Raw genomic sequence first — 57,671 nt, 5'->3', positions numbered from 1 at the left:
GACGCGTTGTTGAGCGAATTGAAAACATCCCAGTTTACCGGCTATGTGCGCGTAGCGGCGTGGGAGTACGAAGGTCTGGTCTTGATGGATCAGGGCAACAGCGTCAGCGCCATCGAAGAAACGCCCGGCGCAAAACGCGTCGGCATCGCCGCCGCCGAAGCGATTGCGCTTAAAGCCAAAGAAAAGGACGGCGCGATTCACGTCGCGGGGCTGGATTCCGATTTGGTCGCGTTGTTGGGCGGCTTGGCGCAAGGCGAACCGCTGTACAAAGATTTGGCGAGCGACTTTACGCATCTCGACAAACTTGTCGCGAAATTGCAAGACGAAGCGCACAGTGGCTATATTGAAATCCGCTTTACCGGCAGTCCCGACACGGCGACAGTCTATCTGCAAGAAGGTGTCCTAGTCGAGTGCGTCCTGATGAACGGTGGCGCGATTGTTTCCGGCGCCGACCAGCTCGCGCAGATTACTGAAATGGCAACACAACGACCGGCGCTCTTCACCGTCTACCGCTCCGATCTGGCGAGCATCTACAGCCATCACGCCGACCTCGCGTCAAGTTTCGCGCGCCAGGCGACATTCGCCTTGTGGCAACACGTCTTTCAAACGATAGAGCGCGTAGTGGATGCCGATGGCGCAACCGAGCATTTTCGGACGGCATTCAAACGCGCGTGCATCGAGCAAGCCACCGCGTATCCATTCCTCGATCCGTTCGCCGGCGAGTTCGATTATCGCGCCGGGCAAATCACGTTCACGGGCGCGGTGTCCGTCAATGAATTCAATCAGGGCTTGTGCGCCGGATTCGCGTCGGCGGTCCGCAAATTGATGACGGCTGGGGACGCGAACTGGATACCCGGGTTATCCGCCGCGTTCGCAGACCTCAAGACGCAATCGAATCAGCGCCTCGAGGAAATCGGTTTACTGTCCGCCGCGCCAGAACTATTTAGCGCGTAAAGAATTCGGAGAGTCGTTATGCCGCTGTTCGAAAAAGATCATTCGGATGTGTGGGCTGGTCTTGCCTCGCAAGAACTCAATATTGCCAAAGACGCTTTCCTGAACGCGCTACGCAATCTGGTGGGCGTGACCCAAGGATTTATCTGCGCGGAAGACGGCGCAATTCAGGACGCGTATGTCGCCGGTGAGTGGAACAAAACCCAAGCCGCCGAGTTGAGCGCACAACTCGCGCAATTGCTGGCGACATTTCAAACCCAGGGCAACCAACCGCGCGAGATAGAATTGCGTTGCGAACGCGGAGGTATTTTCGTGCGCGCCCTCGGCAACGCGTTTGCATTCGTTCTTTGCGAGCCAAACCTGGACTGGGCGATATTGCGAATGTCCATGAACGTTGCCGCCGCCGCGTACGAAGCGGCGAGTTTACGCGCCGCGCATATTATCACCGCCGGCGGGCGGTTGGACTAGCGCACGCGTTACGCGAAAAATTTTTCGGGGATTCGTTATGCCACTGATCGAAAAACTACGCTCGGACAAGTGGGCTGGATTCGCCCTGCAAGAACTCAACATCGCGAATGGCGTTTTCTTGAACGCGCTGCGCGATGTGCCCGGCGCGTCCGAAGGATTCATCTGCGATGAAAGCGGCGAAATTTTGGGCGCGTATGTCGCCGACGAGTGGAATAAAATCCAAGCCGCCGAGTTGGGCGCGCACCTCGCGCAACTGTTGGCGGCGTTTCACGCGCGCGACAAGAAATCGCTCGAACTGGAACTGCGCGGCGAACGCGGCGGCATTTTTATGCGCGACCTCGGCAACGCGTTTGCGTTCGTCCTCTGCGCGCCGCCGGTAGATTGGGCGTTGTTGCGAATGTCTGTGAACGTCGCCGCGCCGACGTACGAAGCGAACGCTGCGGTGCAAAGCGCGTTGCAGCGCGCCGCCCAACGCCACACGCAAGTAGACGCGACGGACGAAAACAACACACCCGCGTCAGGCGCATGGGCGCGGTTCCCATAAACTCTCGATGCCAACGTCCGGAACCTGGCGAGGCAAGCCCAAGCCACCTTTGCCAGATTCCCAACCAATTTGTAGGAGCGACCCGCGATGGTTGACCCCAATGCTATGACTGACGTCGTTTTCAAACTGTCCAGCCGCGAACTAAACAGTGAAGTGAATCTGAAACCCGAGGCGTGGCGGATGCTGGCGCAAGTGAACGGCGCGCGCACCGTTACCGAAATCGCCCAGAACCTGGGAATAGACGCGGCGCTCGCCGCGCGATCCGTCGAGCAATTGCGCCAAGCCGGCTTGCTTGAACCCGCGACCGGAAACCTTGCCGCGCCGCAATTGACCGTTGACGCCCAGTTCTTCGACTGGGTGGCGCGTGAATTCGCCCGCGTGATCGGACCGATGGCGAGCATCATCATCGAAGACGAAATTGCCGCGCTCGGCGAAACGCGTGAGCAGTTTCCGCGCGACCGCATCGCCGAACTCGTGGAAGATATCAGCGCCGAAGTGCGCGACGACGCCAAACGATTGCGCTTTCAACAAATCATGCTCGATGCTATTCGCAAGTTGTAACTAATCTGATCACATCTATCATCCAGATCAAGGAGGTCGAATGATCGCCGAAGCCCCTGCCAAATCGAACGTGTCTCTGTGGGACGTGTCTACGTGGAAAATTCGTCCCAAACTGACTTTGTTTTTCAGCTTGCTCGCGATTGTGCCGGTCATTATCACCGGTATCTTTGTCGTCGTGATCGGACGCAACAGTTTGCTCGGCGAAGCGGATGCGCGTCTGATCGCCGTTAGCCAAACGACCGCCGAACGCATTGATGAGGCGTTGACGGAAGGCGTCCAATTTGTCAACGTCATGGCGCAATTACCGGAAATTGCGCGGTTTATGAAATCGCCGAATGATTCCGCGAACAAAGCGTATGCGCTCGCCGCGCTCAAAGCCGCCGCGTCCAAGGCGCCCGAGTATGAAACTGTCGCCGTGGTAAACCGCTTTGGCGTGATCGAGCTGTCCTCCGCCGATGCCGATGTGGGTACCGATGTGAGTTCACGGTTGTACGTTTCCGAAGCGCTCAAAGGCGCGTCGTACATTTCCGATCCCTCCATCTCACTCATCACCGACCGACCCGCCATCTTCTTTAGCGCACCCGTCAGAGATGAAAACGGCGCCATCGTCGGCGTCGTGCGTAGTCGCTTGTCGCTCCACGCGTTAGAAGACTTTATCGAGGACGATTTGGGCGCGGCGGGTACCGGCAGCTTTGGCATGCTCCTGGATGAGAATGGAATTCGTCTCGGCGATAGTCGCAGCAAGATCAATCCTACATTGCTCACCATGCTCCGGTATCGCGCCGTAGCGCCGGTGCCAGCGGAGATCGAGAAAAAACTCGTGAGCGAGAAACGCTTTGGCAAAAACGCGGCAACCCAGGTGGAGGTGCAACCCTTGCCTGAAATCGCCGCCGCAACGCAAAGCAAGGGCACGACTACGCTAGAAACGGCGGTAGACCTGAGCGATGCGCGGCACCGCGCGGCGATGGCTACCCTCACCAACAAACCGTGGCGCTATGTCGTTGCTGCGCCGCTTTCGACCTATACCGCAGTGGCAGACAACACCGGGTATCTTGCCATCGGTATTTCCGGCATCGCCTTGATCGTCGCGATCATCGTCGCGCTCGCCTTGTCACGCGCGATCACCGTGCCCCTCACCCGCTTGAGCAGCGTCGCCGACCGCATCAGTCTCGGCGAGCTGGACGCCAAGATCGAAGTGACCAGTCATGACGAAATTGGCGAATTGGCGGAAGCCCTCGCGCGTATGCAAGCCAGTCTCCAAGCCGCGATCGAACGCTTGCGCGCGCGCCGCGCGGGTTAGGGCAACTAAGGATCATCTGAATGTCAAGACTTGCCCTATCCGAAGAACACTCTGAACGCGTCGAGAAAGTGCTCTCCGAACTGATCAGCAAAACGAACGCGCGGTGCGCGCTGCTGGCGGATATCAGCGGGCAACTCCTCGCCGCGCACGGACGCACCAAAGGACTCGATGCGACGGTGCTCGCCGCGCTCGTCGCCAGCAACGTCGCCGCCACCGCCGAGATGGCGCGCTTGCTCGGCGAGCGTCGGCACTTTCAAGTGTTATTCCACCAAGGCGACGAACAGAACTTGCACCTCAACACGATTGGCACGAGTTTTCTGCTCGCCGTCGTGTTCAGTGTCAACGTCCAAATCGGTCTCGTGCGCTTGTTCAGCGGCAAAGCCGTCGAGGCGCTCGCCAAGATGGCGCCCGAATGGGAAATGCAATTGATGGTCCCCGGCGCGCCCCTCGCGGAGATGCCAAACGATTTCGCGGCATCGCTCGCGAGCGAGTTGGACAGTCTCTGGAAATCGAACTGACTCCATCCCGGGAATTCGCTCAACGATGTTCATCAATTGGAAAGCGCGCGAACTCAATCTCAAAATCGTCTACTATGGTCCGGCGATGAGCGGCAAGACGACGAACCTGCAGTACGTTCACGCCAAGACCAACCCGACCTTACGCAGCGATTTGGTCTCGTTGAAAACGCGCGAGGATCGCACCATTTTTTTCGATTTTCTGCAGATCGAATTGAGTCCCATCAAAGGACTCAAGCCCAAGTTTCAACTCTACACCGTGCCCGGGCAAACGTATTACCTCGCGACGCGCAAGGTCGTCTTGCAAGGATGTGACGGCGTCGTGTTCGTCGCCGATTCACAAACGGAGCGCATGAGCGAGAATTGCGAAACCCTGGAGAATTTACACACCAACTTGCGCGACTTGGGATTGGCGTCGGCGCACGTGCCGATCATCTACCAGTTCAATAAACGCGATCTGCCGAATACGCTGACGCTCGACGCGTTGCGGCTCAACCTGGGTCTGAACGGCGCGCCGTGTTTTCCCGCCGCCGCCGCGCAAGGACTGGGCGTCTTCGAAACGCTCAAAGCCGCGATCAACGCCGTAGCGCTCCAAGTCCAAACGCGCATCTGACATACGCATACGGAAAGCCGTGAAATGAACTATGCTGACAAGTAATCGAATTTATTGGACTCTGTGGGCAGCCATCCACAGCATCATCACCACCACGCGATTCCTGGGACTAGTACAGACCGGCAAAGCCATCGCCCAATCGCTTAATGGAACAACTACGCTCGCAAGATTGGCAGGGTTTGAACTGGGGAGGGAGAATATGGAACTCGCGCCGGGCAAACTTGCCGGCGATCAGTTCGTGATCTTGAAACAATGTCCGTTCAAAGAGTTCACCGCCGAGATTTCCGAATGGAGTCCCGAAGCGAAAAAACTCGTCGCGAATTATAATCGCCACCTGACCAAAGGTGGCGGCAGCGCGCTGCACCCCTTGTGCATCGTGCATCACGGGGTCCGTGAAGACATGCCGGATCCGGTCGTCAATATCGCGTGCCGCAGTACGGGGACCGACACAATCGCCATTTCCGAAGCGAATATGCGCTTGGTCGGTTTGGAACATCAAGAAGCAGTAGAGATGATCGCCGGACGCGCGTGCTTGTACTGCATTCGCGCCAACGCGTCAAATCCGAGTATTCAAAGCAACCAGGAGGCATAGATGGCTGAGAAAGATCTAACAACGCAGTTAACCGAACTACTTCGCACTTTGCAATCCACCACGCCGGGCGTGATGGGCGCGGGCATCATCAGCGTAGACGGGTTTGCAATTGCATCCGAGTTACCGCAGAGCGTCGAAGAACGGCGCGTCGCGGCGATGGCGGCAGCCATGCTCGCGCTCGGCGAACAGACGACGGCGGAATTTGAGCACGGTCATCTCGCGCGCGTCTTCGTCGAAGGCGGCGACGGGTACACGATCATTATGAACGCCGGACCGGAAGCCGTGCTCAGCGTGGTCGCGCGCAAAGACTCCAAACTGGGTCTCGTCTTTTTGCAAATGGAACGCGCGGCGGATGGCGTTCGCAAAGCGATGGCATAATCTAGATGCGGACTGATCTCAAACTTTATTGGAGCGTGCCATGACGAAACCACCCACCTACGCGGCTGAACCAGCATCCTTCGAAGAAATTCTCGCGCAGATGAATCAAGCAGGACACTTTGCCGTGTCGGTCTTGGCAAGCGAAGATGGCTTGCCCGTCGCGGTCGCGCCATCGCCGGCGCCGTACGATGCCGCGACGGTCGCGGCGATGGTCACGCTCGTCAAAGATTTCGTCGTGCAAACACAAGCGCGCCTGGGACTATCGGAAGTGGACGAAGTATCCATCGTCATCAGCGACCGTTCGCGCTTGGTCTGCCGATACCTTACACTCAACGAACGACCGTTTGTGTTGGCGGTGATTCTGCCGCCGCAACGAACATATCGGCGTCTGACAACGCTCGCGATCCAGGAAATCAAAAAAGCGTGGTGACGCATGCGTACACGACGAGGCGCGGCAGAACTGCCGCGCCTCGTCGTGTACGGCGCGCGCGCGACTAATTGCGCGGGCGCAACAATGCGCGTATAATTGTCCGCGATGTTACGCACTCGATTGCAAATGGACGCGCTCCTCATTTTTGTCGCGCTCGTCGGCGGCGCGTGGATTCACGTCACACGTTTGGCGAGCGATCCCGCCTCCCCCAGCATCGCACCGCGCGTGAATTTCGCGATGCCCGCGTTTTCGCTAACCGCGCTCGATGGCACAACCTTTGCCTCCGACGACCTGCGCGGCAAAATCGTGATTCTCAATTTCTGGGCAACGTGGTGTCCGCCATGCCGCGCGGAGATGCCGCTGTTGCAAGCCATTTCCACCGAACATCGCGAACATGATGTGGTCGTTCTTGCGATTGATGTGGGCGAAGACCGCGCGACGGTCGAGGCGTACGCCAAGGAGCTGGGTCTGACGTTGCCCGTTCTGCTCGACGACAAACTCGGCGTCGCGGCGAGTTTCCAAGTTGGCGCGTTGCCCACTTCGTTTTTCATAGACCGCGCCGGCATCATTCGCGCGGCGTACCTCGGCGCGATGAATCGCGCGTACATCGAAGCGCAACTGACGCAATTGCTGGAGCGACGCTGATGTTGCCGGTCGTCCACATCGGTCCCGCCGCGCTGCAAACGTCCACGCTCGCGTTGATCGTCGCGCTGTGGCTCGGAGCGTATCTCGCCGAACGCGAATTCCATCGGCGCGGTTTGCGCGGCGACGACGCGTGGAGCATCGTCGCGCTGGGCGTCGCCGTGACGATCCTGGTCGCGCGGCTCGCATACATCGCGCAAAATTTTTCCGCGTACGCGGAGGACTGGCTTCAGGTTTTTTCGCTGACGCCCGGCACGCTCGATGTACCGATTGGGGTGTTGGCTGGCGGCATCGCGGTCATCGCGTATCTCCAACGTCGTCGTTTGGCGCTTGCCTCCGTCGCGGATGGATTCGTCTTGGGCGCGCTCGTCGCGCTCGCGATTCTCGCGCTGGGACAATTTCTTGCCGGCGATGGATTCGGCATGCCGACCGATCTGCCCTGGGCAGTGCCGATGTGGGGCGTCGCGCGTCATCCGGTCCAAGTGTACGAATTGATCGGCATCGGCATCGGCTTTTACATTTTTGCGCGATGGCAACCCGCGCGCGGGGGCACGCGCGCGCTAATCGCCCTGGCATGGTACAGCGCGATGCGCGTGTTCGTGGATGGTTTTCGCGCGGACGCCGCGTTCTTGCCGGGCGGCTATCGCGCGTCCCAGGTTATCGCGTTGCTCGTGTTGCTCGGCGCGTTGTGGCTCGTATTACGCGAACAGAAATAGGGGCAACGCATTCGCAAAACTGCGATTCGGCGACAAGGCACCTCGCATTCGAGGCGCGATTATCTAAGCATCAAGATTCTGCGAATGCTTCGCCCCTACAAGTACGCGGGGCAATTTCAATTGCCACAGCTATTTTTCAATCTCGGTGAGGTAACGATGCGTGATTTAATCACAACGATAGACGCGTGGCGCACACGCGGCGATGCCGTCGCCATCGCGACCGTCGTCAAAACCGGCGGCTCGACGCCGCGTCCACTCGGCGCAAAAATGGTGATCAACTCGCGCGGCGAGTTTGCCGGCTCGGTGAGCGGCGGCTGCGTCGAAGGCGCGGTCATCGAAGCGGCGTTGCGCGTTATCAAAAGCGGCAAACCGCAACTGCTCAAGTACGGCATCGCGGACGAAACCGCGTGGGATGTGGGCTTGTCGTGCGGCGGGATGATCGAGGTGTTCGTCGAGCCGGTGAATCCTATCCAATAACAATCCGGAATTTTTCCCACGAAGGACACCAAGATCACGAAGAAAAATTTCGTGCCCTTTGTGTTCTTCGTGGGAAAACAATAACAAGGAACACACGTATGAGCGAACCTGGGTCGGAAACTAACACAGCGGAACTATTTGCGAGTCCGCATCGTCGCTACAATCCACTCACGCGCGAGTGGATTCTCGTCTCGCCGCATCGCACGCAACGTCCCTGGCTGGGTCACGTGGATGCGCCACCCGCCGACACGCGCCCGGCGTACGATCCCGACTGTTACCTCTGTCCCGGCAACACGCGCGCCGGCGGCAACCCGAATCCCGCGTACGACAGCACGTTCGTTTTCGATAACGATTTCGCCGCGCTCACGCCGGACGCGTCCGCGAACGAACTGGACCCACACGGCATTCTGCGCGCGACGAGCGAGCGCGGCATCTGCCGCGTGATTTGTTTTTCGCCGCGCCACGACCTCACGCTCGCACAAATGACGCAACCGGACATTCGCCGCGTTGTGGATGTGTGGATCGCGCAAACGCTCGACCTGGGCGCGCGCGAATTTATTCGGTACGTCCAGGTGTTCGAGAACAAGGGCGCGCAGATGGGTGCGAGCAATCCGCATCCGCATTGCCAGGTCTGGGCGACCGAGCACATCCCAACCGAACCGGCTAAAGAACTCGCGTCGCTCGCCGCGTATCGCGATGAGAAGCACGCGTGTTTGTTGTGCGATTACCTCGTGCACGAACTCGCGCAACGCGAACGCATCGTCGTCGAGAACGCGCATTTCGTCGCGCTCGTGCCGTTCTGGGCAGTGTGGCCCTTTGAAACGATGGTCCTCGCGCGGCGGCACCGCGGCGCGTTGCCCAATTTGAACGACGACGAACGCGACGCGCTCGCGGACATTCTGCGCCGGCTTACCGCCGCGTACGACCGCGTGTTCGACGTGTCGTTTCCGTACTCGATGGGCTGGCACGTCGCGCCGGTGAACGATGCGTCGAGCGCCGCGCATCTGCACGCGCATTTTTATCCACCGCTCTTGCGGAGCGCGACCGTCCGCAAATTTATGGTCGGCTATGAAATGCTCGGCGAGCCGCAGCGCGATATGATCGCCGAATCTGCCGCCGTCCATCTCCGGGTGTTGATGCAATGATGCCTCTTCAAAACGAATTCACGCGCGTTTTTCATTCCGCGTCTGAACGCCTCCTCCGCGCGCCAGGGCGCGTGAACTTGATCGGCGAGCACACCGATTACAACGACGGTTTCGTTTTGCCGATGGCGATTGACCGCGCCGCGCATATTGCGATTCGCCGTCGCTCCGATCGCGTCGTGCGAATGTGCGCGCTTGATTTCGACGGCGCACTGTCCGAGTTTTCGCTCGACGCGATCGCGCGCGATGACGAGCAACGGTGGAGCAATTATGTGCGCGGCGTCGCGTGGGCGTTGCAGGCGCGCGGCATCGCGCTGACTGGCGCGGACCTTGTGATTCACAGCGACGTGCCGATTGCTTCCGGCTTGTCATCGTCCGCGGCGCTCGAAGTGTGCGCCGCGCTCGCGTTTCAAACGATTGCCGGCTTCACGCTGAATCGCGTTGAAATCGCGCAACTGTGCCAACACGTCGAAAATGAATTCCTCGGCGTGCAGAGCGGGATTATGGATCAGTTCATCTCGGCGCTCGCGCGCGCCGACCACGCGCTCTTGATAGACTGCCGCGATTTGACGTATCAATTCGTGCCGCTCCCGCGCGGCGCGCGCATCGTCGTGTGCGATACGCTCAAGCGCCGCGGCTTGGTCGCGTCCGAGTACAACACGCGCCGCGCCGAGTGCGAACAAGCGGCGCGTTTATTCGGCGTGCCCGCGTTACGCGATGTGACTCCCGATGAATTCGCGCGCCGCGAACACGAACTGCCGTCCCAGGTCGCGCGGCGCGCGCGGCACATCATTCGCGAGAACGCGCGTGTGCTCGCGGCGGTGGATGCCGCGCGGCAAAACGATCTAGAAACGTTTGGACGATTGATGGACGAATCGCATACCAGTCTACGCGACGATTTCGCGGTGAGTTGCGCGGAACTCGACACCCTCGTCGAGATTGCGCGGCGACAACCGGGATGCTGGGGCGCGCGCTTGACCGGCGCGGGGTTCGGCGGGTGCACGGTCAACCTCGTCGCGGAGAATGCACTAGAAGCATTCAGCGCGAATGTTGCGCGCGAGTACGCCGCGCGCGTCGGCGTCACACCGCCGATCTACGCGTGCCGCGCGGCGGAAGGCGCGGGACCGCTGATGAATCGCGATTTTCAAATTTGCTAACGTCTTGCGTGGGATATAGACACCTGAGGATAAGACCGAATGATCCATTTGCGGTTTGCGCCGGTTCGCCAACAAGTTTCGCTTGAGCGCGTGGACGATGTTGACGCCACCACGCGCGCCGGATTGCGCGCGCTTCCGCTGGACGCGCGCGTGCGACCTGGGATGCGCGTCGCCATCGCGCTGCCGAGCCGCGGGATTCCATGCATGCCTCAAATCGTGCGCGTGGTGATCGAAGAATTACGCGCGCTGAACGCGCAACCGTTCCTCGTGCCGGCAATGGGGAGTCACGGCGGCGGGACCGCCGAAGGTCAGCGCGAGGTACTCGAAGGTTATGGGCTAGGCGAAGATGCGACCGGTGTGCCAATCGTCAGTTCGCTCGAGACGGTGCACATCGGCGAGACACAAAATGGAATGCCGGTGTTTGCCGACAAACACGCCGCAACCGCCGACGGCATTATCGCGATCAATCGCATCAAAGAGCACACAGCTTTCAAGGCGCGCTGGGAGAGTGGCTTGCTAAAAATTTTGGCGGTCGGATTGGGCAAACCGCGCGGCGCGGCAGAGATTCACAACTGGGGAGTAGCGGACGCGATGCCCGCCGCGGCGCGCGTCGTCCTGGCGCGCTTGCCGGTGCTCGCGGGCATTGGCATCGTCGAAAATGGTCAGCACCAAGCCGCGCGCATTGAAGTGATCCCGGCGGAACGCATCGAGTCGGATGAGCCGGCATTGCTCGACCTAGCGCGCCGCTTGACACCCAGGATTCCATCCGAATTCGAACCGATTGATTTGCTCATCGTGCAAGAGATGGGCAAGGACATTAGCGGAACTGGGATGGACTTGAATGTGATCGGAATGTGGCGGCGCACCGGCGGACCGGTCTCTCCGCTAATCAACGTGATCGCCGTACTCGACTTGACGCCGAACAGTCACGGCAACGCGATTGGCGTCGGTCATAGCGATTTGATTTCGCAACGCTTGCGCGACAAGATGGATATCGCGGCAACCTACACCAATTGCCTGACCGCGCACAACCTGGCTGGGGCAAAAATTCCGATCACGTTACCGACCGATCGCGAGGTGATCGAAGCAGGTCTTGCCGGCATCGCGTCGGAACGCGCGCGCGCGGTGTTGATTCGCAACACGCTTGCGCTCGATCTGCTTTGGGTTTCCGAGTCGCTCTTGCCATCGGTGGCGATGGCGCCCACGCTCGAACAAATTGGCGCGGCGCGACCGTTGAGCTTTGACGCGCATGGCGCGTTGATCGCGCCTGAACCATGACGCGCATCCAAAATACCAGGACGCGGATGAACGCAGATCTATTTTATTCTTAGCTCAATGCCTTCGTCAAATCCGTTCGGTGAACGCGACAGAATCCAGGTTTCTCCAAGAAACCTGGATTCTGTCAAAGATATGGATCGCTGTATTAGGTTTCGCCGTCCAAGGTAAATGGCAGACCCAGGAATTCACCGTAACGCTTTGCCGCGACGACAAGAGCGCGACGTTCAGCGGCGGTCAATGGACGAAAAGGATTTGAGGCGATGATCACCGCGCCTTTTTCGAATGTGCGCTTCCAGGTCCCGACAACTCGACCATCAATCACGATGGTCGAGGGCAACATGCCATTCGGCGGAGTCAACCTTTTGTAGCACGGCTCGTCGAGCGATGCGCGGCGATCTTTATAGCCAAGCAAATACTCGTCAAACCCTGGCAACAGATACGCGGTCGGCGAATGGGTTTTTGATATTGGCTTGGAACGTAACCGCCAATAGGTTTTATCGTCCACTGTTTCCTGGATAAACTGCAATTTCACTTGCTCCAAGCCGGCTCGCGCATCCGCCACCCAAAGCCCCGACCACCACACAAAATCTTGCAAGGTCGCCGGACCACGGCTCGTCCAGTACCGCTTTGCCAGTTCCGCCAACGCGTCGTCACGCTCTATCGTTTTAGTTTTCGGCAGCACATCGTCGAGCGACATGAAAGTGGGATCGTTGCTCCGCATCACGCCCTGGCAAATTAATCCATCGAGCGACGCGCGCTGCAACATGAACACGCCGCGCTGTCCCTGGGTCGAGATGCCGTGTTGTTCGAGAATCGCAAACAGGGCAGAGCGCGTGAGTGGCTTGCCGCCCTGCACTGCCTTGGCGAGCACCGCGTTACTGCGCGCGAGCGTGCGCGCGTCGAGTTCGAGTTCTTTGTAGCGCCGCGCATTGCCGGCGATCAGCCGCGGCGCGACAAGCGCGAGCATCCAGCGCACGTCCGCCGCCGCGACGAAATGCAACGTGCCGCGCATGACCCAGGTTCGGATAATGGTTTTGTTGGCGATGGCTTGTTCGATGTCCGCCTCGGCACTCCCTGGCAAACGCAGACCGACCGACCATTTTGCACCGGCGTAATCCTGGGCTTGGAGCGCGCCGAGCCAGGCGACGATCTCGCTTGGCGTTTTGAACTTGGTGCGCGCGATCTGCTGGTTGTAAAGCCGCCGAACCGCGATACTGAGCATGGGCAGTCCTCCTCACATGTCTTCGCCAAATGCAATCGGTAAGCAGAGAAAGAATCCAGGTTTCTCCAAGAAACCTGGATTCTGGCGATTCTCCAACTGCCTACTCGACCACCCACACGCGCAATGCTTTCGGACCGTGCACACCAATCGTCACGGTCAACTCGATGTCGGCGGTGCGACTGGGTCCCGTGACGAAGACCCAGTATCCTTCGCCTTTCACTTCCGCGAACGCCGGCATCAGGTCGGCGCGCAGAATCGTCGGCGTGATGATGGCAAGGTGGACACGCGGCAACAGCGACACGCTCCGCGGTTTCTCCGGCGACGAGCGTAACAGCAACGTGCCCGTTTCCGGAAACGCGGCGTCCGCGCTGGTAATGCCGAGATCACATTCCGCAAGCGCGCGTTTGTCCGCGTGCGGCGAAATCAATTCGACGCCGAGATCGCGCAACGTCTCCGCAATTCCCATCTCCCGCATTTCCGGCGTTTCCCAAGCCGTTGCTTTTTTCACCGACTCGTCGCGTACGATTTCTGCGAGCGCCGCGCGAATTTCCGCGCGCGCAATGCGTCGCGTCACGCCGCCGAGTTTGCCGATTTCATCGAGAAGCATGGCGAGTTCTTCATTCGTCGTGCCGGGCACGCGCGGCGCGATGCGCGCGGTGGGCGGAATCGGCGCGACGGGTGAATTATTATCGCGTTGGAGCGCGAGGCGGACATCCGCTAGAATTTGTTCGCGTGCGTTCATCCATTCTCCTCCGATATTGTAGGGCAATTTTCTAAATTGCCCAATGGCAAATTGGAAATTTGCCATACATCCCAAACTCAATCTTTCTTTCGCCGCGCCAACAAGAACGCGCCGACCGCGGCAATGCCGGCAAAGAGCAAGCCGATTCCAAGTTTGCGTTTCTGAACGCGCTGGCGACCGGCGGGCGTGCGCTTGCGAAACCAATCGCGAAAATCCGCGCCGAATGCCGGCAAGGGGCGCGCCATCGTCCAACGATTCGCGGGCGGCGGCAAATTGGGCAACCAACCATCACGACGCAATGGCGCTTGAACGAATTTCATCATGCGCGCGCCGAACTCGTACAGCAATGAATGGCTCAACGCGAACGCACCCACGCGCGTGCCGACGCGAATCGCCGATGACGCGGTCGCCGCTTCGATCTGATCGCCTTCGACGACGCGATGGCGCAAGCGCAGTAAGATTTGCGGAATCGGAATTTTCACCGGGCAATAATCCGCGCACGCACCGCAGAGCGATGACGCGAACGGCAAATCGCCGGCGCGCGCGACGCCGAGCAGTTGCGGTGCGAGGATCGCGCCAATCGGTCCCGAATAGACCGCGCCGTAGGCGTGTCCGCCGACGTGATTGTACACTGGACAGACATTCAAGCAGACGCCGCAACGAATGCACAACAAGGTTTCGCGCGTTACATGATCGCGCAGTACGCGCGTGCGCCCGTTGTCGAGCAAGACCAGGTGAAACTCTTGCGGTCCTCCTTCGTCGGTTGCGCGGCGCGGTCCGGTGATGAACGACGTGTAGGTGGACATTTTTTGCCCGGTCGCGCTGCGCGGCAAAAGTTTCAGCAGAACATTCACGCTTTCAAAATCGGGCACGACTTTGTCAATGCCGACGACCGCGACGTGCAGCGGCGGCAACGTCGTACACATGCGCCCGTTGCCTTCATTCGTCACGATGACGAGCGTGCCGGATTCGGCGACCATAAAGTTCGCGCCGGAAATTCCCATATCCGCCGCGAGAAATTCCTCGCGCAGTTTCGTTCGCGCAATCGCGCACAGTTCGAGCGGATCGGGCGGCGCATTCACGCCGAGTTTTTCGGTGAACAAATCGGCGATGCCTTCTTTGGTGAGATGCACAGCCGGCACGATAATGTGCGAGGGTCCGACGCCGGCGAGTTGAATGATGAATTCGCCGAGATCGGTTTCGAGCGTTTGAACGCCCGCGTCAATCAACGCGTGATTCAAACCGATCTCTTCGGTCGCCATGCTTTTCGCTTTGACCGCGCGTTTCACCTTATGCTCGTGCGCGATGTCGAGCACGATGCGCCGCGCTTCGTCCGCGTCGCGCGCCCAATGCACGATGCCCCCCGCGCGCGCGACATTTTCTTCGAGCCGCGTCAAATAATAGTCCAGGTGATCGAGCGTGTGCAAGCGAATATCGTGCCCGGCTTGGCGCAATTGCTGCCAGCGTTCATCGCCGACGATGCCGACGACGTTCGCGCGCGTGCCGAGAAATTTGCTCGTCGCTTTGCGAACCGACTGGGGTACGTGCGCTGGTACGTGTTGGACGTTCGCGCGAAAATCTATATGGTCAAGTTCACTCATCAGTGTTACCTCACTGGAGAAAGTGATGAAGGATAAAGAAGGGAACTGAGGGAAATGAGGGAAATCGGGTTCTTCATCCTTCATCCTTTACTGCGCCGCCAACACCGAGATCAGGTGCAGGGCGCGAATCGGCGAACCGATTTTTTTCAAGCCGCCGGCAATGTTCATCATGCACCCAGGATCACCCATCACAACAAACTCCGCGCCGCTCTCCTGAATGTTCTTGATCTTGGCTTGCATCATGCTCGACGACACTTCGGGATACACGACGCTGAACACGCCGCCGAAACCGCAACACGTTTCTTCTTCGTTGAGCGGAACAAGTTCCACGCCCTTGACCGCGCGCAAGAGTTGTTTCGACTCCTCGCGCAAACCCAGTCCGCGCAACGCGTGACACGAAGCGTGGTACGTGACCTTGTGCGGAAACGTCGCGCCGACATCGCGCACGTTCGCCACGCGCACGAGAAATTCGCTGAACTCGTACGTGCGCGCGGCGACCTCTTGCGCGAGACGGTGTTCCCGCGTCTCGGCGGGAAACAATTCCGGCAAGTGATGCCGCACAAAATCCACGCACGAGCCGGAGGGCGCGACAATGTAACCGTCGGTCGGACCAAACACGCGCAAAAAATTCCGCGCCGGCGCGACGGCTTGGCTCTGCGCGCCGCTGTTGTAAAACGGCTGACCGCAACACGTTTGACCTTCGGGCATCGCTACGTCCATGCCCAACCGCTCCAGGACGCTCACCATATCTTTGAGCACCGGCGAGAAAAAATTTTCGCCGAGACAGGTGAGGAATAATTGTACGCGCATCATGCTCTCCTGTAGAGTAGATGTTGGAGGTTGGACAGGTTCTAACCTCCAACCTAATTTCCAACTTCTAACTTCCAACCATCACTTGAAAAGCTGAAACACAAATCCTTTAGTCGGATCGGGCACAAAGCCGCCCATCAACCACAACCAAACGAAGATGCCATAGAACACCGAAAGCGCGATCAGACCCACACGTCGCCACACCGGCGGGCGCAACTCGACTGGCAACACCGTCGTATTGAGATACAAAACATGCGCGCCTGAGATCACAAAGACGACGCCCGAAATGTTCGCGCCGAGTTCAAGCAAAATGATCGGCTGCGTCCAGCGCAGCGCGATCAAGCCCCACGCAACGACGACGGCGAGGACCGCATAGTACACCACGCGGACATCACCGCCGCGCCACGCACGCACCCGGCGACTGCCCGTCCACAAAATGTCCGTGACCGCGCGCACCATGCCGTCGAGAATGTCGAGTTGCGTCTTGAACAAAATCCACGCGCCGAGCAGCGCGACGAGATACGTCATCATCACACCGCCGCGCGCCGCCACGGCATTCGCCAGTTCCGCCGCGATGCCCAGCCCGCGAATATCCTTGCCCGGCGGAATGAACGCGATGTAGAGACACGCGGTCAACAACATGCACAACAGCGCGCCGATGCCGAACACGCCCCACTGATCAATCAGCGCGATGCGCCACCACGCGCGCCAATTTTTGAGATTCGCCGGCGTGATCGGAAACACGCTCCCCGGATGCGCGAGGTGAACACGCTGACTGCCCACCGCCGCCGGAATGTAACCGACGACCGCGCCCATGCCAAAGCCCTTGTCGCGCGCCCAGCCCGACAACATCAAATTGACGACGCCGCCCGCGCCCGAGTACGCCGCGAACGCGCCAATCAACGACCAATCCGCGCCGATGGGCAAAAAGTTGAACGCGCGCGCGTCGAGATCATACCCGATCAAGCCGGCAAGTCCGGCGAACCAACCGGCGGGCGCGACAAAGATGATGCACAAGCCAATTAGTCCGGCAAAAATAAAAACGACGAGAATCCAATTGAGAATTTCGAGCGTGCGTTCGATGCGACCGCCGAACAACAAAATGCACACACACGTCAGAAACGTCGCGACGCCGATCTGGTACACCGCGTCCGCGTCGCCCGCGCCGGCGAGTCGTCCGATAAAGAGATAGAAAATCGCGCCCGCCGCCGTGCCAGCCCAGCCGGGCCAACCGACCTGGAAGAAACACAACAGCGAATAAAAGATCGCCCAGAAAGAAGACGCGGGCTTGGTGCGCATAAACCCGGCAAAGATCGGTTCGCCGGTGTACATCGTGTAACGAATGAGTTCCGTGTTCAACACGGTTTGCAGGACGACCGCCACGGTCGTGACCCACAACAGCGTCGGTCCGTGTTGCACGAACGCCGCGGGTCCGAGCAGCCATTCGCCGCTGCCGATGGACAAGCCAAGCAGAATCGCGCCTGGACCGATCACGCCGAGAAGCCGAAAACCGTTTGCCAACGGCGGCTCGATCAGCGGCGCAATCGTCCATGCTTCAAGTTGGGATTTGGATACGTTCGCGGTTGCGCGCGTGGGTTCCATCACCTTTCTGCCTCGCCCGCCAGAGTGTTTAGAATTTAACACTTTGCCGCGCGCTTGGCAAGTCGCGATTGGACGCGAATGGACTGCACCCTCGCGCACGCGGGGATGCAGTCCACGCCGATGGCGACACCAGACCTTCCAGGTTTCGCGTACGCGCCTGGAAGGTCTTGACAACCTGGGCGTCTGACTAGAACTTGACCAGCGGTTGTCCGGTGAGCTGCAACGCCACAAAGTTGGCGAAGAAGAAACCGAAGAACAGGACGTTCGCGATGAGCATGACGTACGACCACCAACCCGCGCGCGCTGGCTTGGGCAGTTTGCTGTTCAAGTAGATCAGCACGAGCGGATAGATGATGGATGCCAGGTTCGCCATGTTCGCCGAGTACTGCAACAACTGGGTCGGCAATGCTTGGTGGATGACCCAACTGATAAAGACGATGAGCGCGACGGCGACCAGATAGTAGAACTTGCGCGGGTCGCCGCCGATCCATGCGCGCAGGCGCGGACTGACGGCAATCGCGGTGTCGGTCGTGTTGCGGACCAACATTTCCAGGAGCGTCGTTTGCGTCTTCCACAGAATCAACGCGCCGAGCACCAAGACGAACGGGAAGAGCCACGCGGCGCGCTTGCCCAACTCCATCGCGGCATACACCGGCATATTCGCCGAGGTGGGTTCCGCCGCGCCGGGCGTGATCGCCATCGCGACCACCATGACGCTGGGAATGAACATCCCGATCATCGCGCCGGTGAAGAAGACGACCCACTGGTCAATCACGAGAAAACGGAACCAGCGTTTCCAGGTCTTGGCGTTTTTCTCGGTTTCGCGGAAGGTGATGCCCGAGGGCAACACCTCTTGCTTTTGACCGCCGAACAAACCGGAGAAAAAGCCGACCTTGTGTCCCATGCCGTAACCGTGATCGCGATAATAGTTGATCAGCATAAAGTTCATGCCGGAAGCAAAGCCGGTATAGCCGATGATCGAACCCAGGGTCGTCGCATCAATCCCTTTGGGGAGCGCCGCGGGGGTCACGATGCTCGCAAGCATCGTCATCCACAGACTCGCCGGCGTGAACGCGATGGCGAGGAGGATTAGCACGACGAGGATGACGAACACCGCAACTGTTTCCAAAAGTTCGAGCGTGCGCGAAATTTTCTTGCCGAACAGGTACACGCCGAGCGAGAGGAACAATAACGCGATGGCGATGATCCGCACCGTTTGCAATTCCGCGGGGTTGCTCGCGGCGAACGTGCGCCCGGCAAAAATCGCAAAGATGCTTTGACCCGCCGCCGCCGCCCAACCGCCCCACACCCACGCCAGGTAGATCAGGAACAAGGTCAGCGGCACCCACAGCTTCGTCCCGGGCGGCGTGCGCGTAAAGCCGACGACCGGCACTTCGCCGGTTGCCATCGTGTAGCGCGCGTTTTCGACGTTGTAGAATGTTTGGAGAATCGCCGAGATCGTAACGAGAAAGCCGAGACCGATAAAACCAAACTTGCCAAACCCCAACGGACCCAGCAACCACTCGCCGCTGCCGATCGAGACGCCGAGCGCGATCATACTGGGACCCAGCACCAAGGTGACAAGTTCTTTGATGCCGATCTTGGAAACTTTGAATACTTCTTCCGGCGTCGGCAAGTCATCCACTTTTAACGCCGGTCGGCTGACGCCAATCTGAATACTATCCACCGGAACAGTCGGCGCGACCGCGCCGGCTCTTAACGATTCCGTTGCCATAATCCAACTCTCCTTTGTGCAGTTTCCGATTTGATTTACGGAATGCGACGGTCGAAACTTGTCCGGTTCTCCGCGAAGCAAATCTGACCGGTCTCGACCGTAAACAATCAGGAATTCGCTCTAGTGACGCGCAGAACCGAATCGAAATGCGACTAGCGCATGAATGTGGATTGCTCGATAGTCCCTCCTTTCGTGATACGCAATTTGCAAAGGAGAGCATTCAGCCGGGGGAAACAACGGAGAGTCAAAAGACGAATGCGGCTACGATGCCGGCTTACATTGCTTCCTTGCAAATGTACTCGCGCGCATCGTAACACAAAAAAAATCTCAAGCCCATCACTCTTGGCTTGAGATTAGAAGGATATTTGGAACTAGATTCCGCGAGAAAAGAACTAGTTCTTGGGAGCATTGCTCTGTCGCGCCATTCGCGCGGCGTCGTGCCGGCTGGCGACTTGGAGTTTTTGGAGCACCGCGCGCACATGCGCCTTGACGGTATACAAACTGAGCGTCAACGCCTGCGCGATTTCGCGATCGCTCGCGCCGCGCGCGATCAATGCCAACACCTCGCGCTCGCGCGGGGTGAGCAGTTCGGTCGCCTTCTCTTCCTCGGGCGAAAGCGGGAGGGATGATGACGCGAGGCGACGGAATTCTTCGATCATGCGCGCAGCGAGCGAGGGACTGATGGCTGGCTCGCCGCTCTGCGCCGTGCGAAGCATTTCGATCAACTGTTGCGCGCGAATGGTCTTGAGCAAGTATCCTTGCGCGCCGCTCTTGATCGCCTCGAATAGATTCTCGTCCTCGTCGCGCACGGTCAACATGATGATGTTCGTCGCGGGCAATTCTTGCTTGATGAGACGCGTCGCTTGAATCCCGTTCGTGCCCGGCATCGTGACATCCATCAGAATCACGTCCGGTTTGAGATTGCGCGCCAGCACGAGCGCCTCGAGTCCGTCGCTCGCCTCGCCGACGACTTCCATATCCGGTTGTTGTTTGAGCAGTCCGACGATGCCTTCGCGAAAGAGCGCGTGATCGTCAACGACCATCACTCGCATGAGAGTTCTCCTCTTGCAACTGCCACTCGACGCAAACGCGCGCGCCGCGCGTCGGCGCGGATTCGACGCGCAGATTTCCACCGAGACTCGCCGCGCGCGCTTTCATCACACTCAAACCGAAATGCTTGCGCCCGTCCGTTGGCGCAATACCCGGATCGAATCCCGCGCCATCATCCGCGATCCACAACTCGCCGCGACCATCGCGCGTTTGGAACGTAATCGTCGCGTGACGCGCGCGCCCGTGCCGCTCCGCGTTCGACAGGGCTTCGCGCGCGATGCGGACGAGGTGAACGGTTTTGTCGGCGGCAAGCCAAAACGGTTCCGCGCCGGTTTGAAGGGTGACGCTCATTGCGGATTCGCGCATGAACTCGTCCGCCATTTCACTCAACGCGGTTTGCAAAGCCAGCGGCGGCGCGGGAAGATCATGCAAATTCGCGATGGACTGTCGCAAATCCTGCGCGGCGCGGTCGAGCACGGTGCGTTGGGCGGCGAGTTGCTCGGCGATCTCCGGCATACCGCGCGAACTCGATTGCGCTTCGAGCACATCCATCTTCAAGTAGAGATAGCCCAGGGTTTGCAGCAACCCATCGTGCAGTTCGACGCCGATCCTCTCGCGTTCTTGCAATGACGCGACGCGCTGGGTTTGCTCGCGCACTTGATACATCAAACGCAAACTGTCCACCGCGATGCCGATCTGTTGACCGATGGACGTGAGCAACGCGATTTCCTCCGGTGTAAATGTCCGTGTTGTCCGGGTCAGCATATCCAGGACACCCAGCACGCGCTCGCGCACCTTGATCGGCACCGCCACGACACTGCGGACCCCGTCGTGAATCGCCACCGAGTGAACCATGTGCGGCACCAGGTTAATGTCCTCCAGCGCGATGATTTGCCCGGTCATTGCCGCGCGACCGGTCACGCTATCCTCGCCGCGCAGGATGTGCACTTCGCGTTGCATGCGCTCGGACATGCCGCGCGACACGGTGAGATGCAAATCGCCGGTCGCTTCATCCATCAACCACAAGCCGCCCATCTCCACGCCGATAACCTGGAGCGATTGCTCTAGCGCGGTGCGCGCAGCGGTTTCGAGTTCGAGCGACCGGCTGGCGGCGGCGATGACCTGGGACAACGCGGCGAGTTGCTGGGTGCGTTGGGTCACATGCGCTTCGAGCTCGCGCGTAAACCGGTTCGTCTGTTCGCGCGAGTGATGGAGATTGACGCGCATCGTCTCGAAACTGCGCGCCAGTTCGCGGAACTCGCCTTGTCCATCCAGCGCTACCGCCGTATCGAAATCGCCCTGGGCAATGCGCCGCGCAATGCGGTCCAGCGATTCGACCGGCGCGACAATCGTCTGTTGCGTGAACCACAAGCCGATCATCAGAAACGCCAGCGTGCTGAGAAAGAGTGCGGCGAACATGCCGCGCACCATGCCTTCGCTGTTTTCGCGGCGCAATTGAATCGCGCGTGTCACATCGTCGAACGCGCGCGTGATTTCAGCATCGCCACGCGGCGGACTGGCAACCTGGGCGGCGTTCGCCAACCGTTCGAGCGACTCGGCAACCGTCAGGTCGTCCACGCGGCTATTCAATAGCGCGCGTGCGGAATTCGCCAAATCGGCGGGCGCGGGATAGACCAGCCACTCCGCGCGCAGCCGGGTGAGCGCGGTGAGCAGCGCATCATCCCGGGCGACCGAATCGCTGATTTGGTATGTGACGAAGACGGTCGCGCCGATCAGCAAAAACAAGCCGGCAGAAAAAATGAGACTGGCGCGCAGTCGAATGCCGGTGCTCGCGAAGATTCCTTTGCCTAAAAGCACGTTCGACTCCTGACCTACCTAACCGCGCGCCTACTGTATCACAGCGCGCGGTGGAATGCAACCGGCGATTGACGCGTTCGACCTTCGCTCCGTTGCGCCGCAACGCAAACCGGCAAGGTCGCAGATGACCTTGCCGGTTCACACGGACTTGGATGCACAGACCTTCCAGGTCTTGAAGACCTGGAAGGTCTTGAACGATTATAGTTTTGCAAGCGCACTGCCAAGTCGCTGGATCGCCGATTGAATGTTTTGCATCGAATTGGCGTAGCACAAGCGCAGGTATCCTTCGCCCTGCGCGCCGAATGCCACACCGGACAACAACGCGACCCCGGCTTCCTCGAGCAAATAATTCGCCAGCCAGTGGGATGAACGCCCAAAGGAAGATACATTGGGGAAAACGTAGAACGCGCCTTGCGGTTTGCGACAGCGAATACCTGGGATCGCATTCAACCCCGCGACAAGCGTATCGCGCCGGCGTTGATACTCGGTGACGACAATGTCCACCTGATCCTGCGGACCATTGATCGCTTCTAATCCTGCAATCTGGGTGAAACTCGCCGTGCAGCCAACCGAGTGAGTCAGCAACAACTCGACGCGTTCCGCGAGCGGCACAGGCATGATGCCAAAACCCAAGCGCCAGCCGGTCATCGCGTACGTTTTGGAAAACCCGTCGCAAATGATCGTGCGCTCGATCATGCCGGGCAGCGTCGCCATGCTGGGCGCGCACAATCCGTCATAGGTCGTGCGCGCGTAAATTTCATCGGAAAGCACCCAGATATTCCGGCGCTGCGCCACCGCGGCGATGTGTTCCAGCGCATCGAGCGGCATCACACCGCCAGTAGGATTGCTGGGTGAGTTGAGGATGATCATTCGAGTGCGGTCGTTCACTAGCCGGTCAAAGGCAGCCAAGTCGAAAGAAAAATCTTGTTCCTCATTCAACGGCACCGCGATGGGAATTCCGCCTGCCGCACGAATCATGGCTTCGTAGGTGGGAAAACCAGGATCGGGATAAATCACCTCGTCGCCGGGACGCACGAGCGCGAGCGTTGGAAAAAAGAGCGCCGGCTTTGCGCCGGGTCCGATCACTACCTGGGATGCGCGCACTGCGATGCCGCGGCGTTTGCCCGCATCGCGCGCGATCGCTTCGCGCAACGATTTCATCCCGGCGGTTGGAGTATAGCGCGTGTATCCATCGTTGATCGCGCGAATGCCGGCTTGCGCGATGTTATCGAACGTGGGAACGTCGGGCTGTCCAATTTCCAAGTGAATGATCTCGCGTCCAGCGGCTTCTAACGCCTGGGCGCGCGCCAACATGTGATACGCGCCTTCAGGAGCGAGATGGGTGACGCGTTCCGCAAATTCCATTCGACATCCTTTCGCGGGATTGATTTCCCCGTTACGTATCGGAGGCGACGCGCCGCCGGTTGATCCATCGGCTGACCAGCCGGCGTAACAAACTCGTGAGTCCTTCGCGATACGTTCGCATGATGACGATGACGCACAACGAGTAAAAAACCATATTCCACTCGGCAAAGTCGCGCATCAGTTCGGAGAGAATGACGATCACCGGCGCGCCGATCAACGGACCGATGAAGGTACCCAAGCCGCCGAACACGACCATAATAACGATCTTGCCGATTTCGTTGAACGAGAGCATGACGGGCGAAAGAATCACGATGTAATGCGCGTAAAAGAAACCGGCGATTCCCGCGATGGTACTGGCGAACGTCATCACAAAAAGTTTCCACTTGACCGTGTCCACACCCATCGCCGCCGCGGCAAGTTCGTCGTCCTTGATCGCGCGCAGGAACGAACCAATCGGTGACTTGAGTACGACGTACATCGCGAAAAGTAAAACGACAGTCAGCCCGAGGAAAAGGTAATAATAGTTGATCGGGTTGAGCGTTTCAAATAGCGGCGGCACCGGCAATCCCTGATCCCCGCGTGTGTACGTGTACAGCGCGGAAATGATCAGCCGGAACGATTCGGAAAACGCCCACGTGGCGACGGCGAGATAGATGCCGCGCATTTTCAAGACCAGTCGCCCCAGAAAATAACCGGTGAGCAGTGTGGTCAGCACCGCCGCAACAAATCCAACTGCCAGAGGAACTTTGAAATAATAGATCAACAATCCCGAAGCATACCCGCCCAGCGCGGCAAAGGTTTGGTGAGAGAGGGAAAACTGTCCGGTGTATCCCGCCAATAAATTCCAACTCGCCGCCATGATGATGTAATATAAACTGACGATAACGATGTGCTTGGCGTAATCGCCCAACCATCCCGGCGCGATTGCCAATACGAAAACAATCAAGGTGGGGAGCAGCCAAGCGGCTCTGTTGGATCGCGCCCATTGCTTCATCATGTATGTCCTCACACGCCGAGCAAACAAGCTTGGATGATCTGGCGAATGCGCGCCGCGTCGAATTCCGACCGCGCCCCGTGCACGCGCACACGTCCCATATCCACGACGTACACATAGTCCGAGAGTTGAATCGCTTCTTCCATATTGTGGTCCACCAACAGCATCGCGGCTTTCAGCGCGCGTTGCGTGCGGATCAAGAACTCGTACGCCTCCTGCGCCACCTTGGGCGATAACCCTGCCGTCGGCTCGTCCACCAGCATCAATTTGGGACTCGTCATCACCTCTTTGGCAATCGAGAGCATCCGCAACTGTCCGCCGCTCAGGGTATTTGCCTTGATCTTGCTAAATTGTTGGAGCGCCGGAAAAATTTCGTGCGGGTATTCCAATTGTTGCTTGAGCCGCGCCTTGTCATTGCGAAAAATCCACGCGCCCATCCGGAGATTCTGCTCGACGGTCAAATGCGGAAAGATGTTGAATTCTTGGGGAATGTAGCTGATGCCCAGATGTTTAATCTCGTGCGGTTGCAAGTTCGCTATCGCGCGTTCGCCAAATCGTATCGTCCCGCTCCGCGGTCGGAGAAACCCGTAGATGGTCTTGAGCAAGGTTGACTTGCCCGCGCCGTTGGGTCCGATGATGATGGCGACCGACCGGGGCGATTGAAATCGCCTTTGGTGGGCGTTCCGCCGGGCGTCCATCCCTCATTGCATTCGGGACAATTGCCTACGTGGACGCGAAATTCGCCCGCGTAGGCGGGCGACCAGCCAACGGCTCACGCGGGGCAATTTCAATTGCCATTTTACCGGCGGGCATGCTACAGTCTCGAAAATTCGCGTGATTCGCGGATAAAAATATTCGCGCTTGTCCGTACTCAACGTTCCAAGTCGGCTCACTCGTACGGAGTTGCGTCCCAGTTATCGCTGAAAATCTTCAAGCCCTTGGCGGTGTACGGGTGATCGAAGGCATCTTTGTACACATCGAACCCAGCCGTTACGATGTCCGCGCCGGCAACTGCCGCTTCGACGATCTGCCGCGCATTGCGGACCGCCGCGACGATGATCTCGGTCTTGTAATCGTAATTGCGATAGATGCGCACGATCTCGCCGATAAAGTGCGACACTTCTTCGCCGTTCGATTCTTTCCACCCGATGAATGGCGAAACATACGCTGCGCCCATGCGTGCGGCTTGCAATGCTTGCGCCGCGGAAAAGGCGAGCGTGAGGTTCACGCGAATACCGCGCTGACTCAACAGCTGGCACGCCTTGAACCCAGCTTCGGTCGCCGGAATTTTTATCGCAAAATTTTTCGACATTGCCGCGAGTTTCGCGCCTTCCTCGACCATCGCTTCGGCGGTGGTGTGATGCGGATTCACTTCGACCGAGATGTGTTTGTCCGTACCCTCGAACTCTTTGGCGAGTTCCCGAATGACGGCGAGAAACGGCTTGCCGCTGTTGCGAACGTGACGCGGATTGCTCGTCACGCCATCAATGTTCCACATTTGATTGGCATAACGCACCTCGTCAATCTTGGCGCTGTCAAGATAGAATTTCATTTTTTATCCTCCTTCGTTTTGATCTCACTCACACACTGGGTTTCACCAACGGCTTGAGCGTTTTGCCGGCGATGAAATCCACGAACGCTTGCTCCAGCCCTTCGAGCGAAACGACATCGGCGATCATTTGCCGATACTGCGGACGACACGCGCGCAGTAATTCCATATTGTCCTGCGCTTGATTGATCGGAAAGTAAAACGTGCGTAGATAATTGCAATCCTTGCGCCGCAGTTTGGGCGTCTCTTGCACCGTCGTCGGCAAATCGCTTTCGCCGAGGAACAAGACCGCGCCGCCCGCTTCGACCAGGTTGATGCACGTCAATCGTCCGGGCTGACTGCCGCTCGCTTCGACGACGATGCTGAACCGGCTATCATTTTCCGGCAAGGCGGGATCCAGGCGCTTGCCGCCAAATGCGATTGCTGTTTGCAAACGCGATTCTGCCGGATCGAACACGTACACATTCTGCCAGCCCATGCCGAGCAGAACGAGCAAACTGCCAAGTCCGAGCGGACCGCATCCGATCACCGCCGCGTCATCCGAACGCGCGCGCGAGCTCGCCGCTTCTACGCACTTGCGAATACCATACGCCGCCGTGCCAATCGTATCGAGCAACAATACGCCTTCGCCGTCGTTAATGTCGTCGGGCAGGGGAATGATGGACGCGGCGGGCGCGAGCAAGTCTTCGGCGTACCCGCCAGCCGTTTGCCAACCGACCAAGCCATCGCCATTCAGACAGCGATTCGTTTCGCCGACGCGACAGAACTTGCAGTTGCCGCAGTACTTGTGAATATAGATCGCGGCGCGTGTACCGATCGGCACATTGGCGTCAGCGCCGTTTTCGATGACGACGCCGGTAAGTTCGTGACCCGGCGTTACCTTCGCGCCGTTGTGAAACAGTCGCTTGTCCGAGCCGCAGATGCCGCAATAACTTGTTTTGAGCAGGACCTCGCCGACACCGGGTTTCGGCATCGGCGTGTCCTCGATGATAATTTTATCTTGCCCCAAAAATTTTGCACTCTTCATTGAAATCTCCTGTGCTAGCGAATGGCAGATGGCAGATGGCAAATGGCAAATGGCAAATGGAATTTTCTATCCGCTATTCGTTATTCGCCATTTGCCATTCGCCACTAGCCCTTGACCGCGCCGGCGGTGAGACCGCGCACGAGCCAGCGTTGCAAGAACATCGTCAAGATCATCGGCGGAACACTGATCACGGTTGCCGCCGCCATCAAGCCGCCCCAGTTGACCGCCGAAGTGCCGATGAATTGAAACGCGGCAACTGTAAGCGGCATCGTTTTGAAACCGGCAAGCACGAGCGCGAACAGAAAATAGTTCCACGAAAAAATGAATGAGAGAATCGCAGAGACGGCGATGCCCGGCACCGCAAGCGGAATCGCGATCAAGCGCAAAACCTGAAAGCGCGAACAGCCGTCCATCATCGCGGACTCTTCCATCTCCGGCGGTAATTCCTCAAAGAACGAAATCATCAGCCAGACGATCACCGGCATCGTGATGACCGTGTGCGTCAAGATCAACGTGATGTAATTGTCCGTCATCTGCACGGCGAGCGCGACCATGTACCAGGGAATCAGAAACAAAATCCCAGGCGACATTCGCGCGAGCAAAATCAGAAACGCCCAGTTTTGTTTTTTGAACCGCGCCGCCGCGTACGCCGCTGGCACACCCAGGAACATTCCCAGCAGGGTCGAGCCGGTGACGATGATCACACTGTTGACCGCGATGCGTCCAAAGTTGTTCGTCTGCACGAGGTTCACATAGTTTTCGCCGGTGACCGGCGCAATCAACTTGGGCGGGTACGCGGTGATGTCCACGTTGTAGCGAAACGACGATAGCACCATCCAAAGAATCGGAAACAAAATCAGAAACAACATCAAAATGATTTGCAGATAGACAAACATTTTGCCGAGCGCACCGCGCCAATTCAGTCGTTTCATACGCCTGACCTCCGGCGCAACGCGCCCAAACTCGCGCTGGCGATAACAGTCAAACCCAGCAAGACGAGCATAATCGCGCTGGCATAGCCGAACTGGGAAAACAGAAATCCTTGCGTGAACGCGTACACGTTGAGCGTCATGGACGAGTTGATCGGTCCACCCTGGGTCATAATGTACACGCTATCGAAAATCCGCATCAAGTCTACGGTGCGGAGCATCGCGGCGACGACAATCGCCGGACGCAACATGGGCAGCGTGAGATAACGCAGAATCTGAAAACCGGACGCGCCGTCAATCACGGCGGCTTCGTACGGTTCGGTCGGCAGCGTTTGCATCGCGCCCATCACGATCAACGCGATAAACGGCGTCCACTGCCACACCTCGACGAGCAGGATGCTTTGCAAAACCGTGTTCGGCGCGGCGAGCCACGCCAGCGGTCGCTGTCCAAACGCGCGCAATGCAAAATTGAACAACCCTTGCGCGGGATCGAACATTTGCACGAACACCAACCCGATTGCGACGGAGGGAATGACGGCGGGAAAAACGGCGAGCACGCGCGCAATCGCGACGCCGCGTAGTTGTTGTCCGAGCAGGATACCAATGTACGTGCCGAGAACCAGTTCGAGAATCAGACCGACAGCATAGAGAAAAAGATTGACGCGCAGGGCAGTCCAAAAAACCGGGTCGTCAAGCGCTTTGATGAAATTGTCCAAGCCGATAAACACGGGCGGCGTTGGCGAGCCGAGTGTCAGTTTGTGCAATGAAAGATAACCGGCATACACAAATGGAAAGCCGATCATCAACAACGTGAAGATCGTCGCCGGCGCGAGCATCAACAGCGGCGCAAGCCGGTCGGTCGTCGAGAGCCAACTCTCGCGTGGTTTTGCTCCTGACATACGCTTCTCCTCAACGAGAAGTGAAATGGATTTTTCAATCTGGATGTTGGAAGCCGGCATAACATCCACACTGCGAATATGCTCCGGCTTCCAACATCCAACTTCTAACTTCCAATTCTACCGTTCGACTTTATCCAGTTCCGCGTCCGCGGCTTTCATCGCGTCGGCGGCGGATTTGGTTCCCAGGATCACGGCGTCCAGCGCGTCGCCCATGATCTTGCGCGCGGCGGGTTGTTCGATGGCGGGTGGTCCAACTTCGCCGGACCCTTTTTCCGCGACGTACTTGACCGCCGCCGCCCACTCGGCGCGGAGCGCATCACCCGCGAGTTGGGCTTTCCAGTCAGCCGAGTCCCACGACGAGGAGCGCGGGCTGGCGATGCCTTTGAGTTGCAACTTGGTTTGCATTTCCTGGCTCGTCGCCCACATGGTGAACAACCACGCGGCTTCTTTCTTCTTCGAATTCGCGTTGATGCTCACGCCCCATTGCAGAACGGTCGGCACGTCGCCGCCCGGTCCGGGCGGGTAGGGCATCACACCCACTTTGCCGATAACCTTGGAACTCTTGGGATCAATGATCGTCGAGAGTTCGTTCGACGATTCGATTTCCATACACGCGTTGCCGCCGCCAAACAGCGCGGACGATTGCGCGAACGAGTATGTCACGACGCCGGGCGGTCCGTACTCGCGCGCCAACTTGGTATAGTACTCGACGGCTTTGAGACCGTTGGGGCTGGACAGTTGCGACTTGCCATTGGCATCGCGATAGTTCACGCCGAATGCGCGCATGAATGGACCGAAGGTGTACGCGATCGCGTTCGGGTCGCCGCGCAGAGTGACACCGGTTATCCCAGGATTCGCTTTCATGCACGCGGCGGCGGCGGTCTCGATATCTTCGATTTTCTTCATCGCCGGAATTTTTGCCGCGTCGAATAAATCTTTGCGGTAAAAGACGACGGGACCTTCGATGATGATCGGAATGCCGGTCAGTTTGTTCTCGAACTTTTCACCGCCGAACGGACCGCCCGCGAAATCTTTGACGTTGTAATCAGGCGGGGTCAGTTTTGGATCGGCGAGATATTTGTCGAGCAGTTCGTAATAATTGGCGCGATAGTATTTCAGACCTTCGCGCGATTTGAGGGACATCCAGAAATCAAACTCGGAACTCTTGGCTTGCAACGCGATGAGCACCTTGTCGCGCAATTGCGCTTCGGCAAAGGTCTGCACTTCGAGTTTGATGCCGGTTTGCTTTTCAAAATCCGGGAAGAAAGGTTGAATGGCGTTGGTCCACGGATGCTGGGGCAGATACAACACCAGCGTATCGCCGGCGCGTTGTTTCCAATCGAACGTGGCGGCGGCGGCTTTGGTGGGTTCTGGCGCTTTGGTGGGTTGCGCGGGCGCGGCGGTTGCCGCGGGAGCGGTCGTCGCCGCTGGCGCTTTGGTCGGCTCCGGCGCTTTGGTGGGTTGCGCGGGCGCGGCGGTCGGCGCGGGGGCTTTGGTCGGCTCGGGCGCGCTGCACGCGACGAGCATCATCGCGGCAATCAACATGACAAACAGAACGAGTCGTCTCATTTGCTTCTCCTTTGAAACTGGGCTGGGGTCGGGAAAATCGAAAAGGCGCGGATCACTGCTTGCTCGCTCACCTCCTTTGCGTTCAAATGTCGCGCCGCGCAAGTCGAATGGTGTATTCGTAGCGGTCGGCGCGGTAGTAAGTCGTCGCATGTTCGACGGGGCGCATCTCGGCAGCGTAGGTCAAGCGGCGGCGAATCAGCAGTGGAGTGTGTCGCGTCACTTGCAATTCACGCGCGAGCGCGGCGTCGGCGCAGGTCGCGCTGATGGATTCTTCGGCTTCGAGCAAAGAGATATGCAACTCGCGTTCGACGATTTCGTAGAGCGCGGCGTTTCGCAAATCGTGTTGCACGAGTTTCTCGCCGATGTCGAGCGCCCAGTATCCTTGCGCGGTCGCGATTGGCTCGCCTTCGGCAAGATAAGTCCGCTTGATCAGGTACAGTTTTTGATCGGGCGCGAGATTGAACGCGCGGGCGATTTCGGGGGGAGGCGCCACCGGTTGTGCGGAAATCGGTTTGAACACGGGCGTGATGTTGTGGCTCTGCATCTCTTCGACGAACGATTTGAGACGCACGAGCCGCTCTTCAACTTTGGCGCGCTTGACGAACGTGCCTTTGCCGGCTTTGCGATAAACCCAGCCCTCGCGCGCGAGATCATTCATCGCACGCGCGACGGTCGTGCTGCTGAGGTCGTACTGGGCGCGGAGTTCGTACTCGGTGGGCAATGCGTCGCCGGGTTTGTAGACACCTTGCGCGATATCTTCGCGCAACGTTTCGACCAGCCAACGATAGAGGGGAGAGAACCGTTCAAGAGGCATGGGGGTTCCCCTTTCGAGCAAGCAATTTAACGCATTAATGTATTATTGCATTATTTATATACTATGATTGGCTGCCAATGTCAATAGAATATCCGGGCTAAATTGTCACTTTCAATGCTCATATTCGTAGAAAATGAGCACAATAATATTGACTTTCTGTCATGGTTGGATTATAATTTGAGCAATTCGATAGTCGCCGTCGTGTGTACGGTGACGCATCGCTGGAGTAGGTCTGTGGGACAGATGAGTGCGCGGGAGCGAATTGATGCAGTCTGGCGCCGTCTCGAACCTGACCAAGTGCCGTGGTCACCGATGTTGGGCGATAGTGTTTTGCATTCGCTCCCCTATTACTGGAATCGTCTCACCGCAGAACAACAATTTGCCATTCAGCACGATTACCGATACCCCTCGCTTGTCTCGCTACCTAATGCACTCGATTTTCAAGAAGCCGTCATTTGGGAAATCGTCCAAGATGTTGGCGGCGCGATTATTACCGGCGTGGCGACAGTGGACGCCATAGATGACCAGGTCGAAACCGAAGCGCATCGCGTCAGCAATACCGAGACACGTTTTCGCATCCGCACTCCCTGGGGCAATCTTCAAGAAACGGTTGCCGGCGATGGTTCGGCAGAAACGGTGTATCGCACCCGGTTTTTGATTTCGGAACGGCACGCGTACGACATCATAGCAAGAGTGATCGAAGAGCGCCATTATCAAGCGCGTTACAATCGGTTTACCCAAAAGCAAACCAGGCTAGGTGAGCGTGGCGCGTGTATGGTCGCCGCGCCGGATCAACCACTCGTCACTTTGTTCCGTGTACGCGATCCTGCCGAATTGATTTTCGACCTCGTAGATGAACCGGATCGGATGCGGTCGCTCCTTGACCTTGTGCATACGCGGGTGTGCGAAGCATACCACCTGATCGCCCAAGGACCAGGATACGCGGTAATGACGGGTGCGGCGTTTATGACCACGCGTTTGATCTCGCCACGCCTCTTTGAAAAATACGTACTACCGTACCTGGTCGAGTATGCGGACATCGTACATCGCGCCGGCAAAATCCTGCTGTGTCACATGTGCGGACATATTCGCGCGTTGTTACCCATGTTGCGCGACGCACACATTGATGGGATCGAATCGCTTACCAATCCACCCATCGGCGATACAACGCTTGAAGAATTCTTCCACGTGTTAGGTCGGCGGGTGATTCTCTGCGGCGGGATTGATGCAACCCTGTTGTTGAACGGCACACCGGACCAATTGCAAAGCCATACACGCGACGTTCTGCGGCGTACACATAATCGCCACGTGATCCTTGCTACAGCCGACGAGGTTCCGTATGGGACTCGGCTTGAGAATCTCCGCGTAATCGCGCAAACTATTAAATAAGGAAAAACCGGATGGAACACATCGGCGTGGGCGTCATTGGCGCGGGCAATCTTTCGACGGAACATCTCAGGGCATACCTCCGCAATCCGCATACTAAAGTCATCGCGCTGTGTAGTCGCTCGCGCGAATCGGCGCAACAACGCGCGGCGATGCTCAACCTCACGTGCGATATGCACACCGATGTAGACACCCTGTTGCGCGACGAACGCATCCACCTCGTTTCGATTTGCACACCGAACAATCTGCACGCGTCGCAGACGATTGCCGCCGCGCAAGCCGGCAAACACATCCTCATCGAAAAACCGGTCGCGCTGACACTTGGCGAACTGCGCGCGATGGACGCGGCGGTGCAACGCGCCGGAGTTCGCACGCTCGTCTCGTTTGTGCTGCGCCGTAATCCTCTGCTCAAAATTATCGAACGCCAGGTCAAGGATAACGCGATCGGCGAAATTTTTATGGCGGAAGTAGATTACTGGCACCGCACACCGCGCGCGACGCCCGACCATTGGATGTCGCAACGGAAAATTGCCGGCGGCGTGTTTTTGATGGGCGGATGTCACGCTGTGGATGCCGCGCGTTTTCTCGTGAATTCGGAAATCGTCGAGGTCAGCGCGTACTCGACGAAAGGCAAAGGGCGTCCGCATTTCGATTACGATCCCACCGTTGTCGCGCTTGTCCGTTATGCGAACGGCGCAATCGGCAAAATATCCGCATCTATGGAGTGTGAAATGCCGTACGCGTTCAATATCGTTTTGATGGGTCATCAAGGCACGATTCGCGACAACCAGATTTGGTCGCACAAGTTTGCGGGACAAAACAATTTCATCACGATTCCAACGATCACTCCCAGTAGCGGCGATCCGTCGCATCATCCATTCCAAGCCGAGATTGACGATTTCGTTGACGCGATCATCAACCATAAACCGGTTCAGCCGGATCTCGCCGATGCGGTGAAAACGCACGAGGTCGTTTTCGCGATTGATCGCTCCGCCGAAACCGGCAAGCCGGTCACGTTGCCATTGGACGAATGACGAATGTCCGATGCACCCAGTTTTGATTTCACCGCCTTTGCCGATATGCCCATCCTCGATGGGCACACTCACGTTTGGGCAAACCTCGACCCAGGTTTGCTTTGGCAAACGCTGACACACACCGGCGCGCGGTGTTGTAACGCGCTATCTCTTTCGCAAGCCCCAGCTGGCAATCCGAGCACACTCAACGCCCAGGCGTTGCGATTCAAACAATTGTCCCAAGGACGCGCGTTCGCGTTCGGCGCGCTCGATTATTCGCCGGTGCGCCTCACCGCCGATGACCTCGTCGCGCAAGCGCAGCAACTGGACGCGCAAGGGTTCGACGGCATCAAGATGTGGGAAGGCAAGCCGGTCATGTACGTCAACTTGCCGGATCGCCTGGAAGGCGCACTCTACGCGCCGTACTGGGCGTGGATGGAAAAACGCGGTATGCCGATCACACTGCACATGGCGGACCCGCTCCGGTTTTGGGACCCTGCGCGTGTCGGTCTCGAACGCTGGTCGTATGTCGGCGCGAACTATCCAACGCGTGAGGACATGTTCGCCGAGACCGAACGCATCTTGAACCGGCATCCGCGTCTGAAAATAATCTTCGCTCATTTTTTATTTTTCTGGGACGATGTGCCGCGCGCCGCGCGATTTCTAGACGCGCATCCTTCGGTTGCGTTCGACCTTGCACCAGGCATCGCCGGGTATTTCGAATTGAGTCAAAACGTGGACGCGGCGCGCGAATTTTTCCTGCGCTATCAAGACCGTTTGATTTACGGCACCGATGTGGGCGCAGGTCCGGTCGTTGACCCAACCGTCCCGTTTGAACTGGGACGCGAATCCGGACAAGCATGGCTCGTGCGCGCGTTTTTGGAAACGGACTGGGACATACCGCTGCCTGCCGGGGTTGGCGCGGTGACGATGGCATTCACGGGCAAGCGTTTGCGCGGCATGGCGTTACCGCGCGCGGCGCTCGAAAAAATCTACTGGGAAAATTTTGCGCGCATGGTGGGACAAGCGCCGAGGAGCATCCACTTGTGAACGGCAGAGAAAAACAAATCTTTGATCTGTTGTGCGAGCACGGTGATCTTTCGATTCAGCAATTGAGCGAATTGCTCGACGTATCGCCGTCGAGTGTGCGGCGCGATTTGAACGAAATGAGCGAGCATCGTTTTATCCAACGCACGCACGGCGGCGCGACACTCTCCAATGTGGTCAGTTACAATCCGTTGCCGATACACAAACCGCCCGTGCTCGTCAAAGAAGCGCGCGCGATCGCGCACCAGGCGTTGCAATTGATCGAACGCGGCGACGTGGTCGGAATGAGCGGCGGACGCATTTGCACCGAACTCGCGCTGCACATGCGTCTGCTCGAAGGCATCACGGTCGTGACGAACGCGGTCAATGTCGCCGCGGAACTCGTCGCGTTGCCGGGCATCCAGGTCATGCTGACCGGCGGCAATCTCGACCCGCGTTCCTTCGAGTTGATCGGCAAAGCGCCGGCGATGGTGCTCGATGGCGTTCGCCTGCACAAGTATTTCGTCGGCACCGATGGCATCACGGTCGAGCATGGCATGACGAATCACAGCGAAGCGGTCGCGCTCGTCGCGCGCGAATTCGTCCAGCACTCCGATCAAACGATTCTGCTCGCCGACAGTAGCAAGTTCACGCGCTCGAATCTGACCAAGGTCGCCGACGTGTCCGAGATCTCGACCATCGTCACGAGCGATTGCACGCCGCGCGCAATCGTCAAGCAGTTTGAATCTGTGGGCGTAAAGTGCATTGTCGCCAAATGCGCGAGCCACGACAAGTAATGAAATCGCGGATGCTCTCCTTTTCCGATTTGCCCATCTATCGTTGCCGTCGCGTGGAGCAACCACTGGCGAGGGATGGCGACCTGGCAAAACCGGTGTGGCGCGATACCTTGCCAATCGTGTTGAAACACGCGCAAGGAAACGGCGAGCCGCAACAGCAGACCACCGTGCGCGGATGCTGGGATGGCGCGACGCTCTATCTCGCGTTCGATTGCGCGGACACGGATATTCGCGCGACGATGACCCAGCGCGATAGTTTGGTCTGGCAGGAAGAAGCGGTCGAAGCATTCATCGCGCCGTACGGCGATCTCATTCACTATTTCGAATTTCAGTGTAATCCGCTGAACACGGTGAACGATGTGCGCGTGACGAATCCAAACGCGCGCGGTGATGCGGTGACGTTTGATCGTGCGTGGACGTGCCAAGGTTGGCAAACGGCGACGCGCAACACTCCACGCGGGTGGGCAAGCGAGTGGGCGATTCCTCTCCACGCGTTGCTGGCGGATGGTGCGCAAGCGATCTTGTCGGGCGAAGTCTGGCGCGTCAACTTGTTTCGCATTGATCGCGCGCCGATTGAAGAATACAGCGCCTGGTCGCCAAATCCGTTATCACCGATTTGGTTCCATCGTCCCCAGTTTTTCGGCTATTGGTCTTTTGAGTGAAAGGAGGCGCGGAAAATAAAATCACATTTGGTTGAAATCGGATCAATGTCAGTGGAGCGAGTCAATCTCAAGGAGGAGAAAAAATGCGAAAGCAAATGTTCGTCATCGTGGCTCTGTTCATCGTTGCCAGTCTGATTTTGGTTGCCTGCGCGACGCCGACAACGGCTCCCGCGCCGACCAGCGTGCCTGCCGCACCCAAGGCGGCGTCGGGCAAGCTGCGACTCGGCGTGTATGGGCAGTACTTGCAACAGATCGAGTTCAAAGACATTGTCGCCGCGTACAACAAACAGAATCCTAATGTGCAAGTCGAAATCATTGCCATCCCCGGCGAAGAGCAAGCGTGGAACGTGATCGCGCAAAAGGTCCAACTCGAAGCTCAGCAGAAAAAAGCATCCTGGGATGTATTGCTCGGACCGACGCCCTTCATCGAACCCGGCGCGCTTGCCAAACTGGGTCTCGTGGACCCGCTCGACAACCTGATTCCCAAGAGTGTGTGGGATGATGTGTACGGCGGCGTGCTCAAAGAAATCAAGTTCACCGGCGATGGAAAAATTTACACCTTCCCGTGGTGGTCGGATGTGTTCGGCTTGATCTATCGCCCCTCGATGTTGAAAGAGGCGACTGGTTCCGAGAACCCGCCGACGACCTGGGACGAGGTGTTGGCAACGAGCGCCAAGATCAAAACGAAATACGGCGACAAGGTCTATGGCTTTGGCATGGACTGGAACTGGCTCCATCGCAGTATGTTGCCGATCATGGGCACGCAGACCGACAAGATGTTCACGGCGGAGGGCGTCGTCAACTTTGACGATCCCGCCGCGAAGGAAACGCTCGAACTGATGAAGAAGCTGTACCCGTACTTGCCGCCATCGTCCGCCGAAGCGCTCGGTTCGGCGAAAGCGTTCCAGTCCGGCGCGCTCGCGACGGAAATCTATTGGCAAGCCCAGGTCTTGCGCGCGATTCAAGCCAAGCAACCCGAAGCCGATGTCAAGATGGTCGGTTTCCCGAAAGGGAAACGCTCAAGCACACTCTTCTGGACGCTCGGCGCGATGATTCCCAAATATTCGGAGAACAAGGAAGCCGCGATTGACTTTATGCTCAAAGGGCTTTTGGATCCACTCGCCGTCGAAATGTCGCAACCCGGCAACTATAAAATCGTGCCGTTCAAGTCCGCGCAAAAGAAACTACAAGATTCCGGCAAACAACCGGCGTGGGCGCCGCCGCTCCTTGCTCTGCTTGATACGTCCGAACCGATTCCGTCGAATCAATACTTTCTCACCGTCGAGCAACCCATCTACAAGGAAGAGATCGAGAAGATGATTCTCCAGAATCAATCGGTGGACGTGACGTTGAAGAATATGAAAGAGCGCACCGCCAAGGGCGTTGCCGAAGTCAAGTAATTCTGTGTCTCAGACTTCCGAAGTTTTTGAAACTTCGGAAGTCTGAACGGGCTGGAGAAAGTTGCATGGCGACACAAACTGCAACGTTAGTCACTACGCCGCGCGCCGAACGCGCGAGTTTACTCCGCGCGATTTGGCGCGGCAAGGTGGGATATCTATTTCTCGCGCCGCTCTTATTTTTTTACATCACGTTTGTCTTGTATCCCAGCGCGCGGACTGTGTGGATGATGTTTATGCGCTACGAGTTTTTGCGTCCCGACCGCATTCAATTCGTCGGTCTGGCAAACATCATCGAGTGGGCGCAAGACCCACGCGTGTGGGAAACGTTTGGCGTCGCGCTCAAGTTCACCTTGATGTACGTGCCGGGCAGTACGCTCATCGCGCTCATCGTCGCGATTCTGCTCGACCGTGTGCGGCGACCGAATGTCGCGTCGGTCTTTCGCACGCTCTACTATTTTCCGGTCGTGTTGCCGGCGGGGATGTTGTACATCGCGTGGCAGTGGATTTTCGATCCGACCTGGGGACCGCTCAATCATCTGCTCATCAACGTTTTGCACTTGCCGATACCGTGGACTAGATGGCTCGGCGATCCAAACACGTCACTCTTGTCGCTCGTGATTATGAGTGTGTGGCGTTTGATGGGCGCGACGATGATTCTATTTCTCGTCGGCTTGAACAATATCCCGCAAGAGTTGAACGAAGCCGCGCGCATTGACGGCGCGAACGAATGGCAGTTGTTGCGCCACGTCACACTACCCCTGCTCGCGCCGATCTTTCTGGTGATTATGGTGTTGCGTCTTCAAGTCCTGGGTCTCATCGCCGAGCCGTTGTTCATGACCGAGGGCGGACCGGTGCGCTCGACGATGGCGTACGGTTTGCAAGCGTACTATATCACGTTCCGCGATGGCAACTGGCGGATGGGTTATGGCGCAACCTGGTTCATCATGCTCAGTATTTTTTCGACGCTGGTCGCCTTCCTGGGTTGGCGCTGGTTTCGCAATCGCATGGATTAGAGGAAGATGATGAGTGCCATTACAAAATCGCGCATCCGCGTCAACGTGCTCCCGCGCCAAATTATTTTCTATGCCATCCTCGCCCTGGGCGCATTCCTTAGTCTCGCCCCCTTCCTCTGGTTGATGGGCGTGGCGTTTCGCCCGATCGAGGAAGCGTACGTCGTGCCGATGAATCTCATCCCGCGTCACTTGACTTTGGAGAATTTGCAACTTGTCCTGGATCGGTTCACGCGCGCGACGAGTTTGGTGATGTTGTATCGCAACAGCATCGTCATTACCGGCATGACCGTGTTCTTCGTCGTCACGTGCACCACGCTCTCGGGGTTTGCGTTTTCGAGATTGAAATTTCCCGGACGCGACGTGATTTTCTGGCTCGTGACGATCGGAATGTGGATGCCGCTCAGCACGGCATTGCCCGCGCTGTATCAAATGCTCTCCGGTTTCGATTTAATTGACACCTTGCCCGGGTTGATTCTACCCTATTCCGGTTGGCATCTCGCGCTCGGCAATTTCGTGATGCGCTCGGCGTTCTCCGCAATCCCCAAAGATTTGGAAGACGCCGCGACGATAGATGGTGCCGGGACGTTTCGATTGTTCCGCGAGATCATGTTTCCGCTCGTCTCAAGTTCGCTCGTGACCGTCGCGATTTTTACTTTCGTGCCGGTGTGGGGCGAGTACTTGCTCGCCTTTACGTTCACCAGCAAAATTGACGCGATGCCAATTTCGATTGGCATCCGCTTGCTCAACCCAGGCGCGGGCACCGGCGAATGGACGTTCCCGGTCGCCGCCACCGCGACGCTCATCAGTTTCATTCCGCCGATGCTCATCTACTTTGGTTTGCAAAAGTGGTTCACCAAAGGATTGATGGAAGGCGCGCTGAAATTCTAAGGATGAAAATGGAAGGATGAAGGATGAAAGCGATGATTTGTTCATGCGAAAATCTTCATCCTTTGACGATTCGATATGACACAACCCCTCGCCATTGACGGCGGCACACCGGTCCGCACTAAGCCATTTCCCGAATGGCCCCAGTTCGATCAACGCGAAGAACAAGCGTTGCTCCGGGTTTTGCATTCGCGCAACTGGGGCGTGCACGTTGGAACCCAGGTCACCGCGTTCGAAAAAAAGTTTGCCGAGTTTCAGCACGCGCGTTTCGGTGTGGGTGTGCCGAACGGCACACTCGCGCTTGAGATGGCGTTGCGCGCACTGGGCATCCAGCCGGGCGACGAAGTGATCACGACGCCGTACACGTTCATCGCCACTTCGAACGTCATCTTGCTCCTCGGCGCGAAACCGGTGTACGTGGACATCGAACCAACAAGTTGGAACCTTGACCCAACAAAAATTGAATCTGCGATTACTGCAAAAACCAAAGCGATCATGCCGGTGCATCTCGCCGGACGTCCGGCGAACATGGACGTGATTTTGGATATTGCGCGTCGCCACAATGTGCGCGTGATCGAGGACGCGTGCCAGGCGTGGGGCGCGGAATGGCGCGGGCAACGCGTCGGCGCGCTGGGCGACCTCGGCGCGTTCAGTTTTCAGGCGAGTAAGAATATCACCGCCGGCGAGGGCGGCATCGTCGTCACGAATGACGCGGCGCTCGCGGAATTTTGCTGGTCGTATCACACGGTTGGACGCACGCGCACCGGCGCGTGGTACGAACACGAAATCGTCGGTACGAATTATCGCATGGCGGAGTGGGAAGGCGCGCTTTTGCTCGTGCAACTCGAACGCTATCCCGCACACGTCCCAGTGCGCGAGGCGAACGCGCGTTACCTCGCGCAGTTGCTCGCCCAAGTCGGTGGACTCGACGCGTTGCCGGACGATCCGCGCGTCACGCAGCACGCGCGGCATCTGTTCATCGCCGAGTACGCGGCGAGCGCGTTCGGCGGTCATCCGCGCCGCGAGTTTCTCGACGCGTTGCGCGCCGAGGGAATCGGCGCGTGCAGTCCAGGGTACATTCCGCTTTATCGCACGAACGCAATCAAGCGCGCGCGCGCGGACATGTTCAACGAAACCACGTTGCCGGATTGTCCCGTGACCGAGCACGCAGCGGAACGCGCGGTGTGGTTGTTCCAGTACGTTTTGCTCGGCGACCGTCAAGATATGGAAAGCATCGCCGAAGCAGTGAGCAAAATAAAACGTGCGTGGGCATGAGATGGATTTGTAGATTACAGATGGAGTCTGGAATGAGCGACCTGATTCTGGAAAAATTCCGCCAGTATTCCTGTTTCGATGTAGGTTACGTTGAGGGACTGGTGTGCCCGATGGAACCGGAAATTCGCCCGGTGTTGCCCGGTGTAAAAATGGTCGGACGCGCGTTCACGGTCAACGAAATCAATGCGATTTGCAAAAACATTTTCGACGAGATTGGCAAAGACGAGGTGCTCGTCGTGCGCGGGCGCGACCCGAAACGAATGGGCGGCTGTGGTCTGCAAGTTTGCGAACTCATTCGCGCGCGCGGCGCGGTCGGTGTGGTGATTGATGGGGGTGCCCAGGATACGCCCAAGCTCAAGAAACTGGGATTCCCGGTTTTCAGTCGTTATGTTGTGCCAACGCACGGTGGATTGAAATTGGTTGGCGAAACCCAGGCGCCAATCGAGTGTGGCGGCGTCCACGTTCGCCCGGGTGACATTGTGATGGGCGATGATGATGGTGTGGTCGTCATCCCGCAGTGTAATGAAAAACAAGTCCTCCGTCAGGTCGAATTGATGCGCGAGGCGCGCGATTATGTAGACGCGATGACACGCCACGGTGTGCGCTTGTGGGACATTCCCGGCTTGCAAGAGATGTGGGCGGAAAAAGAACGCGGCTTGGATTATCACTGGAAAGTGTACGAGAAATGGAATGCCGAACACATTCCGCCCGAGATGCGCAAACCAAAATCGTGAACGGATGGGACAAGGAGATGGATGGGATGTTGGACTATAACGCGATTCCAGCGAACGAGTTTAATCAGCACAGTAAAATTCCCTTTGCGTTTGTCGAGACCCACGACGATTTGTGTCGCGTCGTCGCGCGCGAGTTGGTTGATCTGATCAAAGCGAATCGCGCCCAAGGCAAAATGACCACGGCAATTCTGCCGGTGGGTCCGCTCGACTATGCCGCGTTCGCCGAATTGTGCAATCGGGAAGGCGTCAGTTGCGAATCGCTCGTCATCATTTCGATGGATGAGTACTGCGACGCGAACGACAAACCAATTCCGTTCGACCATCCCGCAAGTTTTCGCGCGTTCTATCAACACGATTTACTGGATCGTTTGGATCGCGACAAGCAATTGCCGCCCGATCAACTTATCCTGCCGAATCCCGACGACCTGGGTCTCGTGCAGCGCACGATTCAAAAATGCGGCGGCGTAGATATTGTTTACGGCGGCATGGGCATCAACGGACATTTCGCGTTCAATTTGCCGCAACCGCCGAGCGTTGATCTCGAAACATTCAAAAACATGTCGGTACGCGTCATCGAACTGAGTGACGCCGATATCGCACAAATGGCGATGGGCGGCACGGGCGGCAATCTCGAAATTATTCCGCCGAAAGCATGCACGGTTGGGATGAAGGAATTGTTGAGCGCGAAAAAAATCCACCTGACCTTTATGCGGTCGTGGCATGCCGGCGTTTTGCGGCGCGCGCTCTTCGGTCCGGTGACGCCAACGTTCCCAGGTTCGCTCGTGCAATTGCATCCGAACGTTAGCGCGACAGTCACCGCGACCGCCGCCCAGTTGCCACCCTTCAGCATTCTGCAACAACTTCAAAAATGAAAGGGCGCTGACTATGAACACCCTCCGCCATTTTCTCACGCTCGCGCCGGGAGAATTACCTGCCGCGAGCAAAGTGAAATTGGAGATTATGCCGGACTTGCCGGCATTGTTTCATCATTTTGCGCGTTCGGTCGCCGACGAGATCAACGCGAACAATCGCGCCGGCAAACCGACGCGCTTGATTCTGCCCGTCGGTCCCGTGGATCAGTATCCGATACTCGCGCGCATGTGTAATGCAGAACGCATCAGCTGGAAAAATGTTTTTACGTTCAACATGGACGAATACTGCGACTGGCAAGGTCGCGCGATCCCGCGCGACCACCCGCTCAGTTTTCAACGCGCGATGGGAGAGTTGCTGTTCGATCAACTCGACCCAGGATTGCGAATACCGCCGGAGCAAACGCTGTTCCCCGATCCCCTGAATCTCGATCACATCAGCGCACGCATCGCGCAAGTGGGTGGCGTTGACACGTGCTATGGCGGCGTGGGCTATCACGGACACGTTGCATTCAACGAGCCGCCGATTTCGCGTTGGTTCAAACTGACGCCGGCTGAATTTCGCAACTCGTTGACGCGCCTCGTTCAACTCGAGCCGGAAACCGTCGTGATGAACAGCGCGCGTTCGACCGGCGGCAATCCCGCCGCGCTGCCGCCGATGGCAGTGACCCTGGGGCTGCGCGATATTCTCGCCGCGCGTCGGATTCGGTTGTACTGCCAGGGCGGCGCGTGGCAACGCGCCGTGCTCCGTATCGCGTTGATGGGCGACGAGGACGTGGATTATCCAGTGACGTTGTTGCAAGGGCATCCCGATTACGCGATCATCACGGATCAGAACACCGCGACGCCGCCAACGCCGGGAACAGCCGCGTGATGCTGAGTTACTGTCCGCGCGAAACGGAAACGTTGAAACGATTACGCCGATTGTACGACCAGCGCGCGCAAGACCTTGTCCTGGCTTCGTTCCAAACACCAAGCGCCGTCCTGGTCGAGTACGCCGCGCAACACGCGTCTGGTTTTGACGCGTATCCCGATCCACAAGCACGCGCCCATTTCTGGGATGCGTATTTGCGTGAACGCGCGACGATTCATGACGATTCGATACCGAGCGCGTACTTGAGCGAAATGGACCAGGGATTGTACGGCGCGTTGGTCGGCGGTGCGCCGCGCTTTTTATTCGACCCGGCTAAGGGCTGGGTCTCCTCGATGGTCGCGCCGATCTTGCACGATTGGGCAGAACTGGAGCGGGTGGCATTCGATTCGAACCATTCCTGGTTTCATCGCTACGTCAAACAACTCGACATCTTTGCCGACACGGCGCGCGGCAAATTCGGCGTCAGCCATTTCATTTTGATTGACGGACTCAATTTTGTGTACGAGCTTGTCGGCGCAACGCAGACGTATCTCGCGCTGATTGATCGTCCCGACTGGATCGCGCAAGCCATCGCGCGCGCGTTCGAGATCAACGTCAACGTTCAGCGCGCATTCTTCGCGCGCGTTCCGTTGCTCGCCGGTGGCACGTGCAGTAATTTCGCGCAATGGCTGCCCGGTCGAATTGTATCTGAAAGCGTTGATCCGTTCCATCTCACGTCCGTCAAGTACTTTGAAACATGGGGACGCGCGAACGCCGAAAACATGCTCGCGCAATTCGACGGCGGCGTAACTCACATTCACGGCAATGGTCGGCATTTGATTGATGCAGTCTGTACCGTCAAAGGTCTCAAGGCGCTGGCGCTACTCGACGATGAAGGATATCCACGCTCCTTCGATCTTTTGCCGAGCATCAAGCCACGCACGGGCGATTTACCGCTCATTGTCAAAGTGGAATTTGAACGATTCGCCGACGCGCTGGCAAAGCATCAATTGTTTGGTGGCGTGTTCTACAAAGCGCAAAACGTACCCGATGAATCTACCGCGAATCGGTTAGCCGATCTGGTACGCGACTACAAATTTTAGGGGAAGCCAAATGTCAAACTCGTTTCGTTTCAACATCAACGACTTGCTGCCGCGCCGCATCTTGGATGCGATCACCGAAATCCGCGTCAATCATCCTGAGGTGATTTCGGAGCAAGCCGCCGCGCGCCGCAAACGCGCGCGCCTCACCCGCGATGGCAAGCTCGTGATTCTCGCGTGCGATCATCCGCAACGTGGTGTCACGCACTCTGGCAACGATCCATTGATCATGGGCAATCGCCAAGAGTACCTGGGACGCGCGTTACGCATCATCACCGATCCGTCGCTCGATGGTGTGATGGCGCCGCCGGATTTGATCGAAGATTTATTCATCGTGGATTACCTGGTTCAACGCGGTGGTGGTCCATCCTTCCTTGACGAACGTGTCATGCTCGGTTGTATGCAACGCGGGGGTATCGCCGGCGTGGTTGGCGAAGTGAATGACCGCTTTAGCGCGTACACGCCGGAATCCATCGCGGCGGAGCGACTCGATGGCGGCAAGATGATGTTTCGCTTCATTCCCGACGATGAGGGAACGTTGCTCACGATTGATTATTGTGCGCGTGCGGTGACCGAATTGCATCGGCGCGGCTTGTTTGCATTCGTCGAACCATTACCGCAAGAAAAAATAGATGGCAATTACAAAGGCAATGCCAGCGTGCTACTGCTCGTCAAACTCGTCAATGTCAGCGCCGCGCTCGGCGAATCGTCGCAACACACATGGCTGAAAATTCCGTACGTCGAGCGATACGACCAGGTCGCCGGTGCGACCACACTCCCCATCTTGATGTTGGGCGGCGAATCCGCTGGCGACATTGCGCCGACGCTCCACAATTTCGAAAAAGGAATGTGCGCCGGCGCGAGTGTGCGCGGCGCGATGATCGGACGCAACATTTTGTTCCCCGGCGATAGCGATCCGCTTGCCGCCGCGCTCGCGGTGAACGCGGTCGTGCATCAAGGCGCGACGCCGGAACAAGCGTTGGCGCAAATGGCTGCGAACGCCGGCAAGGGAATGGACGCGCTCACGCGTTGGATCAAGTGATGGACGTCGTTCTGGGTCTCGATTTAGGTACGACAAATTGCAAAGCACTCGCCATGGGTGAAGATGGTCAACCAGTGGCGAGTGTTTCTGCGCCCACACCGGTCCACACTGTTACTTTACCAAACACGCTCCAACCCGGTGAAGAATTCGACGCGGAAGAGTTGTGGCAAACTTGCGCGCAATTGATTCGCGCGCTCATCGCAAAACCGGGCGTGGATTTTCGAGTCGTAGGGATTGCCGTTGCCAGTTTTGGCGAAGCAGGCGTTCTCCTCGACGATGCCAGACAACCGCTCGCGCCGATCATCGCGTGGCGCGATCCGCGCACGATGCTCTGGCTGGACTGGTGGCGCACGCGCATTTCAGAAACGGAAATGTACCGCATCACCGGTCTGTCGTTCCGCCACATTTATTCGGTCAACAAGTTGTTGTGGTATCGCGAGCACGCGCCCCAAATGTTTATGCGCGCGCACACCTGGCTTTGCATCGCCGACTGGATCACGTTTCGTTTGACGGCGCAACTGGCGACGAGTTACGCGTTGGCGTGTCGCACGATGCTGTTCGATGTCTCGCGACGCGCGTGGTCGGATGAGTTGTTGCGCCTCGCTAATTTGCCGGCTGATTTACTCCCGCCACCATTGCCGAGCGGGCAGATCGTTGGCGCGATTACGGCAGATGCCGCGCGCGAAACTGGGTTGCTTGCCGGCACACCGGTCGTCATCGGTGGACACGACCACGTCTGCGCGGCGCTTGCCGCCGGAGTCACCGAACCTGGGACGATCCTGGATTCCTCCGGCACCGTCGAAGCGATTCTCGTCCCACTCGACCAACCGATTCTCGATCTCGCGGCGACGGGCGGAATGCCGTGCGGCTGTCACACAGCACGCGAACGTTATTATCTGATTGGCGGCGTGATGAGCGGTGCGGTGGTGGATTGGCTCGCGCGTGTGCTCACCGGCGATGACGCGCCAACGACAGTAAGCCAATTGATGCTCGACGCCGCGCGCGCGCCCATCGGCGCGGAGGGTTTGTGGTTCGAGCCGTACCTGGATGGCGCTGGCTCTTATTTGCGCGATCCCGCGGCTTGGGGCGCGTGGCTGGGCTTGCGCTTGCATCACTCGCGCGCCGATATGATTCGCGCAGCGATGGAAGGTCTGACGTTTGGAATTCGTCATCTCTTGGAGAAAATGCAGCGCGCGGGGAAATTTCCGGCGCGCGCATTACGCGCGGTGGGTGGCGGTACGCGCAATACGTGGTGGCAACAACTCAAAGCCGATGTGATCGGCGCGCCGATTGAAACGCTCGTCGTGTCCGACGTTACGGCGCAAGGTGCGGCATTGCTCGCGGGCATTGGCATTGGCATGTACGCGGACGAAGCAACCGCCATCGCGCGCGCATATCGCCCAATGACGCGCTATGCTGTGAATGCGGAAAATCACGCGCGCTACGAGGCGTTGTATCGCGACGTCTTTGAAAAATTGTATCCTGCGCTCAAACCGATTTCATTGGGTCGGGATTACGCCGGCGCAAAACAACTTTAGCGATAAACACCGTTCCGCGCACCCACGCGACGCCCCACTCGCCGATGCGCGTGCGCTCCATGCCCGCGCCGATGATCGGCTTTGGCATGTCGGCGATCTCCACGCGTTGCGGCGCGCTGTACCGGCAGACTTTCATGCAAGACCCAGGATGAGGCGCAGCTTGTTGATCGTGAAGCGATTGCGGAGGTAATGGCTGTACTCTTTCGCCAGGTCAACCTCGCGCTCGCTTAAGCCGCGTTCATTTCCGGTGATAGGCGCGCCGGCTTGGCGCAACCAATCCGCGAATTGCTGAGGAGGTGGGACGTTCGCGGCGATGGCTTGAACGTCATCCCACCGATCCACAATGCGCTGTTTCAGCGATTCAAACGTATCCTGGGTGAGATCCAAAAAGGCGCGTTGATCGTGAATGATTTGATCCGCGACCGGCGGGAAAATCGTTTTGATATTTTGGATTTGCGTTTCGCGGTCTGGGAGTTGCGCCGTTCTCAATCGCGCCGCCACTTGCTCACGACTCATTTGCCGAATCGCGTCATACCACTGCGCTGCCAGGATCGAACCGATGCCCACTTTTTCGCCGTGCAGAATCGCCGGCTTGTTCTGCCACAACAATTGCATCTCCCAAAAATGCGAAAGGTGATGCTCCGCGCCGGAAGCCGGGTTGGAATTTCCAAATTCCAAAATACAAAACCCGGATTCGATCAAACCCTCTAACAAAAGCGATACACTCGCTTCATCCGCTTGCCCAATCGCGGCGGCGTGGTTGCCCACGTTGAGTGCGGCTTGGCGCGACCGTTGCAGAATCTGCTCGTCGTACCGCTCATCCCACAACACGTGACCCAGTTTCCAATCGGCAATCGAAAGCAATTTGCCGATCATGTCGCCAAAGCCAGACGCGATCAAGCGATGCGGCGCGGCGCAGAGCGTCGCCAGATCGCCAAAGACCGCGATGGGCGGCTGGCAAATAATCGTCTGCTTCAATCCGCCGATAACGAGCGGCGCGCCGACGGATGTGAATCCATCCACCGAAGGCGCGGTCGGCAGCGAGATAAACGACGATTTGGTGCGATGACTGACGAACCGCGTAATGTCGGTGATGGTGCCGGAGCCGACCGCGAGAAACGTGCGATTCTGTTGGTCGGTGTGAACCAGGACTTGGACCAAATAATGCGCGTCGGCAACGACCTCCGCGCCTTCGAGGACAATCGTAGCGACATCGAAATGCGTATCGCGCAACGCGCGTTCGACTGATGCGCCGAGCGCGGCGTACGTGTTTTGATCGGTGACCAACGTAAATCGTTCCAAGCCATTCGCGCGACAATAATTTACGAGTTCCTGAATCGCGTTTCGTCCAATGTATACGGGTATCGCGTTTGTCATTAGGTCTCCTGAAAATGGGACGCGGACAAACGCGGACGCTTCGCGAAAAATTAAATCTGCGTCCATCCGCGTTCGTCCGCGTCCCATCGCTTTTCACTCGACGAGTGTGGTCAGTTCGAGCAAGTTCTCAATCACCAGGTCGGGTTGGCGATCCAAGCGCGCGATGTCTGCGCGCGTGCAAACGCCGGTCAATGTCGCGGCGGTCAGCATACCCGCTTCCTGTCCCATCCGCATATCCGTTTCCAAGCGGTCGCCGACCATCATACAACGATCAGGCGGTAACTGCAATTGCTCCAGCGCGGTTTGCATGATCAAACCCGATGGCTTGCCGGCGAGCAACTCGATCTTGCGTCCCGTGATGTGTTCCAGCGCCGCGATAGTTGCCCCGGCATCCGGAATGTCGCCGCCCGGCATCGGACATGCCTTGTCGCCGTTCGTCGCAAAAAAATGCGCGCCGCGCTTGAGCGCCTGATACGCAGTGTTGAGTTTGCGATAGTCCAACGTGCGATCAAACGCGACGACGACCGCGTCAATGCCTTCGATGTTGATGACTTGCTTGGGGTCTTGCTCCATTTGGTCATCAAGTACGATCAATCCATAGCCGCGCAGTTCGGCGCGCAAACTTGGCTCGCCGATCACGTACAAATGCACGTGAGGCATGGTCTTGGCGAGGTGATGTCCGAGGACGAACGCTGAGGTAATAATGTCCGCCGGCGAGGTGGGAATACCCAGGCGCGTTAATTTGCTCGCGTAACTGTCGCGCGGCTCCAGCGGCTTGTTGCTGACAAAGATCGCGCGCTTGCCGCGTTGGCGCAGGGTCGCGATGGCTTCTACCGCGCCGGGCAACGCGTGGTCGCCCAAGTACACCGTGCCGTCCAGGTCAAAGACGAATCCATCCACACGCATCATGTTGTTTTCACCTTTTATGATACTTGGCATCCAACTGTTCGATCTTGGCGACCTTGGGCGCGGACCGTCCACCCTGGAATTCACTCGCCAGCCAAATGTCGAGCAACCTTTTCGCAACCTCAGCCGTTGTGACCTGACTGCCAAACGCGATAATCTGTGCGTTGTTGCTGGCGCGCGCGCGTTCTGCCAGGTAGGGATCGGTGACCGCGACGGCGCGCACGCCTGGCACCTTGTTCGCGACGATTGCCATACCTGCGCCCGTGCCGCAGATCAACACGCCGCGCGCGTACTTGCCTTGTGCGATCATCTCCGCCACGCTCGCGCCAATGTCGGGATAATCAATCGGCGTCGTATCTTGGACGCCCATGTCATCCACGACATATCCCAGGTCGGGCAGATAATCGCGCAAGATATTTTTGAGCGCCAAGCCAAAATGGTCCGAGCCAATCACGATCGGTTGTGTTTTATCAGCCATATTAGACTTTATCGGAAACAACTTTTGACTCTCGCTAAGACGCAAAGCGCGCAAAAAATCATATTGAAAAAACTTGGCGTTCTTGGCGGCTTGGCGAGAGATGCCTTATTCCCGATAATGTCTATTATACTCACTTTTTGTCGGACAGCCGCGCGAGCGCGTGCATGTCCGCCGATGTATGGAATTCGCAATGGTGTGATCGGCAATGAGCCGCGCATCAATCAAGACCAAATCTTGATGAACGTCACGCCGCCGAAATAAACCGGTTCTGTCATTGCGAGCCGCGTCGCGGCGAAGCAATCCCCGATTCGCTCATTGGGGACATCCGGATTGTTCCCACCCGGCAACCGCGAACACCACTTGTCCGCGGTTGCCGATGCTGGTACAATGAGTTGCAAGCGATGCTCCCACGGAGGTAGTCAATGGCAATCGAGCAAGGCGAGGTCTTGGTCGCTGGAATGAAAGCGGGCGGCGGACGCGCGTTCGCGTACCAATTCGCGTACGAGTCGCCGGTGTTCGGCGAGAACCTCGGCGCGGCGCACGGCTTGGACGAGGCGTTCGTTTGGGGTGTGACCGACCCGGCTCAAGTACCGTACGTGCAAGATGATCCTGGGACGCGCCGCATCGCCAGCGAAATGACCGACGCGTTGTTTCGCTTCGCCGCGCCCGGCAATCCTGGGTGGTCGGCGTACTCGGCGCGCGAAAAGAATACGCGCGTGTTCGGCGCGGAAAAAGAAATCGAATCGCTGTACACGAACGGTCCCGCCGGCGGCGGTGGCATCGAGACCTCGGTGCGCGACACGGTCGTCCTGATGTCCACGCTAGTTCCGCGCGACCTGATCGAACCAAACGTCGAGGTGCTCGAATGATGCAGACCATTTTGCTTGGCGAGATTGCGCGCTGTCGTTTCGGCGACAAGGGCAACAATGGAATGTTTGTCGTCGTGCAATACCACGCGCGCGATTACGAATCGCTTGTCGCCGGCGTCACACCCGAACGTGTCGGCGATCATTTCGGCAAGATGCCGGCGGAACAAATCACGTGCATTCCTTGTCCGCAAATCGGCGCGCTCGTCGTTTTCGTGCGCAACAGCTTGCGCGGCGGCGTCACCAAATCGCTGGCGATTGACGCGCACGGCAAAACGCTGTCGGGCTATCTCCTGGGTATGGCTGTGCCCTGGAACATCAAATAGAAGATTTTTGGGACGCGGATAAACGCGGACAAACGCAGATTATTTTCTTGTCCGCGTTTATCCGCGTTAATCCGCGTCCAATATTCGAGGAGGAAAAATGTCAATCCTGGATCGCTTTCGTTTGGATGGCAAGACCGCGCTGATCACTGGCGGCGGACAAGGTATCGGTCGCGCGTACGCGCTCGCGCTTGCCGAAGCCGGCGCGAATGTTGCAATCGTGGACGTTAACGCGACAACCGCAAATCAAGTCGCGGAAGAAATCCGGCAACTGGGACGACGCTCACTCGCGATTATGGCTGATGTGACTCGGCGCGAGGATGTGGCGAGCATGGTGCAGACGATTGTGCGCGAGTGGGGCAAGCTCGACATTGGCGTAAACAACGCCGGCGTCGGCGAGTGGGTCAAGAGCGAGGAGATGCCGGAAGAAAAATGGGACTGGTTAATGGACATCAACTTGAAAGGCGTGTTCCTGTGCGCGCAGGCAGAAGCCCAGGTGATGATTCCGCGCAGGTCTGGCAAGATCATCAGCACGGCTTCCATGTCCGGCAGTATCGTCAATCGTCCGCAACCGCAAGCCGCGTACAACGCGTCGAAAGCGGCGGTCATTCACTTGACGCGCAGCCTCGCGGCGGAATGGGCGCAGTACGGCATCAACGTCAATTGCATCAGCCCGGGCTATATCTACACACCGCTCATTGGAACGCCAGAGCGCGCGCCGATGATCAAAGAGTGGTTGAGCATGATTCCCCAGGGTCGCGTTGGGCAAGTGACCGATCTGCAAGGCGCGATTGTCTATCTCGCATCCGAGGCGTCCGATTACATGACCGGTCACGATCTGGTGATTGACGGCGGCTATACCGCGTGGTGAACTAAAAATGCAAGCATTGAAAATTCTCCGCCCGAATCAGACCGAACTGGTCAACATCCCAATACCAGATGTGTTAGACCGCGCGCTTCTCGTCAAGGTGATGGCGAGCGGCATCTGCGGAACGGACATTCACATTTTGCGCGGCGAGTATCTCGGCGCTTATCCAGTCATCCCAGGACACGAGTTTGCCGGCGTCATCGAAAAAGTGGGCGCGGGCGTTTCGCGTTTCAAGCCAGGCGACCGCGTCGCCGTCGAGCCGAATATCGCGTGCGACAACTGCGCGAATTGCTTGAACAATCGCCAAAACTTTTGTCTCAACTGGCGCGCAGTCGGCGTGACCTTGCCGGGGGGAATGGCGCAGTACGTCGTCGCGCCGGAACAAGCCGCGTTCGACATCGGCGATCTCGCGTTCGAGCAGGGCGCGTTTATGGAACCGCTGTCGTGTGTGCTTCACGGCGTCGAACGCTTGAATCCGCAAATGGCGGATCGCGTTGCGCTCCTGGGCGCGGGACCCATCGGTTGCCTTTTGCTTCAAGCGTTGCATCTACGCGGTGCGAGTCATGTGTTAATTGTGGACAAGAATCACGCGCGACTGGAACTTGCGCGTGCGCTCGGCGCAAGTATTTGTCTCGACGATCTCGATCAACTCGAACGCGACCACTATGACACGGTTGTGGATGCGACTGGCGCGATTCCGGTGATGAGTCGCGCGCTCGAATTCGCGCGACCTGGGGGCAAGGTTTTGTTGTTTGGAGTTCCACCCCAGGGCGCGAAAATCACGCTCGACGCGTTTACGATTTTTCGCAAAGGACTGACGATTCTTTCGTCCTTCACCTCGGTACGCAATTCCCTCCAAGCCGTCGCGTTGTTGCAAAGCGAACGCATCCGAGTCGCCGATTTGATTTCGCATCGTTTGCCCCTGCGTGATTTCGAGCGTGGCATTGAATTGATCGAACAAGGAGCAGAGAACGTCAAGAAAGTAATGCTATTGCCGAACGGATAACGCAAAATAGAAAACCCGAAGAGTCTCTCAAGACCCTTCGGGTTTTTGGCGCTCTATTTTTCCATTCCGTTCGGCGTGCGATAAAATCCCAGGGATTTGAGAATCGGTTCGCCCGGACTCGTCAGAATATCCGCCTGGTTCCACTGTTTGACGAGCATGCGGCGCGACGCGCCCACCCGCGCGAGATAAACGCCCACCGCGCGCGCGATGACCGACGGTTCAATCTCCGACGTCGTGTTGATCGCCTCGCCATTATTTTCCGCGATGATGACCGGCTGACCGCGCCACAGCACCAGGTCGGTTGACGGCACACGCGTCAAACGCGGCGCGCCGAACACATTTCCTGGGTCGGTCGCGTTGAGGACGATCAGCGCATCGCTCGGAGTTTGGCTCGCGCCGCGTAATTTCTCGACCGCGTCGGGCAAGGCGAATTGCGCGCCTGCCAGACCTTCGACAAAATAGCCGCGACGAACCTCGCCCCGCAATTCCATGCGCTGCAAGTGCAGATAGAGCAACGCCCACGCGGTTTGGATTTCCTCATGCTCGATGCAATCCCGCGTCACAATGCCATAGCGCCACAGCAAAACCTGCGCGAGTTTCGCCGCGCGCGCTTCATCGTTCAGCGGTTGTCCCAGGATGGTCGCGCGATGCACGATAGACCATCGTCCTTCCACGTTTACAATAGGCAATTGTTCGCGCAAGCGTTTGGCAACGCGACGCTTGGCATCGCGATAACGACTGTGCGTGAGCGGGCGCGGCACATCTGCGAGACGCGTTGCAAGTTCAGCCGCGAGCGCGGAGGTGTCGGCGGAACGCGCGACCCCCGGAGGATTGATTCGCTGTGCCAATTGCAGAGCGTCGAGCGAATCATTCGTGATCAATCCCGCCGCGACCAATTCCCCAAACGCGCGTGAACCATCCTTTACTCCCAGCGCGTTTTCCAAATCTGTCGTAAACGATGCGCCCTCCGCTTTGAGAAACTCGTACACCCTTTGCGCCGGTTCGCTCAACGCGGATATGTCCGCCGCATTGATGAACAATCCGCCTTCGCCGCGCAAGAAAAATCGGACACTGCTTTTTTGCGCGACCCACACCAGGTCGCCGCTCCGACACAGCGCGTCGAGATCAGCGGGATCGAAATCGGTGAGCCGCGCGGGCAACGCCGCGTGCTCCCAGACCTCGCGCGACGACGCAATGCCGCGGAGTTGCTCCATCACTCGGCGCAGACCTGGCGCGCCGCTCAATCGCGCATCGCAATGTTGCCACCGCGTCAGAAAATCAGCGTAGGCGTAAAGCGAAACCGGCTGGATTTCTTTTCGCAGTAACGTCAGCGTGCGGCGATGAATTTGTTCGAGATTGCGACGATCACAGAATTCGTCGCCCATCTGCGCGATCTCGCGTGCCGCGACGAGGCGCGCCAGAGTTTCGTCGAGCCAGGTTTCCGGAAACGCGTAACGATTCAAAATATCGCGCCGCGTGAGCGCCGCCGAGTTGGTCAGTAATCGGCGCAGAATTTTTTCATGGTCGGGCGATTGATACTCGTGGATGAGTTCGACCGGCGTCCAACGCGATTCGTTCCGAATCGTCACGCGCGCAATTCGTCCCTGCTCGGCTAGTTGGTTGATCCACGCGCTGGCATCGCCGGCGCTACGCGCGATGATTTCGTCTTCAGTCAAATCGCCCAACTCGTGCAGAATCAGCGCGAGCTCTTCTGCGGTGCGCGCCCGAAATTCCGGTGAAAGATGTTGTTCGCGCGACTGCGTTTCCGCAATCGCTTCCGGCTTGAGCAGGTTCCGCATCGCGTCACTGCCCAGCACATCGTCCAATGTTTCGCGGCGGAGCGCGAGCGATTGCATCTGCCGTTCCGCTTTCGGCGCGTCCCATTCGTACATGTAGACGCTGATAAAGTTGAACAACAACTCGGACGCGACCGGCGACGGAACGATAGTTTCAATTGGCACGATTCGAATATCGCCATTTTGAATCTGGTTCAAGATTTCTTCGAGATGCGGTAGATCGAAAACATCGCGCAGGCAATCGCGGTACGTTTCCGCGATGATCGGAAAATTTTCGTAGCGACTTACGAGCGCGAGGAGGTCTTTGGCTTTGAGACGTTGCAACCAAAATGGCGTGCGCTTGTGCCCGCGCGCTTTGGGCAAAAGCAACGCGCGCCCGGCATTCATTCGAAATTGCGCGCCGAAGACTGCCGAGTTGGGAAGTTCGCGCAAAATCCGTTCGCGCGCGTCTGCCGCCGTGAGTTTTTGTACGATGTCAACGGGCGGTTCGCGCGTGCTGGGAAAGCGAAAGAGAATGCCGTCGTCGTTCGTTTGCGTCTCGACCTGCACACCGGCGCGTTCGCGCAACGCGCTCATCAGCGCGAGCGCCCACGCGCCATTCACGCGCCCGCCGAACGGCGAGTGAATTACCAGGCGCGGTTCGCCAATCGTGTCTTGAAAACTTTCGACGACAATCGTCGTATCAGATGCGATGACGCCGATGGCATCGAGTTGGCGTTGCGCGTGCGCGATGAGATTACGAATCGAGTTTTCGTCGAGCGTGTATTCATCGCGGAGCCATTTTTCGATTTCCTGTAGGGGCGACGCATGCGTCGCCCCTACGAATTTCTCCGCAATCTCGCGCCGGAATTTGCCAATCCGAACACCCAGCTCGTACGGTCGCCAGGGATAATCGCCGTTCCAAAACGGCATTCGCGGCGTCGCGCCCGCGGCGTCTTCGACGACGATTCGATCATCGGCGATCTCGCGGACGCGCCAGGTGTGACTGCCGAGCAGGAACGTGTCGCCGACACGCGTTTCGAAAATAAATTCTTCGTCGAGTTCGCCGACCTTGGTTTTGCCATCGGGAAGATAAACGCCGAACGCGCCAGTGTCGGCAATCGTGCCGCAGTTCGTAATCGCCAGCAGACGCGAACCCGGCAATGCCGCGAGCCGACCATTCACGCGATCCCAGGATATGCGCGCCCGCACGCGTTCGTATTTTCCCGACAACATTTCGAGCACAGAGTAAAACGATTCGCGCGACAGATTGCGGTACGGATACGCGCCGCGCACGCGATCGTACAGCGCAGAGACATCCCAGGTTTCGCACGCGACCATCGCGACGATTTGTTGCGCGAGCACGTCGAGCGGATTTTCCGGCGTGTGTGTCTGTTCGACATCGCCGTCCAACATGCCGCGCGCAATCGCCGCCGCTTCAACCAGGTCTTCACGAAACGTCGCATAGATCCGTCCCACACTCGTCTGTCCGACGAGATGCCCCGAACGACCAACGCGCTGCAGACCTTGCGCCACGCTCTTCGGCGATTGCAATTGGACGACCAGGTCAACCGCGCCAATGTCAATGCCCAGTTCGAGCGAACTCGTGCCGACGAGCGCAGGCAGTCGTCCGGCTTTCAAATCTTCTTCCAACTTCCGGCGCGTTTCCTTCGACATGCTACCGTGATGCGCGCGAATCGGACCTTCCGCGCCAATCGCAAAGATGCCGCGATCACGCGGCAGACCACCCGGCGCGAGCGCTTCAGTCGAACCCGGCGGAATTTCTTCGCGTTGTTCCGCATCGAGTTGCGCGTTCAATCGGTCGGCGGTGCGTTCCGCCAAACGGCGATTGTTCGCAAACACGAGCGTCGTGTGATGTTGGCGAATGTCGTTCAAGACATGCGGCACGACCGAGGGCCAAACGGTTTCGCCCGGCAGTTCGCGAAAATCTTCGACGACGGTGACAACTTGGAGATCGAGCGGCTTGTGGTAACCCGCGTCAACAATCGTGACCGGTCGAGGTTGGTGGTTGGATGTTGGATGTTGGACTGTTGACTGTTCGTTTACTGCTGACTGTTCACTGTTCACCGATTCTTGTCCGCCGAGAAAACGCGCAACTTCGTCGAGTGGTTTGATCGTTGCGGATAATCCGATGCGTTGAACGCGACCTGTCGCGAGATGTTCGAGCCGTTCCAGACTGAGCGCGAGGTGGACGCCGCGCTTGTTGCCGCACAGCGTATGGATTTCATCCACGATCACGGTGCGCGTGGTGCGAAACATTTCGCGCGCGCGCGGACTCGTCAGCATCAAGTAGAGCGATTCGGGAGTTGTGATGAGAATGTGCGGCGGATGTTTCCACATCGCCGCGCGCTGGGTCTGCGGCGTGTCGCCGGTGCGAACCGCCACGCGTAAGGTGGGCAAATCTATTTTCAAACGTTCTGCGGTTGCGCGAATGCCGTCCAGGGGTTGGCGCAAATTACGTTCGATGTCGTTGTTCAACGCTTTGAGTGGAGAAACGTAAAGGAGATGAACGCCAGAGAAACCAGGTTTCTTTAAGAAACCTGGTTTCTGGAATAGTTCGTCAATGCCCCACAAAAATGCGGCAAGTGTTTTACCGGAACCGGTGGGCGCGAGAATGAGGGTATGCTCGCCGCGCTGGATGGAATCCCAACCCTGGGATTGCGGCGGTGTTGGCGCGCCAAACGTTTCGCGAAACCATTCGCGGGTAGCCGATGAAAAGATTTCCAGAATGTCACGCATCAAGACCTCACGCCGAGATTGTAGTCGGATGAGGAGAGCGTGTCAATGTGTTCCACCATGTTCCCTCCCCTGTTGCGAAGCAACGGGGGAGGGTTAGGGTGGGCTGATGAACGAAGGTTCAAAGCAGCCAGTTTCTGACTCTTGAAACATACCGTTTTTGTTCCGCTTGGAAGCGTCGGAGTGCTACTTGCATTTTAACAATTTTCCGTTATGCTTGGTTTATCCTATG

59 protein-coding genes (1 of these 59 running past the window's edge) are annotated in these 57,671 nt (G+C 58.0%); 36 read left to right on the top strand and 23 right to left on the bottom strand.

The annotated features are described in order from the left end of the window. The 16 genes from HY868_26965 to HY868_26890 all read left to right on the top strand — a co-directional run. Nucleotides 1-954 carry the 3' portion of a hypothetical protein gene (locus tag HY868_26965; GenBank protein ID MBI5305799.1) on the top strand. Its footprint begins 63 nt before the window's first position, so the window shows 954 of its 1,017 coding nt (coding positions 64-1,017); its start codon lies off the left edge, out of view; it ends in the stop codon at nt 952-954. 18 nt (nt 955-972) lie between these two features. Further along, the gene (locus HY868_26960) at nt 973-1,419 is read left to right on the top strand and encodes a hypothetical protein (protein MBI5305798.1); all 447 of its coding nucleotides are present in this window, start codon (nt 973-975) and stop codon (nt 1,417-1,419) included. Nucleotides 1,420-1,456: 37 nt separating this feature from the next. Continuing rightward, a complete protein-coding gene (locus HY868_26955) occupies nt 1,457-1,963 on the top strand; it encodes a hypothetical protein (GenBank protein MBI5305797.1) in 507 nt (168 codons plus the stop codon). Between the two features lie 105 nt (nt 1,964-2,068). Then, on the top strand, nt 2,069-2,524 hold the full coding sequence (locus HY868_26950) for a MarR family transcriptional regulator (GenBank protein MBI5305796.1): 456 nt from the start codon (nt 2,069-2,071) through the stop codon (nt 2,522-2,524). 40 nt (nt 2,525-2,564) lie between these two features. Next, nucleotides 2,565-3,824 (top strand): HAMP domain-containing protein, encoded by a 1,260-nt coding sequence (locus tag HY868_26945; protein ID MBI5305795.1) that lies wholly within the window; start codon nt 2,565-2,567, stop codon nt 3,822-3,824. A gap of 20 nt (nt 3,825-3,844) precedes the next feature. Further along, nucleotides 3,845-4,342: a roadblock/LC7 domain-containing protein gene (locus tag HY868_26940; GenBank protein ID MBI5305794.1), complete on the top strand. Its 498-nt coding sequence runs from the start codon at nt 3,845-3,847 to the stop codon at nt 4,340-4,342. A 25-nt stretch (nt 4,343-4,367) separates the two neighbouring features. Further along, nucleotides 4,368-4,952, top strand: a complete 585-nt coding sequence (locus HY868_26935) for a GTPase domain-containing protein (protein MBI5305793.1) — start codon at nt 4,368-4,370, stop codon at nt 4,950-4,952. Nucleotides 4,953-4,983: 31 nt separating this feature from the next. Further along, the gene (locus tag HY868_26930) at nt 4,984-5,544 is read left to right on the top strand and encodes a hypothetical protein (protein ID MBI5305792.1); all 561 of its coding nucleotides are present in this window, start codon (nt 4,984-4,986) and stop codon (nt 5,542-5,544) included. Then, nucleotides 5,545-5,922: a roadblock/LC7 domain-containing protein gene (locus tag HY868_26925; protein ID MBI5305791.1), complete on the top strand. Its 378-nt coding sequence runs from the start codon at nt 5,545-5,547 to the stop codon at nt 5,920-5,922. It begins immediately after the preceding gene. 40 nt (nt 5,923-5,962) lie between these two features. Further along, nucleotides 5,963-6,352, top strand: a complete 390-nt coding sequence (locus HY868_26920) for a hypothetical protein (GenBank protein ID MBI5305790.1) — start codon at nt 5,963-5,965, stop codon at nt 6,350-6,352. Between the two features lie 105 nt (nt 6,353-6,457). After that, complete coding sequence (locus tag HY868_26915) at nt 6,458-6,997, top strand: TlpA family protein disulfide reductase (GenBank protein ID MBI5305789.1); 540 nt, start codon at nt 6,458-6,460, stop codon at nt 6,995-6,997. Further along, nucleotides 6,997-7,710, top strand: a complete 714-nt coding sequence (locus HY868_26910) for a prolipoprotein diacylglyceryl transferase (protein ID MBI5305788.1) — start codon at nt 6,997-6,999, stop codon at nt 7,708-7,710. The genes HY868_26915 and HY868_26910 overlap by 1 nt, the downstream gene beginning before the upstream one ends. Nucleotides 7,711-7,866: 156 nt before the next feature. Then, nucleotides 7,867-8,187 (top strand): XdhC family protein, encoded by a 321-nt coding sequence (locus HY868_26905; GenBank protein MBI5305787.1) that lies wholly within the window; start codon nt 7,867-7,869, stop codon nt 8,185-8,187. Between the two features lie 98 nt (nt 8,188-8,285). Beyond that, on the top strand, nt 8,286-9,332 hold the full coding sequence (locus tag HY868_26900) for a UDP-glucose--hexose-1-phosphate uridylyltransferase (protein ID MBI5305786.1): 1,047 nt from the start codon (nt 8,286-8,288) through the stop codon (nt 9,330-9,332). Continuing rightward, nucleotides 9,329-10,486, top strand: a complete 1,158-nt coding sequence (locus tag HY868_26895; protein MBI5305785.1) for a galactokinase — start codon at nt 9,329-9,331, stop codon at nt 10,484-10,486. The genes HY868_26900 and HY868_26895 overlap by 4 nt, the downstream gene beginning before the upstream one ends. A gap of 39 nt (nt 10,487-10,525) precedes the next feature. Further along, a complete protein-coding gene (locus HY868_26890) occupies nt 10,526-11,764 on the top strand; it encodes a DUF2088 domain-containing protein (protein MBI5305784.1) in 1,239 nt (412 codons plus the stop codon). A gap of 145 nt (nt 11,765-11,909) precedes the next feature. On the opposite strand, the gene HY868_26885 is transcribed toward HY868_26890, so the two are convergent. The 8 genes from HY868_26885 to HY868_26850 all read right to left on the bottom strand — a co-directional run bounded on the left by HY868_26885 (nt 11,910) and on the right by HY868_26850 (nt 22,344). After that, nucleotides 11,910-12,992 (bottom strand): AlkZ family DNA glycosylase, encoded by a 1,083-nt coding sequence (locus HY868_26885; protein ID MBI5305783.1) that lies wholly within the window; start codon nt 12,990-12,992, stop codon nt 11,910-11,912. Nucleotides 12,993-13,086: 94 nt separating this feature from the next. Beyond that, on the bottom strand, nt 13,087-13,728 hold the full coding sequence (locus HY868_26880) for an LUD domain-containing protein (GenBank protein MBI5305782.1): 642 nt from the start codon (nt 13,726-13,728) through the stop codon (nt 13,087-13,089). Nucleotides 13,729-13,805: 77 nt separating this feature from the next. After that, complete coding sequence (locus HY868_26875) at nt 13,806-15,329, bottom strand: iron-sulfur cluster-binding protein (protein MBI5305781.1); 1,524 nt, start codon at nt 15,327-15,329, stop codon at nt 13,806-13,808. 87 nt (nt 15,330-15,416) lie between these two features. Then, entirely contained in the window at nt 15,417-16,142 is a 726-nt protein-coding gene (locus HY868_26870) for a (Fe-S)-binding protein (protein ID MBI5305780.1), read from the bottom strand. 78 nt (nt 16,143-16,220) lie between these two features. Next, on the bottom strand, nt 16,221-17,741 hold the full coding sequence (locus HY868_26865; protein MBI5305779.1) for an Nramp family divalent metal transporter: 1,521 nt from the start codon (nt 17,739-17,741) through the stop codon (nt 16,221-16,223). 187 nt (nt 17,742-17,928) lie between these two features. Beyond that, nucleotides 17,929-19,476 carry an Nramp family divalent metal transporter gene (locus tag HY868_26860; protein ID MBI5305778.1) on the bottom strand — a complete coding sequence of 516 codons (1,548 nt, stop codon included), beginning with the start codon at nt 19,474-19,476 and terminating at the stop codon, nt 17,929-17,931. Between the two features lie 392 nt (nt 19,477-19,868). Continuing rightward, nucleotides 19,869-20,528: a response regulator transcription factor gene (locus HY868_26855; protein MBI5305777.1), complete on the bottom strand. Its 660-nt coding sequence runs from the start codon at nt 20,526-20,528 to the stop codon at nt 19,869-19,871. After that, nucleotides 20,509-22,344, bottom strand: a complete 1,836-nt coding sequence (locus HY868_26850) for a GAF domain-containing protein (GenBank protein MBI5305776.1) — start codon at nt 22,342-22,344, stop codon at nt 20,509-20,511. Before HY868_26850 ends, HY868_26855 begins: the two co-directional genes overlap by 20 nt. Before the next feature lie 55 nt (nt 22,345-22,399). Here HY868_26850 and HY868_26845 point away from each other — a divergent pair, with 55 nt between their 5' ends. Then, nucleotides 22,400-22,588, top strand: coding sequence for a hypothetical protein (locus HY868_26845; protein ID MBI5305775.1), 189 nt, complete (start codon nt 22,400-22,402; stop codon nt 22,586-22,588). On the opposite strand, the gene HY868_26840 is transcribed toward HY868_26845, so the two are convergent. The 9 genes from HY868_26840 to HY868_26800 form a co-directional block, all read right to left on the bottom strand. Further along, the gene (locus tag HY868_26840) at nt 22,543-23,709 is read right to left on the bottom strand and encodes a pyridoxal phosphate-dependent aminotransferase (GenBank protein ID MBI5305774.1); all 1,167 of its coding nucleotides are present in this window, start codon (nt 23,707-23,709) and stop codon (nt 22,543-22,545) included. The two genes, HY868_26845 and HY868_26840, sit on opposite strands and share 46 nt — an antisense overlap. 31 nt (nt 23,710-23,740) lie before the next feature. Further along, nucleotides 23,741-24,706 (bottom strand): branched-chain amino acid ABC transporter permease, encoded by a 966-nt coding sequence (locus tag HY868_26835; protein ID MBI5305773.1) that lies wholly within the window; start codon nt 24,704-24,706, stop codon nt 23,741-23,743. Nucleotides 24,707-24,714: 8 nt separating this feature from the next. Then, complete coding sequence (locus HY868_26830; protein ID MBI5305772.1) at nt 24,715-25,401, bottom strand: ATP-binding cassette domain-containing protein; 687 nt, start codon at nt 25,399-25,401, stop codon at nt 24,715-24,717. A 191-nt stretch (nt 25,402-25,592) separates the two neighbouring features. Beyond that, nucleotides 25,593-26,255, bottom strand: coding sequence for a transaldolase (locus tag HY868_26825; GenBank protein ID MBI5305771.1), 663 nt, complete (start codon nt 26,253-26,255; stop codon nt 25,593-25,595). Between the two features lie 28 nt (nt 26,256-26,283). Then, nucleotides 26,284-27,279 carry an alcohol dehydrogenase catalytic domain-containing protein gene (locus tag HY868_26820; protein ID MBI5305770.1) on the bottom strand — a complete coding sequence of 332 codons (996 nt, stop codon included), beginning with the start codon at nt 27,277-27,279 and terminating at the stop codon, nt 26,284-26,286. 104 nt (nt 27,280-27,383) lie between these two features. Continuing rightward, nucleotides 27,384-28,211 (bottom strand): carbohydrate ABC transporter permease, encoded by an 828-nt coding sequence (locus HY868_26815; protein ID MBI5305769.1) that lies wholly within the window; start codon nt 28,209-28,211, stop codon nt 27,384-27,386. Next, a complete protein-coding gene (locus HY868_26810) occupies nt 28,208-29,107 on the bottom strand; it encodes a sugar ABC transporter permease (GenBank protein ID MBI5305768.1) in 900 nt (299 codons plus the stop codon). The genes HY868_26815 and HY868_26810 overlap by 4 nt, the downstream gene beginning before the upstream one ends. 117 nt (nt 29,108-29,224) lie before the next feature. Then, nucleotides 29,225-30,676 (bottom strand): sugar ABC transporter substrate-binding protein, encoded by a 1,452-nt coding sequence (locus HY868_26805; protein ID MBI5305767.1) that lies wholly within the window; start codon nt 30,674-30,676, stop codon nt 29,225-29,227. An 82-nt stretch (nt 30,677-30,758) separates the two neighbouring features. Further along, entirely contained in the window at nt 30,759-31,490 is a 732-nt protein-coding gene (locus tag HY868_26800) for a GntR family transcriptional regulator (protein MBI5305766.1), read from the bottom strand. A 234-nt stretch (nt 31,491-31,724) separates the two neighbouring features. Here HY868_26800 and HY868_26795 point away from each other — a divergent pair, with 234 nt between their 5' ends. The 15 genes from HY868_26795 to HY868_26725 all read left to right on the top strand — a co-directional run bounded on the left by HY868_26795 (nt 31,725) and on the right by HY868_26725 (nt 47,083). Further along, complete coding sequence (locus HY868_26795; GenBank protein ID MBI5305765.1) at nt 31,725-32,879, top strand: hypothetical protein; 1,155 nt, start codon at nt 31,725-31,727, stop codon at nt 32,877-32,879. 11 nt (nt 32,880-32,890) lie between these two features. Beyond that, nucleotides 32,891-33,910 carry a Gfo/Idh/MocA family oxidoreductase gene (locus HY868_26790; GenBank protein ID MBI5305764.1) on the top strand — a complete coding sequence of 340 codons (1,020 nt, stop codon included), beginning with the start codon at nt 32,891-32,893 and terminating at the stop codon, nt 33,908-33,910. A 3-nt stretch (nt 33,911-33,913) separates the two neighbouring features. Continuing rightward, a complete protein-coding gene (locus HY868_26785) occupies nt 33,914-34,939 on the top strand; it encodes an amidohydrolase family protein (GenBank protein MBI5305763.1) in 1,026 nt (341 codons plus the stop codon). After that, nucleotides 34,936-35,712, top strand: coding sequence for a DeoR/GlpR transcriptional regulator (locus tag HY868_26780; protein MBI5305762.1), 777 nt, complete (start codon nt 34,936-34,938; stop codon nt 35,710-35,712). The genes HY868_26785 and HY868_26780 overlap by 4 nt, the downstream gene beginning before the upstream one ends. 11 nt (nt 35,713-35,723) lie before the next feature. Next, nucleotides 35,724-36,374 carry a carbohydrate-binding family 9-like protein gene (locus tag HY868_26775; protein MBI5305761.1) on the top strand — a complete coding sequence of 217 codons (651 nt, stop codon included), beginning with the start codon at nt 35,724-35,726 and terminating at the stop codon, nt 36,372-36,374. Between the two features lie 83 nt (nt 36,375-36,457). Continuing rightward, nucleotides 36,458-37,774 carry an extracellular solute-binding protein gene (locus HY868_26770; GenBank protein MBI5305760.1) on the top strand — a complete coding sequence of 439 codons (1,317 nt, stop codon included), beginning with the start codon at nt 36,458-36,460 and terminating at the stop codon, nt 37,772-37,774. Between the two features lie 65 nt (nt 37,775-37,839). After that, nucleotides 37,840-38,787 carry a sugar ABC transporter permease gene (locus HY868_26765; protein MBI5305759.1) on the top strand — a complete coding sequence of 316 codons (948 nt, stop codon included), beginning with the start codon at nt 37,840-37,842 and terminating at the stop codon, nt 38,785-38,787. A gap of 9 nt (nt 38,788-38,796) precedes the next feature. Then, the gene (locus HY868_26760) at nt 38,797-39,675 is read left to right on the top strand and encodes a carbohydrate ABC transporter permease (GenBank protein ID MBI5305758.1); all 879 of its coding nucleotides are present in this window, start codon (nt 38,797-38,799) and stop codon (nt 39,673-39,675) included. A gap of 75 nt (nt 39,676-39,750) precedes the next feature. Further along, entirely contained in the window at nt 39,751-40,947 is a 1,197-nt protein-coding gene (locus HY868_26755; GenBank protein MBI5305757.1) for a DegT/DnrJ/EryC1/StrS family aminotransferase, read from the top strand. A 32-nt stretch (nt 40,948-40,979) separates the two neighbouring features. Continuing rightward, complete coding sequence (locus HY868_26750) at nt 40,980-41,681, top strand: RraA family protein (protein ID MBI5305756.1); 702 nt, start codon at nt 40,980-40,982, stop codon at nt 41,679-41,681. 26 nt (nt 41,682-41,707) lie between these two features. Next, nucleotides 41,708-42,553, top strand: a complete 846-nt coding sequence (locus HY868_26745) for a hypothetical protein (protein ID MBI5305755.1) — start codon at nt 41,708-41,710, stop codon at nt 42,551-42,553. A gap of 13 nt (nt 42,554-42,566) precedes the next feature. Further along, on the top strand, nt 42,567-43,424 hold the full coding sequence (locus HY868_26740; GenBank protein MBI5305754.1) for a 6-phosphogluconolactonase: 858 nt from the start codon (nt 42,567-42,569) through the stop codon (nt 43,422-43,424). After that, on the top strand, nt 43,421-44,506 hold the full coding sequence (locus HY868_26735; protein ID MBI5305753.1) for a hypothetical protein: 1,086 nt from the start codon (nt 43,421-43,423) through the stop codon (nt 44,504-44,506). The genes HY868_26740 and HY868_26735 overlap by 4 nt, the downstream gene beginning before the upstream one ends. Nucleotides 44,507-44,516: 10 nt before the next feature. Continuing rightward, nucleotides 44,517-45,545 carry a hypothetical protein gene (locus HY868_26730; protein MBI5305752.1) on the top strand — a complete coding sequence of 343 codons (1,029 nt, stop codon included), beginning with the start codon at nt 44,517-44,519 and terminating at the stop codon, nt 45,543-45,545. After that, nucleotides 45,545-47,083, top strand: a complete 1,539-nt coding sequence (locus tag HY868_26725; GenBank protein MBI5305751.1) for a carbohydrate kinase — start codon at nt 45,545-45,547, stop codon at nt 47,081-47,083. Before HY868_26730 ends, HY868_26725 begins: the two co-directional genes overlap by 1 nt. Here HY868_26725 and HY868_26720 read toward each other — a convergent pair. The 5 genes from HY868_26720 to HY868_26700 all read right to left on the bottom strand — a co-directional run bounded on the left by HY868_26720 (nt 47,034) and on the right by HY868_26700 (nt 50,242). Further along, a complete protein-coding gene (locus tag HY868_26720; protein ID MBI5305750.1) occupies nt 47,034-47,171 on the bottom strand; it encodes a hypothetical protein in 138 nt (45 codons plus the stop codon). The genes HY868_26725 and HY868_26720 overlap by 50 nt on opposite strands. A 44-nt stretch (nt 47,172-47,215) precedes the next feature. Next, nucleotides 47,216-48,460, bottom strand: a complete 1,245-nt coding sequence (locus tag HY868_26715; protein MBI5305749.1) for a sn-glycerol-1-phosphate dehydrogenase — start codon at nt 48,458-48,460, stop codon at nt 47,216-47,218. Nucleotides 48,461-48,553: 93 nt separating this feature from the next. Continuing rightward, a complete protein-coding gene (locus HY868_26710; protein MBI5305748.1) occupies nt 48,554-49,366 on the bottom strand; it encodes an HAD-IIA family hydrolase in 813 nt (270 codons plus the stop codon). A gap of 10 nt (nt 49,367-49,376) precedes the next feature. After that, nucleotides 49,377-49,844, bottom strand: coding sequence for an RpiB/LacA/LacB family sugar-phosphate isomerase (locus HY868_26705; protein ID MBI5305747.1), 468 nt, complete (start codon nt 49,842-49,844; stop codon nt 49,377-49,379). 221 nt (nt 49,845-50,065) lie between these two features. Beyond that, nucleotides 50,066-50,242, bottom strand: coding sequence for a hypothetical protein (locus HY868_26700; protein MBI5305746.1), 177 nt, complete (start codon nt 50,240-50,242; stop codon nt 50,066-50,068). A 24-nt stretch (nt 50,243-50,266) separates the two neighbouring features. Between HY868_26700 and HY868_26695 the strand changes: the two genes are divergently transcribed. The 4 genes from HY868_26695 (at nt 50,267) to HY868_26680 (ending at nt 52,907) form a co-directional block, all read left to right on the top strand. Next, a complete protein-coding gene (locus tag HY868_26695) occupies nt 50,267-50,713 on the top strand; it encodes a hypothetical protein (GenBank protein ID MBI5305745.1) in 447 nt (148 codons plus the stop codon). Beyond that, a complete protein-coding gene (locus HY868_26690) occupies nt 50,710-51,036 on the top strand; it encodes a hypothetical protein (GenBank protein ID MBI5305744.1) in 327 nt (108 codons plus the stop codon). Before HY868_26695 ends, HY868_26690 begins: the two co-directional genes overlap by 4 nt. Before the next feature lie 97 nt (nt 51,037-51,133). Then, the gene (locus HY868_26685; GenBank protein MBI5305743.1) at nt 51,134-51,904 is read left to right on the top strand and encodes an SDR family oxidoreductase; all 771 of its coding nucleotides are present in this window, start codon (nt 51,134-51,136) and stop codon (nt 51,902-51,904) included. 7 nt (nt 51,905-51,911) lie between these two features. After that, entirely contained in the window at nt 51,912-52,907 is a 996-nt protein-coding gene (locus HY868_26680) for a zinc-dependent alcohol dehydrogenase family protein (GenBank protein MBI5305742.1), read from the top strand. A gap of 53 nt (nt 52,908-52,960) precedes the next feature. Here the strand turns inward: HY868_26680 and HY868_26675 are convergent, their stop codons facing one another. After that, nucleotides 52,961-57,442, bottom strand: a complete 4,482-nt coding sequence (locus HY868_26675) for a DEAD/DEAH box helicase (protein MBI5305741.1) — start codon at nt 57,440-57,442, stop codon at nt 52,961-52,963. Between the last annotated feature and the right edge of the window lie 229 nt (nt 57,443-57,671).

The sequence above is a fragment of the Chloroflexota bacterium genome (assembly GCA_016219275.1).
In the GTDB taxonomy this organism is placed as follows: domain Bacteria; phylum Chloroflexota; class Anaerolineae; order UBA4142; family UBA4142; genus JACRBM01.
This window is presented reverse-complemented; position numbering and strand designations above follow the sequence as displayed.

Coding starts and splice junctions, on each gene's coding strand:
- HY868_26960 (MBI5305798.1), top strand. CDS start 973: ATGCCGCTGTTCGAAAAAGATCATTCGGATGTGTGGGCTGGTCTTGCC.
- HY868_26955 (MBI5305797.1), top strand. CDS start 1,457: ATGCCACTGATCGAAAAACTACGCTCGGACAAGTGGGCTGGATTCGCC.
- HY868_26950 (MBI5305796.1), top strand. CDS start 2,069: ATGACTGACGTCGTTTTCAAACTGTCCAGCCGCGAACTAAACAGTGAA.
- HY868_26945 (MBI5305795.1), top strand. CDS start 2,565: ATGATCGCCGAAGCCCCTGCCAAATCGAACGTGTCTCTGTGGGACGTG.
- HY868_26940 (MBI5305794.1), top strand. CDS start 3,845: ATGTCAAGACTTGCCCTATCCGAAGAACACTCTGAACGCGTCGAGAAA.
- HY868_26935 (MBI5305793.1), top strand. CDS start 4,368: ATGTTCATCAATTGGAAAGCGCGCGAACTCAATCTCAAAATCGTCTAC.
- HY868_26930 (MBI5305792.1), top strand. CDS start 4,984: ATGCTGACAAGTAATCGAATTTATTGGACTCTGTGGGCAGCCATCCAC.
- HY868_26925 (MBI5305791.1), top strand. CDS start 5,545: ATGGCTGAGAAAGATCTAACAACGCAGTTAACCGAACTACTTCGCACT.
- HY868_26920 (MBI5305790.1), top strand. CDS start 5,963: ATGACGAAACCACCCACCTACGCGGCTGAACCAGCATCCTTCGAAGAA.
- HY868_26915 (MBI5305789.1), top strand. CDS start 6,458: ATGTTACGCACTCGATTGCAAATGGACGCGCTCCTCATTTTTGTCGCG.
- HY868_26910 (MBI5305788.1), top strand. CDS start 6,997: ATGTTGCCGGTCGTCCACATCGGTCCCGCCGCGCTGCAAACGTCCACG.
- HY868_26905 (MBI5305787.1), top strand. CDS start 7,867: ATGCGTGATTTAATCACAACGATAGACGCGTGGCGCACACGCGGCGAT.
- HY868_26900 (MBI5305786.1), top strand. CDS start 8,286: ATGAGCGAACCTGGGTCGGAAACTAACACAGCGGAACTATTTGCGAGT.
- HY868_26895 (MBI5305785.1), top strand. CDS start 9,329: ATGATGCCTCTTCAAAACGAATTCACGCGCGTTTTTCATTCCGCGTCT.
- HY868_26890 (MBI5305784.1), top strand. CDS start 10,526: ATGATCCATTTGCGGTTTGCGCCGGTTCGCCAACAAGTTTCGCTTGAG.
- HY868_26880 (MBI5305782.1), bottom strand. CDS start 13,728: ATGAACGCACGCGAACAAATTCTAGCGGATGTCCGCCTCGCGCTCCAA.
- HY868_26875 (MBI5305781.1), bottom strand. CDS start 15,329: ATGAGTGAACTTGACCATATAGATTTTCGCGCGAACGTCCAACACGTA.
- HY868_26870 (MBI5305780.1), bottom strand. CDS start 16,142: ATGATGCGCGTACAATTATTCCTCACCTGTCTCGGCGAAAATTTTTTC.
- HY868_26865 (MBI5305779.1), bottom strand. CDS start 17,741: ATGGAACCCACGCGCGCAACCGCGAACGTATCCAAATCCCAACTTGAA.
- HY868_26860 (MBI5305778.1), bottom strand. CDS start 19,476: ATGGCAACGGAATCGTTAAGAGCCGGCGCGGTCGCGCCGACTGTTCCG.
- HY868_26855 (MBI5305777.1), bottom strand. CDS start 20,528: ATGCGAGTGATGGTCGTTGACGATCACGCGCTCTTTCGCGAAGGCATC.
- HY868_26845 (MBI5305775.1), top strand. CDS start 22,400: ATGCAACCGGCGATTGACGCGTTCGACCTTCGCTCCGTTGCGCCGCAA.
- HY868_26840 (MBI5305774.1), bottom strand. CDS start 23,709: ATGGAATTTGCGGAACGCGTCACCCATCTCGCTCCTGAAGGCGCGTAT.
- HY868_26835 (MBI5305773.1), bottom strand. CDS start 24,706: ATGATGAAGCAATGGGCGCGATCCAACAGAGCCGCTTGGCTGCTCCCC.
- HY868_26830 (MBI5305772.1), bottom strand. CDS start 25,401: ATGGACGCCCGGCGGAACGCCCACCAAAGGCGATTTCAATCGCCCCGG.
- HY868_26825 (MBI5305771.1), bottom strand. CDS start 26,255: ATGAAATTCTATCTTGACAGCGCCAAGATTGACGAGGTGCGTTATGCC.
- HY868_26820 (MBI5305770.1), bottom strand. CDS start 27,279: ATGAAGAGTGCAAAATTTTTGGGGCAAGATAAAATTATCATCGAGGAC.
- HY868_26815 (MBI5305769.1), bottom strand. CDS start 28,211: ATGAAACGACTGAATTGGCGCGGTGCGCTCGGCAAAATGTTTGTCTAT.
- HY868_26810 (MBI5305768.1), bottom strand. CDS start 29,107: ATGTCAGGAGCAAAACCACGCGAGAGTTGGCTCTCGACGACCGACCGG.
- HY868_26805 (MBI5305767.1), bottom strand. CDS start 30,676: ATGAGACGACTCGTTCTGTTTGTCATGTTGATTGCCGCGATGATGCTC.
- HY868_26800 (MBI5305766.1), bottom strand. CDS start 31,490: ATGCCTCTTGAACGGTTCTCTCCCCTCTATCGTTGGCTGGTCGAAACG.
- HY868_26790 (MBI5305764.1), top strand. CDS start 32,891: ATGGAACACATCGGCGTGGGCGTCATTGGCGCGGGCAATCTTTCGACG.
- HY868_26785 (MBI5305763.1), top strand. CDS start 33,914: ATGTCCGATGCACCCAGTTTTGATTTCACCGCCTTTGCCGATATGCCC.
- HY868_26775 (MBI5305761.1), top strand. CDS start 35,724: ATGCTCTCCTTTTCCGATTTGCCCATCTATCGTTGCCGTCGCGTGGAG.
- HY868_26770 (MBI5305760.1), top strand. CDS start 36,458: ATGCGAAAGCAAATGTTCGTCATCGTGGCTCTGTTCATCGTTGCCAGT.
- HY868_26765 (MBI5305759.1), top strand. CDS start 37,840: ATGGCGACACAAACTGCAACGTTAGTCACTACGCCGCGCGCCGAACGC.
- HY868_26760 (MBI5305758.1), top strand. CDS start 38,797: ATGAGTGCCATTACAAAATCGCGCATCCGCGTCAACGTGCTCCCGCGC.
- HY868_26755 (MBI5305757.1), top strand. CDS start 39,751: ATGACACAACCCCTCGCCATTGACGGCGGCACACCGGTCCGCACTAAG.
- HY868_26750 (MBI5305756.1), top strand. CDS start 40,980: ATGAGCGACCTGATTCTGGAAAAATTCCGCCAGTATTCCTGTTTCGAT.
- HY868_26745 (MBI5305755.1), top strand. CDS start 41,708: ATGTTGGACTATAACGCGATTCCAGCGAACGAGTTTAATCAGCACAGT.
- HY868_26740 (MBI5305754.1), top strand. CDS start 42,567: ATGAACACCCTCCGCCATTTTCTCACGCTCGCGCCGGGAGAATTACCT.
- HY868_26730 (MBI5305752.1), top strand. CDS start 44,517: ATGTCAAACTCGTTTCGTTTCAACATCAACGACTTGCTGCCGCGCCGC.
- HY868_26725 (MBI5305751.1), top strand. CDS start 45,545: ATGGACGTCGTTCTGGGTCTCGATTTAGGTACGACAAATTGCAAAGCA.
- HY868_26720 (MBI5305750.1), bottom strand. CDS start 47,171: ATGCCAAAGCCGATCATCGGCGCGGGCATGGAGCGCACGCGCATCGGC.
- HY868_26715 (MBI5305749.1), bottom strand. CDS start 48,460: ATGACAAACGCGATACCCGTATACATTGGACGAAACGCGATTCAGGAA.
- HY868_26710 (MBI5305748.1), bottom strand. CDS start 49,366: ATGCGTGTGGATGGATTCGTCTTTGACCTGGACGGCACGGTGTACTTG.
- HY868_26705 (MBI5305747.1), bottom strand. CDS start 49,844: ATGGCTGATAAAACACAACCGATCGTGATTGGCTCGGACCATTTTGGC.
- HY868_26695 (MBI5305745.1), top strand. CDS start 50,267: ATGGCAATCGAGCAAGGCGAGGTCTTGGTCGCTGGAATGAAAGCGGGC.
- HY868_26690 (MBI5305744.1), top strand. CDS start 50,710: ATGATGCAGACCATTTTGCTTGGCGAGATTGCGCGCTGTCGTTTCGGC.
- HY868_26685 (MBI5305743.1), top strand. CDS start 51,134: ATGTCAATCCTGGATCGCTTTCGTTTGGATGGCAAGACCGCGCTGATC.
- HY868_26680 (MBI5305742.1), top strand. CDS start 51,912: ATGCAAGCATTGAAAATTCTCCGCCCGAATCAGACCGAACTGGTCAAC.
- HY868_26675 (MBI5305741.1), bottom strand. CDS start 57,442: ATGCGTGACATTCTGGAAATCTTTTCATCGGCTACCCGCGAATGGTTT.